Genomic DNA, 57671 nt, shown 5'->3' with positions numbered 1-57671 from the left:
ACAATTGCAATACCCAGATACAGAGGCTTTGTAAGCAATTAGCCTTATCTTTGCCCCCCAATGGAATACAATGTTCACACTTTGCCAAACGGCATACGCTTACTGCATGTGCCCTCGGCCTCTGCCATATCTCACGCTTGCATCATCGTCAACACAGGATCGCGCGACGAGCCTGAAAATAAAGCGGGTTTAGCACACTTTATTGAGCATTTGATTTTTAAGCGTACCGAAAAACGCAGCACCAATCAGATTTTAAACCGCTTGGAGAGTGTTGGGGCAGATTTAAATGCCTATACTACAAAAGAATATACCTGCGTGCACGCTTCTTTTTTGAATCCATATTTAGATAGAACATTAGATCTTTTCAACGATATTCTGTTCCACTCCACCTTTCCTGAAGAGGAAATGGATAAAGAAAAAAGTGTAATCCTGGATGAAATCTCTTCTTATTTAGATCAACCGGAAGAGGCTATAAATGATGATTTTGAAGATATGCTTTTCGCTGGCCATGCACTGGGCAACAACATTTTGGGCACGACTGAATCCGTTCAGCATTTTACCAGGGAGGATGTAATCAATTTCAGAAAGGCCAATTACCGCACAAACGAAATTGTGGTGGCCGTTTTGGGCAATTACACTTTAAATAGCGTTGTAAATAAAGGGAGCAAACATTTTGCTGATGTTGAAGAGAATAATCCAAACAAAGAAAGGGTTAAACCAGGTATAATCGCACAAAACAATACTACTATCTATAAGCCGATTATGCAGGCACACTGTATTTTAGGCAGGCAGGCATATTCTACTCACCAATCGCAAAAGGTGCCTTTAATGCTGTTGAATAATTACTTTGGCGGTAATGGAATGAGTTCGGTATTAAATTTACAGATCAGGGAAAAATATGGGATTGCCTATACCATTGAGTCCAATTTTTCTCCATTAAGTGATACAGGTATTTTTTCCATTTATTTCGGAACAGATAAAGAAAAGCAAGCCAAAGCACTCTCTTTAATCTTTAAGGAGATCAAAAAGCTTAGAGAACATCCTTTAAATGAACTGCAGTTACAAAAAGCCAAGAACAAATTTATCGGACAGATTGCCTTAGGGGAGGAAAACAGGATCGGTTTAATCATTTCAATGGCTAAAAGCCTGATCGATCATAACAAAATCGATTCTCTGGAAACTGTTTTTGAGAAAATAAATGCCGTTACCACCAAGCAAATGGCAGATGTTGCCAACGAGATTTTAGATATTGAGCAACTGAATATCTTTACTTTCTGCCCAATAGAGGAATAATTCTTATTTTTGTACAGAACTTGCCGTCATACTGAGGCACGAAGTATCTCAAACGATGAGCAGTTCAATTAAACATAGTAGCAACTTGTTTGGACAGCAATTAAGATGTTAGAGATTCTTCATTGCATTCAGAATGACAATTTTGCGATTAACAAGCTCAGATTGAGATCTGGAAAAAAATATAATACAATGAAATTACCAATAGTAGCTTACGGTGATCCTGTTTTAAAAAAGGTAGGAACCGATATTGATAAAGATTATCCAGGATTAAAACAATTAATCAGCGACATGTTCGACACCATGTATTATGCAAATGGTGTAGGCTTAGCTGCTCCACAAATTGGTTTGCCTATCCGTTTATTTATTGTTGATACAGGTGAAGATGAAGATGGCACACCAGGCTATAAAAAGGTATTTATCAATGCCGAAATTTTGGAAGAAACGGGCGAAGCCTGGAGTTTTAACGAAGGCTGCTTAAGTATTCCTGATATCCGCGAAAACATTATGCGCAAGCCGAATATCAAAATCACCTATTTTGATGAAAACTGGGTAGAACATACTGAGGATGTAGACGGAATGCCTGCACGCGTAATCCAACATGAATACGATCATATTGAAGGAAAATTATTTACCGATAAAGTAAGTGTTCTTCGCAAGACCATGCTTAAAAGCAAACTGGATGCGATTTCGAAAGGAAATATCAAAACAGATTACAAAATGAAGTTTCCGAATAAGAGTAAGAAAAGATAAGTTTTGATGTAAGATTTAAAGGGAAAGTGGAAACATTTTCCCTTTTTTGTTTTAAGGCGTATCTCCATTAATTCCTCTCGGCCGTCATCCTGAACTTGTTTCAGGATCTTAATAACGCCATAGATCCTGAAATAAATTCAGGATGACGTAACGATAAAGACTAATTCGTCCGGCTCTTATCCCCATCAAAAATCTGCTGCATCAGCTTGCCCCAGGCGAAAGGATTAAGTAGGGGATTGGTTTGCACCATGTTTTTATTGACCATCCTATCAAAATTATATCGGTAATTCTGGCTGCCTATTTCCTGTCCATCACGAGGCAATGTTTGAATTAAACCATCAATTGAGGAGCGCGAAAGGTTCTTTTTGGCTATGGCCATATCATCATCCGCCAGTTTCATCGACAAAAACTCGCGGGTAAATTCTTCTGTTGTTGCCCATGGAAAAACACGTACCGAAGGTAAATCGATCACATTGGCTTTCAGTTTAACCATAATCGTGTACTTACTGTCCGGTGTACTTTCTGGAATTACCGTAGAAAATTTTTTATAACCAATGGCCGTGAACAAGATGGTATCGCCAGGATTTACAATGAAGGTAAAATACCCTCTATAATCAGCACCAACCCTTTTACTCTTCGCAGAAAGATTGGTGATGGTAACGTAAGGAATCACGTTTGAGCTATCGATATCGGTAATAATCCCAGAAAATTGGATAAGTTTATCCTGTGCCGGCTTTTGTTGTGCAAAAGCGGTTACAGAAAAAATAAGGCAAATTAGGGCAACACAATATCTCATTAAGACAAAAGTAATTTTATTAATAAAACTTCCTTGTTAAATAGTGTTAAAGCTTATTCTTGCTCGGCCATGTTAACGGCAACTACTGAAGTGATCTGAGGAACAGCTTTCATAATTGCCTGTTCGATACCAGATTTCATAGTCATGAAACTCATCGGGCAAGAACCGCAGTTGCCTAAAAGCTTAAGCTTTACTGTTCCTTCAGATGTAATTTCTTCAACAGAAACATCACCTCCATCAGCCTTTAAATACGGCCTGATAGTTTCCAATGCCTGTTCTACTTGTTCTGTTAAATTCATTATATATATTTTAATTTATAAAAATAGTAATTTTTTAGCAATTCACCATTTGCGCATTGTTGATGGATATCTGTTGAGCAATTTTACTTGCAATATCTCCAAATATAACATCAAGCAGCGGGTTCTGGTTCAGTGCTACCGGTTTCCCTTTATCTCCAGCTTCCGAAATGCTCTGGATAATTGGAATTTCGCCTAAAAACGGCACATCAAAACGTGCTGCAAGTTCGGTACCGCCACCTTTTCCGAAGATATAATATTTATTCTCCGGCAATTCTGCTGGTGTAAAATACGACATGTTTTCTATAACACCTAAAATCGGAATATTAATTCCCGGCATCCTGAACATAGCCAGACCTTTGTGCGTATCGGCCAAAGCAACCTGTTGAGGTGTCGTAACTACCACTGCCCCCGAAATCGGGAAGCTTTGCGTAATAGTGATGTGGATATCGCCGGTTCCCGGTGGAAGATCTACGATCAAATAATCCAGTTCGCCCCAGTTGGTATCGTTAAACAATTGTTTTACTGCATTCGATGCCATTGGTCCGCGCCATGGCACTGGTTGTCCCGGATCGGCAAAAAAGCCTAAAGACAATAACTTGATCCCATATTTCTCGATCGGTAAAATTTTGGTTTTACCATCGGCTGTTTCTTCAGCGCCCGGCTTGGCATCAACCAGATCGAACATGGTGGGTACCGATGGCCCATAAATATCGGCATCGATAAGGCCAACTTTTGCACCATCTTTAGCCAATACAACTGCCAGATTACTCGCAACTGTAGATTTGCCAACGCCTCCTTTTCCAGATGAAACCAAAATGATGTTTTTGATGTTATCCAACGATGAGGAATTGCTTGGCTGGGTTACCCTCGAAGTTACATTGATCACTACTTCTGCCGTTGGCGATACAAAATGCTTGATGGCATTTGTACAGGCATTTTTGAGCATTTCCTTCATCGGACATGCCGGTGTAGTAAGCTCTAATGTAAAATTGACCTGGTTATCTGTAATCTGTAAATCTTTAATCATGTTTAAAGTAACCAGATCTTTTTTAAGATCGGGATCTTCAACATTTCTAAGCGCATCTAAAACTTGTTGCGGGCTAATCTGCATGGTATTAATTTAAATTCAAAATTAACAAAACATAGCTATAAATACTTTTATTTAGGCTTTTTAACTGTAATTTTAACACGAAATAAACATTTAATTGTTACGTTTAAGCAATTAACCATTTTAACGACTATATGCGAATACCAAAAATTAAGATCCCCAAAAAATATTTAAAAATCGGAGCCTGGGTTTTAGGTGTTTTTTTAGTTGTTTGTATTGCATTGGGTGCGGTAGCCTATAGCAAAAGGGAAGCGCTTCTTAAAAAAATGGTGGCCAAAGCAATTGCCAAGGCCGATAAGGATTATGGTTTGGAGGTAAAAATCGGGGCGGCCGGTTTTACAGGGTTGAGCACTGTAAAGATGACCAATATTTCTGTTGTTCCTAAAGATAGGGATACGCTTTCTAATATTGGCGAACTTAGTGTTGGCGTTAAACTTTTCCCGCTCATTTTTGGCAAAGTAAAACTCTCAGAAGTAAAGTTGAACGATGGTTTTGTAAGTGTTGTACTTAAAGATTCGACCACAAATATCGATTTCATCTTAAAGCGCAAGAAAAAGGACAGCACCCAAACCAATGGAAAAGCCAACTTACCAGAAATAGCCAGTAATATCTTAAATCAGGTCTTATACAAAATCCCTGACGATATGGATGTGAAAAACATGGTTTTTAAATTAAATGATCACGATACGGCCAAATTGAGTTTTGCAACCACGGCTACAATTGATGGTGGTGATTTAAAATCAACCATTGATGTAAACAATAACGAATCTACCTGGCACGTAAATGGTTATGTAAACCCAGGCAGTAAAGAACTGAGCTTTACCGCTTATGCTGATGGAAAAAAACTGGAATTACCTTACTTAAACAATAAGCTACACGCAAAAATCAGTTTTGATACCTTACAAACTGAGCTTAAAAATGCAAAATACAGCGGCGATGATTATAAAATTTCTGGCTCATGGTCGGTAAAAAACATGCTGATTAACCAGCCACGTATTGCTTCAAACGATATCATTATACAAAGTGCAAAACTGGATGCCGATATTTTAGTTGGGCCTAATTTCATTGCTTTAGACAGCACCTCAACCGCCTACCTAAAAAATGCACAGATCCACCCCTTTGTTAAATATATTTTAGGAAAGAACAAAATATATGAGTTAAAACTAAATGCCGAAGAACAGGATGCACAAGGGGTTTTAGATGCTTTTCCACAAGGCTTGTTCGAATCGCTGGAAGGATTGAAAGTACAGGGTAAGGTGAAGTATAACCTGAATTTTTATTTAGACACTAAAGTACCAGACAGCGTGCGTTTTAGCTCTACCTTAACACCGGTTGATTTCAAAATTGTACAATGGGGTAAAACCAATCTGCAAAAAATCAACAGCCCATTTGTTTATACGCCTTATGAGTATGGCAAACCGATGCGCGATATTACCATAGGCCCATCAAACCCAAATTTTACGCCTTTATCATCAATATCGAAAAACTTTATTAATGCGGTTTTAACAGCAGAAGATCCATCATTTTTTACGCACAATGGCTTTGTTGAAGAATCGATCCGTAAATCAATCGCCGTAAACTTTAAAGAAAAGAAATTTAAACGCGGTGGCAGTACCATCAGCATGCAGCTGGTTAAAAATGTTTATTTAAGCCGTCAAAAAACCTTGGCCCGTAAAGCGGAGGAGATATTAATTGTTTGGCTTATTGAGCATAACCACCTGGTAAGCAAACAACGGATGCTCGAAGTGTATTTCAACATTATGGAACTAGGCCAGAATATTTATGGAATAGGTGAGGCTTCGCGCTATTATTTTGGAAAACAACCTGCCGATTTAACCATCGGTGATGGATTATTCCTGGCGAGTATTGTTCCTAAACCAAAGGCATCAATGTATAAATTTATGGCTGATGGCAGTTTGAAACCTTACATGTTCAACTATTTTAGGTTTATGGGAAATATTATGGCAAGAAGAGGTTTAGTGGCGAGCGATACTTCTGGTTATGGTTTCTATAATGTACGTCTAAGAGAGGGCCTCCGCCAGTATTTAGCACCTGATACGGCTGTTATCGATACTACTGCATTTGATGATGATGGAGACGGCTTACCAGTTGTGATTGTACACGATAAAAATAAAAGTTTCTTCGAACGCCTTTTTGGTGGCGGATCTAAAAAAGATACCACAAGCAAACAGATAACCACGCCAGCCGATACCACTAAAACCAAAAAACAATTGAGGCAGGAGCGTAGGGAAGAACGAAGACGACAAAAGGAATTGGAAAAAACTCAATAGTAATCAGTTTGCATTTGCCAGTTGAGCCACACGATTAAACAATTAACCATGACCAAGTTTGCAATTGTAGTTTACAGTTCTTAGTTAAAACCCAACGATTACCAGATACCGATTTATACAAATTAAACAACAATAAACTTTCAACAGCAGCATGCACAAAATAAAAGTAGAGGACAAAGAATTCGAGATATTTTTAGAGAACGATACCTTAAACAAACGGATCCGTTTACTGGGTATCCAGATCAATGTTGACTACGAAGGTAAATGCCCGCTATTTATTGGTGTATTAAATGGTAGTTTTTTGTTTATGGCCGATTTAATCAAAGAAATAAACGTACCCTGCGAAGTTGCTTTTATGCGTGTGGCCTCATACGAAGGAACAGCAAGTTCGGGAAATGTAAAAGAATTAATCGGACTGCCTGATAACATCGAGGGCAGAGATATTATCATTGTGGAAGATATTGTTGATACAGGCTTAACCTTAACGCATATTTTAAAAACAATAAAAGAAAAAAACCCTGCTTCAATTAAAGTAGCTTCTCTTTTGCTTAAACCAAGTGCTTTAAAACACGAAATTGAAGAATTGGAATACGTTGGTTTTGAAATACCTAACGAATTTGTAGTGGGTTACGGATTAGATTATAATGGTCTTGGTAGAAACCTGACTGATATTTACAGAGCAACCGAGGCATAATTTTTAGATTGGATTAATTTATTTTTCGCACCTTTGCCCAATAATTTCTAAAACAATGACCATACATAAAGAAGGCTATACCACCATTGCCTTAAGCATATTGTTTATCTTCGTAATCAACGCGGTGGTTGATTATAAATATCACGACATAACCTGGTTACGCTGGTTCATTTATATCTTTTCGGCTGTATTATTTATTATTGTACTACAGTTTTTCCGTAACCCGAGCCGCAGCTTTTCTTCGGGCGAAAACCTGGTTATCTGCCCGGCAGATGGCAAAGTTGTAGTAATCGAAGAAACAGAAGAAGGGGAGTATTTTAAAGATAAACGTTTACAGGTTTCGATTTTTATGTCGCCAATAAATGTTCACATTAACCGTAATCCAATTTCTGGAGTGGTGAAGTTCTTCAAATATCACCCGGGAAAATACCTTGCTGCTTGGAATCCAAAATCATCAACAGAGAATGAACGCACTACAACTGTTGTAGAGCATAAAAATGGCACCCCTGTATTGTTCCGTCAAATTGCCGGTGCTTTAGCCCGCAGAATTGTATGGTATGTTAAAGAAGGCGATCAGGTAGTACAAGCTGAGCAATTTGGTTTCATTAAATTCGGATCTCGGGTTGATGTATTTTTGCCCGTAGGTACAAAAGTAAACGTAGAACTAAACCAGGTTGTAAAAGGCGGCATTACTACACTAGCTACTTTAAGTTAAAGTTATATATTATATAAATATAGACAAGCCGTCCCGATTTACATCGCGACGGCTTTTTATTATATCACAAATAAGAATTAACCGGATGGCCTGTGGAAACACAGACCAAGGCATTTGAAAAGATTTGAAATACGAAAATTGCCACATAAACCTGATAGTAACGAAAAGCTCGAAACGCAGTGGAGACTTGAAGTGAATAGCAGGAACAAACCTCAATAGTAGCTATGCCCTTGCTTTCCAAAAAGAAAAAGAATTACATATTTCTATTATCTGTAAGACAACAATGTTATTAAATTAACATCCACTCGTTGTCAGTCTGAGCTTGCCGAAGACCTTATGCAATAAAAGACTGTCTTCCGACAGGCTTAGGATGACATCTTTTTTGTTTTTTGAGTGAGATACAGGCTAAATAATCACGACACTTAACAGTTTTTAATCCATAACATCATTACCTACTTCTTCATTATTACCTGCCGGAGCTGGCCTATCGCTGATTAAACGCTGTGTAGGATAAGCAAAATCCGATTTATTCCGTATAACAATATCCATAATTTCGAGATTGATTTCCTGCCTGATTTTAAGGAATTCTGCATAATCTAATACGGTTACAAAATAGTTAACCTCTACATTTAAACCAGAATCGCCAAAGCTCTTAAAGGAAGCATTTCCATCATCACTGGTACCTTGATGATTATTGATGTAACTTTCTATCTCGGTAATAATTTTTCTAAGTGATTCCGAATTGGTTTCGTAAGTAAGCCCGATAATAAAAGAGACCTTGCGCGAATTCCTGAGCGAAAGATTTTCTAAAACACCATCAATCATACCTCTATTAGGTATAGTAGCCATCGTTTTTTCAGAAGTTCTGATCCTTGTGCTCCTAAAACCTACTTTTTCAACCGTTCCTTCCACACCATCAACCTTTACCAGATCGCCAACTGTAAATGGTTTATCTAAAAAAATGGTGAATGAGCCTATCAAGTTCTCTAAGCTCTCTTTAGCCGCCAAAGCAATGGCAATACCACCGATACCCAATCCGGTAATCAGCGTTAATACATTAACCTCGAAAACAAAACCCAGCAGCGTAAAAAAACCGATAAAGATTACGATCGTTTTAAACAGCTCCTTCAAGAAAGGAACCAATTGATCATCTGACTTGTTATCGGTAAGTGAGGCTTTATATAACAAAACATGGCTAATGAAGTCGATTATCCTTAAAATAATCCAAAAAATAGACAGGATGATCCCAAACAAAAATATCCGGTCAATACAATCGCCAATTGTTACAGGTATTAATTCTTTAACTTTACCTATTAATTTGCTGTAATGGAATACGGCTACCTCCAGCGGGTGTTTTAACTGGTTGATGGATAGATAAAGTGTGGTTAACAGAATAAAAACCTCAATGGGTTTTACCAATAAGGCAACAAAAGCATCGTTATGCGATTGATTTGAAAAGTTTCTGAAAAGCTTAAACAGTAGCCTGCTTAACAGCTTAGAAACAATATTCTTAAAAACTAAGCCTAAAAAAAGTATGCCTCCGAAAAGGAAATAGGCTTTTACGGTATTACCCCAAAACACTTGGTCGAAAAAAGCAGAATCTAACATTTAACAAAGGTACAAACAAAAAAACCTCCACGAAATTAATCGTGAAGGCTATATCTTATAATAAGGAGTATTATTTTCTCAAAGATTTGATACGAGCAGCTTTACCAGTTAAAGCACGTAAATAGAACAATTTCGCTCTACGAACTTTACCATAGCTATTCACTTCTACTTTCTCAATGTTTGGAGAACTAAAAGGGAAAATACGCTCAACACCAACACCATTGCTCATTTTACGAACTGTGAAAGTTTCGTTAGCACCAGCACTGTTACGTTGTATTACAACACCTTGGTAAATTTGGATACGTTCCTTATTACCTTCGCGAATTTTATAGTGTACGCTCACTGTATCGCCAGACTTGAACGCAGGAAAATCTTTTTTCGCGATGGCCTGCTCTTCAACAAATTTTACTAAATCCATGATTTTAAGCTATTAAATCGATATTTCATCCCGTGAAAATCGGATTGCAATATTAGGGATTATTTTTGAGAAAAAAAAACCTATTTTAATTTTTTCCACATTCTTTATGAATTCCACATTCGATTGTGTTAAATGCTTCTATTCCAAAAGATCAGGAGGACACTTATTCACGAATATATCTCGAAATTTGGTTCAAAATATCCTGAGGTAAAATATTTACCTATTAATGGTATCAAGTGTGAATAATGCAACTAGGCAATGTTTCTTCCGCCTTTATTATCTTTTCTAAAATAGCGTCCCGGCTTTCTTCTACCCCTTCGTCACAAGGCGATATATGCAGTTCTTTAAGGTTCTTTAAATCCTTTAAAACCCATATATCTTCTAGGCGGATTTTAGTCCTCCAGATATCGAGGTATTCCAGATCGGTCAGTTTGTTCAGATAAGGCAAACACGCTTTAGTAATATTTTCATGCTTCATCAGGGTTAAATCTTTAAGCTGCTTAACATTGCTGATCAATTTCACCCCCTCATCGGTCACCCTCGTTTCTTTCAAATAAATACTCCCCATAACCGAAACTTTTGCAAAAAGCATGGCTAAATACTCATCATCAACCAAAGAATCAATGCTGGCAAAACCAGGCAGTTCTGTAGGGATGTTTTTAGCTTCGGTAATACGTCCAAAATGCCACCAGAACTGTTTTTCTGCGCCTTTAAGTTTCATTTTATCAAAGTAAAGAAGGGCTGGGTTTTAAACCGCTAGTACACGCCATAACCTAAAACGCCTATTTTTTCTTTCTCATCAGCATAAGTAACAAAATTGTACTTCGTTCCGGATTTGCTCCAGATATTTTTATTAACCTGCTGTCCATCTATAGATTGTTTAACCATTTTAGCTGTATATCCTTTCTTCTTTAACTCCATGTCAATAAATGCCACATTAATTGCGCCTGAAAAAATGCAAACTATAGTCGAAATTTTATCATTTTTCGCGTAAGACACCTCCATCATATCGAATTTGGAGTCGAAGGCCAATATTTCTTTAACATCGCCTTCCCCTTCTTCAACATCCCCTTTTTCAAAGCCTTTATCCTTCATAAAGGAGTTAATGTTTTGCCTTGTGGTTTTATAAAAAACATCGTTAATCAAGGCTAATTTCTTGTTCTCGTAAGTCTCCTGGCCAAAGGCAAAAGATCCATAAAGCAAAAAAAGTAATACTGTTAATTTTTTCATGTCATGTTTGTTTATCGTGTAATTTCTTTACCTGTTTTATCCATCGCTCCCCATCTGCCGTTTAATCTAAACCTGGCCACTCCATTTTCAAAGCTGCCAACCGCATCGTATTTAATCGGGATCACTTCTTCGCCTGTTGTGTTTATAAAACCCTCTCTGCCATTAAGCCCAACTTTAGCCAAACCTTCCTCAAAATCAGCAATGAACCTATACTTGAAAGGGATGATTTCGTTTCCGTTTTTATCAATGGCGCCATAGAGTTTATTCTTTTCAACAGGAGCAACCCCATCATTAAAATCTTTTGCATAGTCGTATTTAAACTTTGTAAATTCTTTGCCCGTTTTATCGATAAAACCCCATTTGTTTTTTAGTTTCACACTTGCATAACCGTTTTTAAAGTTATTCCCATCTTCGTACTTTAAAGGCGTAATTTCTCTACCTGTAGCGTCAATAAAACCATACTGCTCATTTAGCCTCACCTTGGCGATACCTTCATAAAAATCAAAGGCAACATCGTATTTTAGGGCAGTGATTTCCTTACCTTTTTTATCGATATAACCCGATTTCCCATTTAACTCAACCTGCGCAAAACCATCTTTAAAGTAAATGGCATCATCATATTTGAATGGGATAACCACCTTTCCTGTTTCATCTATAAAGCCATATTTCCCATCTAGTTTAACCGCAATTAATCCTTCGTGGAAGCTGTATCCGGCCTTTTCATATTTAAAAGGGATTACTTCTTTTCCCGCCTTGTCTACAAATCCGTATTTTCCACTTTCGTTCTTTTTTGGACTTAAATCTTGCGCATAACCCGCAATTGCCAGCACACTTAGTACTGCTGTAAGTAGTTGTTTCATTTTGCATTAATTTAAAGGGTGTTTTGCATTTATTAAGCTAAATTATGATAAAGATACCCAGGCAGAAATACCCAATAAAGGGTATATTTACATATACAGAATCCATAAAAAAAGTTCTAGACTAACGATTGGATGGGATATTGATCTGAATAATAGTGCCCTCGTTTTTAACGCTACTGATTTCGAAATTACCTTTGTAATAATTTACTCTCTTTTCGATATTTTCGAGCCCAAAGCCCTTGCTTGTTTTCTGCAGATCGAAGCCGAGCCCGTCATCTGTAAATTGAAAATGGTAATTTTTGGGATATTTATAAAGTTCGATGGTGATTAACTCAGCGTTACCGTGCTTAATGGCATTGTTTATAACCTCAAGTGCTATAAGATATAAATCGTAAATCCATTTTTCATCAATTTTATCAGGAAAATCATAACAGAAAAGCTCAATTTTTGCATCTGTTAAACCCGCGTTTAAACTTGAAATCTGACTTTGTAAACTAGATATCAACGCGCCTTCATCAAGTGCTTTCGGCAGTATTTTATGAGATATTTCTCTGATATCTTCGGCCAGTTCATTTATTGTTCGTTTAGCAAGTTCGGCATTCTTCATGTCGAAAAGATGAATAATATGGGCAATCTTGCTCCCTACATTGTCGTGAATAATGTTAGCAATGTTTCTCCGCTCACGCAGCTGAACTTCACTAATGGCCCTCAACGAACTTTCTTTTTCAAAAATAACCTGCTGCATCAGCTCGTTGTTCTTCAAAAAAATATCGATGTAGTTTCTTGATAAAACGTATCCGAACAAAAACACTTCATAAAGACTGATAAACAACATCCAATTATCGCCCAGCGATTTTGGAATAATTTCAAATGTCTTCAAAATTAAGCAAGCGCCCCATACAAACTGCGGAGCAAAGGCAAGAAGCGCATAAATAGCCTGGGTTTTTTCAATTTTTAGATGCGTTAATGCCGCCAAGAAAAGTACGACGATAGAAGCCAGGAACACAACGTAGCCCAACACAAAAAAGTAACGAAATTCAAAACCCTTATAAAAAACCAATAAGGAAATAGAGGTTAAAATCAACAAAAAGTTTATGCCACCAAGCACTATGATTAACTTATGCTTAACGGGCTGGTTTTCTTTTAACTTTAAAAAATATCCAAGAAAAATACTCAGGGCGATATACCAAAGTGCTCCAGTGTAAACCCGGCCCTCGCTAAAAAACCTAAACTCGGGAAATAAAACGTGCTTGGCGAAATTGGTTGTAATTGCTGTGTAAAACACCGTTAATACAGAATAGCCGATGTAATATCCGTATAACTTGTTTTTAGTCATGAAAAACAATATCCCATTGATCATGAGCAGCAAAAACACCATACCAATAAAAAAAGATGTCAGTGCTGTTTTTTGAGATGATTTGCTTTCTAAATAAGCTTGATCTTCCAAACTATAAGAAAAATCTAAAAAGGAAGTCTCTTTTTTAACCCGTACCCAAAGTAATTTTTCTTCACCTGGCTGCAGATTAAGCTCAAATGCCAAGGTTTCGATAAACGGACTCTGGCCAACCGTTCTATCGCCAATGGTTTTAATTAATCTACCATCATAAAGGCTCAGGCTATCGATATGGTTGTTGTTAAAACACAACCATGTTTTAGTACTTTGCGAAGTGTTTATATTTTTTACAATAAATCTGCACCATACCGCCGCATCTTTGTTGTAGCCGATATTAACCTTGCTATTCTGCTTAAACGGCTGAAATTTTTGTTTTTGGAGCATCCCGCTCGTCCACGATGAATTTTGGTCTACAGCGTAACTGGATACTACCGATATTGATTTGTTTGCGATTTGTGCACAAGAGAGTAGCGGGAATAGCAGAAAGCTAATCAAGTAGATTATTCTCATGGGCAAATTTAATGAGCGAACTGCTGTTATTGATTTCCAACTTCCGGTGGATGTTCTTCCGATGGGTAGTTACGGTTGTTATGCTGATAAATAATACTTCAGCAATTTCTTTACTGGTTAATCCTTTGATGATTAATTTAATAATTTCTTTTTCCTGTCTGGATATACGGAATTTATTGACAATTGAATCGTCAATGGCACTATACACACTCTCGCCCTTTTTATAACTTTTATTGGTATAAAACGCTGTGTCTTTATTTGATTCGATAATACTGATGAGCTCTTCGGCCGGTGTTTCTTTTTTGAGGAAAGCATTCACGCCCAGTTTCTTTGCCTTTTGAATCAGAAAATCTTCGTAATAAGCAGTGAGAACAATTATTTTGGTGCTTTTTAGTTGGGATCTGAGTTCTTCAATCAATACAAATCCATCAAAGTGGTTAATATTTAAATCACAGATAAAAACATCTGCAATGTTGTGCATTAAATGGTTTCTGCAGGAATGTACATCGCTGAATTTAAAAATGCCATAGTTGTTTCCGGTATTTTTAAGCAATTCGGAAATACCATTTAAAAAAAGTAAATGATCATCACAAATAACAATCTGTTTGGGCATATTATCGGGAACTAGAAGCGTTTCTCCTAAAATAGAATTTACCTTTATAATTTACAAGGAAATTTTACTCTAAAAGGTCGGGGCGGCGTGTTTTAGTTCGCTCCAGTGCCTGTTCATGCCTCCATTCGTTCACCTTGGCTTCATGACCGCTTAATAAAACATCGGGTACTTTATGTCCGCGCCAATCTGCAGGGCGAGTATAAACCGGTGCATCAAGCAGTTCTCCCTGAAAACTATCAGACAAGGCAGAAGTCTCATCATTTAAAACACCCGGGATTAAACGCACAACAGCATCAACCACAATGGCTGCAGGAAGCTCACCACCGCTTAAAACATAATCACCAACCGATATCTCCCTGGTAACAAAGATATCGCGTATCCGCTGATCTATGCCCTTGTAATGGCCACACAAAATAATGATGTTCTTTTTAATAGAGAGTTCATTGGCTGTACTCTGGTTTAAAGTAACACCATCGGGGCTCATGAAAATAACTTCATCGTATTCTCTTTCTGCCTGAAGCTTTTCGATACAGGCTGCAAAAGGCTCAATGCTCATTACCATACCGCTACCTCCGCCATATTGGTAATCGTCTACACTTTTTTGTTTGTTGGTAGCATAATCCCTCAGGTTATGGACAACAATTTCGGCTATGCCTTTTTTTTGTGCACGTTGCAAAATAGAATGAGCAAACGGACTTTCTAATAAAGCGGGCAAAACTGTTATAATATCAAAACGCATAACGCAAAGGTAAGTCTTTAGTCTGAAGTCTTTACTTCGAAGGAGAATTTTGCTATACTCAGTATTAATTTTGGCTCTTATAGAAACTCATTGTGGTAAATATTAATCCAGCGTAATAACCTTTACCAGATCGCTTGCCCATTGCAACGGCTTTCTACCGTTCCGTCCGTCAACAACACCACTTACTTTCATTGTTTTTTTGTCATTACTTAGGGTGTAATAGTTTGCATATTGTCTACCTTTAAGATCGTAAGTAGCATCGGCCCTTGCATCCGAAATATTTAGCACATACATGTTATTTGATAAAATTTTAAATGTGCCACTATGCGTGATGATCTGTACGCCGCCTTCCTTGGTGATATTGTAAAAGCTTCCATCCGCTTTAAAAACAATTTTACTCCCAGGATTAGTAGTGTCGTTCCAGATACCAACAAATGGTTTGATTTCTTTTAAACTAGCCTGTTGTACGGTTTTACAAGAAAAGATGGTTAACACTGTAAGAGAAATTACGGCAATTTTTGATATTCTTTTGAGCATGTTAATTTTGGTTAGTACAAGATCTAAATTAACAATTTTTCCTTAAAAAATATTATCTGTTAATCGCCATCCTCCAGCTCAAATATTTCTCCAACAGGTTTATCAAAAACCCGGGCCATTTTTAGCGCCAATACGGTTGATGGAACGTATTTACCTGATTCTATAGTATTTATCGTTTGTCTCGAAACCTGGATCAGATCTGCCAATTCGGCCTGTGTTATGTTTTTAATGGCGCGTTGTACACGGATGTTATTTTTCATCAGAAATCCCTTCTTTCTTTAAACGATACAAACTAAAGTTAAACTTTATAACAAAAACCAACAATACAGTTAACATATTGTAACTCATAAAAGCTAAAAACAGCCCGCCATAAATCGTCCAAGTTGCAATAAACAATACGCCATAAGAAATTAAAACAGACCATTGCCAACTTTTTAACCGTAACAGCGAAATATATTCGTCTTCGTTCTTTTCTTTTGAAAACGAAACTAATAAAAGACCAGTTATGACCAAAGTCAAAATAATTTCATCCCACAAATTTCCGTCCGACCAACTAAATATCCTTGGTATTATCGCTAATGTAACGGCAGGGACGGGCAAATCGAAATAGCTAATTACCGAGTAGGTACCTGCAGATAAAATAAAAACGATCCAACCAATTACCTTGTACTTGTTCGGAATTAAAAGCGAATTTTTCATATATCAAATATTTTTTACTAAATGTAAAGTATTTTTGATACATATGTCAAATATTTTTTACTAAAAGATTATTTTGTTTTACAAAACTGGCTTAATACCAGCAAAACACAAGAAAATGTTTTTGATTATTTTAACCTTTCAGGTAAACATCCAGTAAACCTTCTGGCAAATCGAGGGCTAATGTTTTTTCATCCTCATCGTATTCTACAATAAAATCTTCATTTAGCGGGAAAAGGATTTCGGTTTCTTTATACATCACTGTAGCCACAAATTGTTGTGGGTATTCGTTTACTTCCAAAATTTCGCCCAATTCGCCCAAAGTTTCATCTATTGCCAAATAGCCTTTAAAATCCGTATAGAAAAATTCTCCTTCTTCGCGTTCCGGCATTTGCGATAGGGGCAGGTATAATTTCTTTTTTAATAGTGGCTGTACTTTATCGATATGATCAGCATCATCAAAATTAAAGTAGCCTGTTTTATTGGCCTGCAGTTTTGCCGAAGCCACAAAATAAGGAACAAGCTTACCATTCATATCGGCAAATACCACATCAAATTCGAGCTGTTCGTATTCATCAAATTCGAAAAATACCTGAACTTCTCCCTTTAAACCCCTCGTTTTGGTAACGTAACCAATATAAAATGCTTCTTCGTGTTTCATAATCACCCCTAGAGGTATCTTTAATAGTAACGTCATCCTGAATTTAGTTCAGGATCTTATAGTAAGAAGGATGCTGAAACAAGTTCAGCATGACGCACCGTAAATAATAATATCTTTTAAATAAAAATAGCGTTCCGAAATTCGGAACGCTATTTTATGAGACAGAATAATTAAATTATTCCGCTCCTTCTTCTTTAGTAGCTTCTGCTGCGGGAGCCTCTTCAGTTGCTTCAGCTTCAACAGCTGGTGCTTCTTCAGTAACCTCTTCTTCAAAAACTTCTTCTGCAACTGGTGCATTTTTAGCTGCGATAGCTGCTGCTTTATCTTCTTTCTTCTTAGCTTCTGCTGCCAATGCCGCTTTACGCGCATCTGCTTTAGAAGTAGCTAAACCTTCTGATTTACCAGAAATTTTACCTGCTTTAGCATCTAACCAAGCTGCAAATTTTTCATCTGCCTGTTCTTGAGTTAAAGCTCCTTTTTTAACACCACCTTCTAAGTGTTTTTTGTACAAAACACCTTTGTAAGAAAGGATAGCACGAGCAGTATCAGTTGGTTGTGCACCACTGTTGATCCAAGCTAAAGTTTTTTCGAAGTTAATTTCGATGGTTGCTGGATTGGTGTTTGGGTTGTAAGAACCTAAACGCTCAATAAATTTACCATCACGTGGAGAGCGAGAATCTGCTACCACAACGTGGAAAAAAGGTTTTCCTTTTTTACCGAATCTTTGCAATCTGATTTTAGTTGCCATTTCTTTTTGTATTTATGTATTCAACATAGTTCCCGGAGCTTCATACTGCGGGGCTGCAAAGATAACTAAAATACTGTAAATTAAAAACATAGTTTAATTTCTTTGTTTTCAGGATATTTGCGCCGAAATATTTGCAGATACAAATGGAAAGAATTGCGATTGATATGGACGAGGTAATTGCCGATGCCCTTGGAAAATTTATCAAACTGTATAACCGGGATTTTAACGTTCCTTTAGATTTAAAAATTGATGCCGGAAACGAAATCTATCACCATGTTCCGCAAGATGTTAACCAGAAATGGTTCGAATATATAAATGAACCCGGTTTTTTCCGTGATCTTGAGGTTATTGCAGATAGCCAACGGGTAATTAAGGCTTTACAGGAGAAATATGATGTTTATATTGTTTCGGCGGCAATGGAGTTCCGAAATTCATTGGTTGATAAGTACGACTGGATGGCCGAACATTTTCCGTTCGTCGATTGGCAGCACATAATGTTCTGCGGAAATAAAATTGTGAATGTTGATATTATAATCGACGACCGTATTAAAAACTTTGTAAATTTTGCCGGCCGTCCATTATTATTTTCTTCGCCCCACAATTTGCTTGTAACAGAATATGAACGCGTAAATACCTGGGAAGAGGTAGCGTGTTTGTTGCTATAGGCCCTAGCAAAGTCCGTCATTTCGACCGCAGTGGAGAAATCTAATGGCTAATTATTTAAACATAAATTATAGATTTCTCCATTCCGCTGTGCTCCAGTCGAAATGACGATCTTAACTCGTAAGGCCCCTCAATCTATGTAATCCCTCAATCTGTGTAATCATCTTCTCCTAAAAATTAAATTCACCTACCAGGTTGCCGCCGCTACTTCCAGCAGCCATAGGCAATACAATTACTTTTCTCTGTTGTTTGCCTGTGGCGTATCGGGTATAAATCTCAGCCGTCACTGTTGTTGGCCCACTAATGTTAATTTGCCTATCGCCGTAATAGTTAACTTCGATTTTATATTTTCCCTTTATTGCTTTTTTGATCATAAATTGCTCAGGGCCATAACCTGATGTAAAATCGTTGCTGATCCTACCGCCTATTTTTGTTCTCGAATTTCCATAAAACCCTTTTTCACCAGTTGGATCGGTTAGCCACAGATCGATATCAGTATCATTTTTATTCCAGTTGAGTACTACGCGCACATCTACTGGCAAAGGCTGGATCAACCTTTTATCAATCCCTTTGGTACTTAAGTTATTGCCATGTTTTGCAATCAGGTTATTGATTTCCGATATTACAATTTCCTCAATTCCTTGATCTCGATCAGCAATCTGACTATTATAACTTTGAGTAAGTACTTTATATAAATGATCAAGTGCAGCCTGGTATTGACCGTTATCTGCCAAAGCTAAAGCGTAATCGCGGTAACTCTGCGCATCCATAGGCCTCCATTGCAAAATTTTCTGCGTAATAAAAAGTTCATCTTTATAATTTCCGGTCTGCTTTAATTTATAAGCTAAAGTTTTATATAAATCGGCATTCTCCAAATCCAGATCGGCAATATTACTTAAAATGGTCAGTGCCCTAACACTATCTTTCTGCTGATAAAACCAATTGGCCACATCAAAATAAAACATTGGCGTACTGATGTAACCTGAACGCATTTTTAAATAAGCCTGATAAGCACTATCTGGTTCTCCAACCAGGTTTTTCATATAATCCTTATCACTTTTAAATTCGGGGATAATGATGGTGGATTGCTGTTGTGGTGCAGCCGGCGGCATTTTCATGGCATCTACTTTAGCTACCTGAACACCCGGAACCCTACCCGCAAGAGCGCTTGAAGCATTGGCTCTAATGGTCGTGACCGATCCCGTTACAGCAGTTTTTCGCTGTGCGGCATAACCCACAACTACCACTTCATTGAGGGCTTTATCTTCATTATTGGTTAATGCTTGTTTTGCAACAGGCGCGGGCATTCTTACCTGACTTGCCGATTCAGCTCTTCTTCTCTCACGTACCTGATCAGCAACAAGAGCACTTCTACTCCCTTCGCCAACCAGAGCAGAAATTGCAATATTAGCTGTCGGATCTCCAATTGCATCTCTTTGGCCTGGATCAGGGTATCTTTCTTTCTTTTTGACTGGTTCTTTATAGTAGAAATCGGTATTCCACCAGGTTTTCAGTTCTTTGGTCATGGCTACCGCAGCATTGATCAGATCTTGCTTACGTTCCAAAATAGCTGTTCTGCGTTGCTTCAAAACCGCATTATAGGCCTGTTGCAATTCAACAGGGGGCACAATATCATAACGTAAATAATCATCTAAGTTTTCTAAAACAATAAGGCTGGTATTACGGGTAACAATACCAAACTGTTTACTCAAAACACTAATATCATCCTTATTATCTTCATATTGAATGTCCATTTCAGCAATTTTCTTCTGTGCCCAAACACGGCTAACATCAATGCTGCTTAAAGTATGCTCCGTTGCATTTAACCGAACAATCTGTTCTGAAACAACAGTATTTCCAAAACCAAACTGCAGTGTAAATTCCGTATTAAACGCATTCATGATACCGGCTAAAGAGAAATGTCCGTTTACATTTACCTTCATTGAAGGATAAGTCTGCCTAACATCTGCTCCATTTTTAATCCCTAAAAACTGAAGATTTTGCTGGTTCAATTGTTTAAAAGCGTCGCCTACCGAAATGGAGTTCAGGTTAACAAATTGTCCCCCCGTTTTCATACAGATAAATTTCAAGGTGCTATAATCAGCTTTAAGTGCTGTATTGATACAATGAACAGGTTTATTTAAGCTGACCGTATTTTTTCCGAATGTTGATAGTCCATCAGTAAATAAAATATATTCGTCGGCCTGCAGGCTTTTAGTATTTATGGCGCTAAAATTTGTTCCTCCATCATACACCAGATTCTTCAGCTTATCCTTTAACCGTGTCCAGTTACCGTTCGCAATTACAAAAGTGCCTGCGTTCTTAAATCCATTGTTAACCAAGCCTAAGTGTATGGTTAAATTTTGTTTTTGTTTGATAATCAAATCCAACAATTCTATCTCCCGCTCTGTATTACGCTGAAGACCGCTTAAAGATGTATCCCAGATTAAACCAATTTGGTTAGCCCACTGCTTTTGATGGCTTTCGGTTTTAGGAAAAATATTAACCAGAAAATAATAACCTGTTGATGCTTTTTGCATTTGCACTTCAGTCAGATCGTTTCTTTTTGGAAGATTGATAGTCAGACCATTTTTAGGCTGATAATTGGTTTTATTAATTTCGCCAACATAAGTATTTCCGTTGGCTTTTAAATCAAAACTGCCGTCTGGCTGTTCACCCAGTTCTGGTTTTATGATACTTTCGAAAACGGTAGTTTTTAACGAAAATTTTTCAATGGCCTGGTTATAATCTAATGGCAAATGATACCTTAAAACATTCTTATTATTAAAACTTAATTCTTCTTCATAACCAACAATTATGGTTCTGCTGCCATTTGCAGGTAGGGGATAAATCCGGGTACGGAAATTATTTCCTTCCACTTTTTCCAACAAGCCCGGATCTATCCTACGGCGCTCAATACTTTCGAAAACCTCTGTTGCTTTCGCTTTTTCTACCGGAACAGCCTCACGCATCTTTCCGTTTATATCTAAAGCGTAACGGCTAATGCTAACCCCTTCAGGCATAGGGAAAGTTAATTCACCCTCTAAAATGCGGTTACTGTTATTGTGGAAGGTCATGGTCATCACTGTTGTAGCAATATTTCCGGTAATCTGCACATTGATATTTAACTTTTTAAGTTTAACTGCATCTTTTTGCTCGCTGGTTTCGGCCTGTTGTACCTTTAAAACAGGCATTTGTGCCTGAACAAAAAATATGGCCAATAATAGGGGAAGGATGAGTAAGGTTTTAGATGGTCTCATAACGGTAATTTTAAATAGTGATGCAAAAGCTTTGGCGATTACATAAATTTATTTTCGGAGCCTCATCTTTTTTTGGTTTTGGAAGTAAAAAACCTTTTAGAAAATCTAAAATGGGCTTTTCTAAAAAAATGTAACATTTCTAAAAAAATTTGTTCTAATAATTAAAACTGAAACTATGTTAGTAACCACAACGCCTTCAGTTGAGGGTAGAAAAATTGTAAAATATATAGGTCTTGTTACCGGAGAAACCATTATTGGCGCAAATATTTTTAAAGATTTATTTGCTGGCATAACAGATATAGTAGGAGGCAGATCGAGTTCTTACGAACGCGTTTTAAGAGAGGGAAAAGATACAGCAGTTAACGAAATGCAACAGTACGCAGCCGCATTGGGTGCAAACGCTATTGTTGGTGTAGATTTAGATTATGAAACTGTAGGCAGCGGCGGAAGCATGTTAATGGTCAGTGCCAATGGTACTGCTGTAATTTTAGAAGATTAAGAAATTGCTTATTGCGAAAACTAAGCAAAAACAAGAAAGTCTTTCCGGTGCGGGAAAGACTTTTCTTATTATATCCTGTTTTCGATTAAAACGAAAGTATATCTATTAGTTTAAGCCATTTAGAGCTCACTTTTTCTGCATTAATGTGTTTAATGGCATGATCAAAGGGCGTAAAAACAATTTCACGGTTAATCTGGCCAGCCATAACACCGCTTTCGCCATTAATTAAACCCTCTACAGCAGCAACACCTAATCTACTAGCCAATACACGATCCATACAGGTCGGTTTTCCACCACGTTGAATATGGCCTAATACTGAAACCTTAGTATCGTAATGCGGGTATTTTTCCTGCAGAATTTCACCAACCTTAAATGCGCCACCAGTATCATCACCTTCAGCAACGATAATAATTTTCGAGGCTTTATCTTTACGGCTGTGTTCCAGCTTGTGCAAAATATCATTTGCATTCATGTTTGCTTCAGGGATCATAATGGCCTCGGCGCCCACACCGATTCCACTTCTTAAAGCAATTAGCCCGGAGTCGCGGCCCATAACCTCCACTATAAAAAGCCTGTCGTGCGATTCGGCTGTATCTCTGATCCTATCCACCGCGTCGATAACGGTATTAATGGCAGAGTCGTAACCAATGGTAAAATCTGTTCCTGCCAGATCGTTATCAATAGTGCCAGGCAAGCCAACAATTGGAAAATCGAACTCTTTTGAAAAAATATTTGCGCCTGTAAATGTTCCATCACCACCAATTACAACCAAGGCGTCAATTCCATTGGCTTTTAGGCTTTCGTAAGCTGTTTTTCTGCCCTCAACGGTTTTAAAAGCTTCGCTGCGTGCAGTTTTTAAAATGGTTCCCCCGCGCTGGATAATATTTGCTACAGATTTGCGGTCCATTGGGATAAAATCATTGTTGATCAACCCTTCGTACCCACGGATAAACCCGGTTACTTCAATATCATAATAAATTGAGGCCCTTACTACGGCCCTTATTGCGGCATTCATGCCTGGCGAATCTCCACCAGAGGTTAAAACACCAATATTCTTAATCTTATTCATTTGTTTGTTTCTTAGCAAATTCTGATAATCCATTGTCCAGATATTGCAAATATTTATCTATATTAAATTCTACTCCGATAGGAGGCGAAACTAATTCTTTTTCATCAGTACCCAAAAGTACATAATATGGTTGCGAAATGGTATTAAATCTTTCGGCCTGTAAATGTTTAAATTTTTTACCTACGGTATTCACTTTTGTGCCTAAAATTTTAGAATCAAATTGTTCAGCAGCTGGCAGGTCAGTTTTATCATCTGTGTAAAGTGACACAACGATATAGTCTTCTTTCAATTTTTTAAGCACTCTCGGGTCAGACCAAACTCTTGCTTCCATTTCGCGGCAATTTACACAGCCATGGCCTGTAAAATCAAGGAATAACGGTTTTTTTACCTGCTTTGCATAAGCCAATGCTTCCTGGTAATCAAAAAATCCATCAATATTATGCGGAATGTGCAGGAATTCAGCATATTTACGTTTAGCGTGGCCGGTTGTTGTTGTTTGGTTCGATCCTCCACTATCTTGTCCGATCACAAAATCCTGGGTAGAAAGCGGAGGTACCAATGCACTTACGGCTTTTAAAGGAGCTCCCCATAAGCCCGGAATTAAATATATCGCAAACACGAAAGTGGCAGTTGCAATAAATAACCTTGGCACTGAAACATAAGGAAGATCACTATCATGAGAAAACTTAATTTTTCCCAATAAATAAACGCCTAAAATCAACGCGAGTACAATCCAAATGGCCAGGAAAATCTCTCTATCCAATATGCCCCAGTGATAAGCCAAATCGGCTGTTGAAAGGAATTTTAAAGATAAGCCCAGCTCTAAAAAGCCGAGAAAAACTTTAATAGAGTTTAACCACCCACCAGATTTTGGCAATCCTGTCATTAAACTCGGAAAAATGGCAAACATGGTAAAAATTACCGCTAGCGATAGTGAGAAACCAAACATGACCACAACAGGCGTTAGCAAGTCGGTATTAATGGCAACTAACGAGGTTCCGATCAGTGGGCCGGTACAAGAGAAGGAAACAACCGCTAAGGTTGCTGCCATAAAAAAGATCCCGCTTAAACCCTTAGCGTCCGATTTTGCATCGAGTTTATTTACAAAAGAACTTGGCAGGGTAATTTCGAAAGCACCTAAAAACGATACGCCAAAAACAATCAGTATAAGAAAGATGAAAATGTTAAAAAAACCATCGGTAGATATTTCATTTAATGCACTGGCGCCCCAGATCAAAGTAATAATTACGCCTAAACCAACATAAATTACAATGATCGATAAGCCGTAAATAATGGCACTTCTGATTCCTTTTGCTCTGCTTTCGGCTCTTTTGGTAAAAAAACCAACAGTAAGCGGAACCATGGGAAAAATACATGGAAGAAAAAAAGCGGCAATACCGGCCAAAAGGCCTAAACCAAAAGTTACCCAAAGCGATTGTTTCGGGACATCCTTACCAGCTACCGCAGCTTTTTCTACTTTGGCTGTATCCTTTTTTAGGGTATCTTTTTCCGTTTTTACCTGGCTATTGGCTGCACTATCCTGTGCCGAACCAACTTCGGTAAAAACAATATCATCGGGAGGAGCAGTTGCTGTGGTATCCTGTGTTACCAGGGCATAACTCTTAACGGCAGGCAATGCAATAAACATTGAAGCCATTAACAACAATAATAAAACCTTTTTCATTTGTGTGTTTTGTGTGTGTATTTTTTGAAACCGTGAAATTAAGAATAATTTTAGAAACGATTTTTTTTAAACCACTACTCCACGTAGATTTTACTTTAAAAAGAAACAGTCCCGAAAATTCGGGACTGTTTGTAAATATTTTGATGTCAACTATTTAACAGGAACGCTAAACTCAACTTCTTCTGGCGGAAGACATTGTTTATCGTTACAAACCATAAACTCAACTTTTCCTTTAACAGCAGTTGTACCCTTATTTAATTTCACCTTTTGCTGGAAAATTACCGCTTTTTCGAAATAACTTACATTCATTTTAAATGTACTTTCGTATTTAACAATTGCTTTAGGCTCGATTGTTTTACCAACCAGGCTAAAATCTTTTGAAGGCGCAAAAGTAAATGTAGTTTTTACCGGACCACCGTCTTTCACATTTTGCGAATAGATATGCCATCTGTCTTCGATTGTAGCCTTTAAATATATAACGGCTTCATCTTTACTTATTTTCTTTGCAGAATAAGCCCAGGTAACCGGCTTTTCGATTTGGGCAAATGCACCTGCGATGGTAAAAAGTACCATCGAAAGCACTAGGGTGATTTTTTTCATTGTGTGTTTATTTTGTGTGTGTAAATTCTATTTCTTTAAAATTAAAGACTTCCAAGCCATTCCTTGTATCAACCGTTAGCCTACCATCATCTTCAACTCCTGTTATAGTACCTTCAAAAAACGCTCCATTTTGCATATACAACGCTGGAATGTTAAAATTATAAAGCCTTGAAAGGTAATCATTTTGTAAAATACTATATTTCCCGGCCCTCAAAATTAAGTAGTATTTTTCCATAAATATGAATAATTTATCCATAATATCCATTAAAGGCACATCTCTTTGTAAAATTTGAATGACGGAAGTGGCACGTTGGCTAATACTATCCGAAAATTCGGATTGATTAATATTTAAACCAATGCCAATTACTGATGATTTAATAGAATTGCCTGTCAGTGCATTTTCGATTAATATTCCCCCTAATTTCTTATTTTTGTAATACATATCATTAGGCCATTTTACTTTTATTCCTTCGGGAACAAAACAAGATAAAGCATCACTAACGGCTAAACTAACGGCTATATTTAAATAAAACTGCTTATTAAGGGGTAAAAAAGAAGGTTTTAAATAAATGCTTGTACTTATATTTTTTCCTGCCTGTGTTTGCCAAACGCTTTCCTGCTGTCCTCTTCCGGCAAACTGATTATCTGCCATAATTACAGTCCCTTCGGCTAATGGCTCGGATTTTGACACCAAATCTTTCAAAAAGTTATTAGTAGAATCAACTTCTTTTAATTTGATTAAATTTTGACCAACAAATAGTGTCGAAAAAGTGTTATTTTGCAAGTGTTGAATTTATAATATTGTAATTCCAAAATTAAAGCATTTTAATGGTAAAAAAGAAAATAGTAGCCCTTTCTACATACCTTTCTGAGTTAGCTGTTCACGGCATCCAGGAGAAAAAAGGAGAAGATATAGTGCGGTTAGATCTTAGAAATATTCATACTTCAGTGGCTGATTACTTTATTATTGCGAGCGCCAACTCTGGCACTCAGGTAAAAGCTATTGCTGATAGTGTAGAAAAAGAAATATATAAAGCCACTCAGGCCGATCCAAGACATAAAGAAGGTTTCGAATCAGCAGATTGGATTATTCTTGATTATTTCGATGTGGTTGTGCACATTTTTAAAACCGAAAAGCGCCACTTTTATGGCATAGAAGAACTTTGGGGGGATGCAGAAAGCACAAATTATCAAAGCGCATAACCTATAGAACCATTTTGACAAAGACAAATGAACGACAATCAAAATACCAACGAAAAACAAGGAAAAAGAATTCCAAATATTCCCAAAAAACCACAGAAAGGATCAAAATTTAATATTTTCTGGGTTTATGCAGCGATTATCATTGCGATTATAGCAGCACAGTTTTTATTTACTACCGATGGCGGTAAAGAGGTTACCTACCAAAAGTTTGAACAACAGATGTTACTTAAAGGTGATGTTCAGAAAGTTGTTGCTTATAAATCAGATGATTTAGTCCGGGTAGAGGTTTACATCAAAAAAGATAGCCTAAAAAAACCATTATACGATGCATATAAAAGTAGTAGCACTTTTAGTGTAAATAACACAGCTAGCCCTGTAGTATATTTCAATGCCGGTACAATGGATGGCCTTGATAAACAACTTGCCGATTCGCAAAAAGACCTTCCTGCTAACCAACCAAGGATATTGGCAGAAAAAACCAGTCGCAGCAATCCTTTAGCAAGCTGGTTCTTAAGTATCATTTTACCTGTATTGCTTTTAATCGGTTTCTGGATCTTTATGATGCGCAGAATGGGCGGTGGTGCCGGCGGCGGCGGTCAGATTTTCAGTATCGGAAAATCAAAAGCAACTTTATTTGATAAAGAAAGCCAGGTAAACATTACGTTCAACGACGTTGCAGGTTTAGAAGAAGCAAAAACAGAGGTAATGGAAATTGTAGATTTCCTTAAAAACCCTAAAAAATATACCGATTTAGGTGGAAAAATCCCTAAAGGTGCTTTACTTGTAGGTTCGCCGGGTACCGGTAAAACATTGTTGGCTAAAGCTGTTGCAGGCGAGGCTCAGGTTCCTTTCTTCTCTCTGTCAGGATCTGATTTTGTAGAGATGTTTGTAGGGGTAGGTGCATCTCGTGTCCGCGACTTATTTAAACAAGCAAAAGATAAATCGCCATGTATCATCTTTATTGATGAGATTGATGCTATTGGCCGAGCGCGTGGTAAAAACGGTGTAATGGGTGGAAATGATGAACGCGAAAACACCTTAAATCAACTTCTAGTTGAAATGGATGGTTTTGGCACAAATACACATGTTATTATTTTAGCTGCCACTAACCGTGCTGATGTTTTAGATAAGGCCTTATTAAGGGCGGGTAGGTTTGACAGACAGATTTATGTTGATTTACCGGATGTTATCGAGCGTAAACAAATTTTCGAAGTTCACATCACTCCGCTTAAAAAATCAGAAGAGCTTGATACCGAATTTTTAGCAAAACAAACGCCAGGATTCTCAGGAGCAGACATTGCAAATGTTTGTAACGAAGCGGCATTAATTGCAGCGCGTAAAAATAAATCGGCAGTTGATAAGCAAGATTTCTTAGATGCTGTTGATAGAATTGTAGGTGGTTTAGAAAAGAAAAACAAAATCATCACACCTGCCGAAAAACGCGCTATTGCGATTCACGAGGCCGGTCATGCTACAGTAAGCTGGTTGTTAGAACATGCGGCACCTTTAGTTAAGGTTACGATTGTACCACGCGGACAGAGCTTAGGTGCAGCCTGGTATTTGCCTGAAGAACGCTTAATTGTTCGCCCTCACCAAATGCTTGATGAAATGTGTGCAACTATGGGGGGTAGGGCAGCTGAAAAAGTGATGTTCGATACCATTTCTACCGGCGCTCTTAGCGATTTAGAGAAAGTGAACAAACAAGCCAGAGCAATGGTTACCATTTATGGTTTGAACGATAAATTAGGAAATATTACTTATTACGATTCATCTGGTCAGAACGAGTATAATTTCTCTAAACCATATTCAGAGGATACCGCTTTAACTATCGACAAAGAAATTTCGGCATTAATTGAAGGCCAATACCAAAGAGCAATTAGTTTATTAGAAGAAAATAAAGATAAATTGATCCAATTGGCCGATATCCTGATCGAAAAAGAAGTTTTATTTAAAGACGATTTAGAAGTGATTTTTGGTAAACGGTTATTCGAAAGCCAAGGAGAAAGCGGAACTCCCGGACATATTACTCCGGTAGAAGCATAAATAAATAATTTCTATTATTACATTTGCTACCCTAGTTTAATTATTAGGGTAGCTTTTTTTTATAATGAAGGATAATACGACAGCGAAAGAACAAATACTAAAAAAGATAAGGAAAGCACTATTGGAGAAGCGCGAAAACCCTTATCCTAATTTAGAAGAGAGTCAATTGTATAAAAAAAATACAGATGAGCTAGAGGTATTATTTGCCGAACAGCTCACCGCTATATCTGGTAACTTTATCTTCTGCGAAGACGGGATTGATTTTTTTGAAAACATGCTGCAGTTGGCCGACAAGTATAAATGGCGGAAAATATACTGCTGGGAACCCGAACTTCAACTGTTTTTAAGCAAATACGAATTTCCTTTTTACCAAACCGATAAAGATTTCGAACAGGCCGAGGTAGGCATTACCCTTTGCGAAGCCTTAATTGCCCGTAATGGAAGTGTAATGGTAACCAACCAGGGTGCTGCAGGAAGAAGGCTTAGTATCTTTCCACATCATCACATTGTAATCGCTAAAACCAGTCAATTGGTTTTAGATCTTAAAGATGCTTTTTTGTTATTGAAGAACAAGTATGGCAATCAAATCCCATCAATGATCAGCAATATTACAGGCCCAAGCAGAACTGCCGATATCGAAAAAACATTGGTTTTGGGAGCTCATGGTCCTAAAGAGCTTTTTGTTTTTTTGATTGATGATTTTAGTTAAGACTGTATTAATTTTGATAAATACCGCTCAGAACTAAAAATGGCAGCAACTACTTTGCTACTGCCATAACCATCGTTTCTATATTGCACACTCAAATTGCCCAATTAATTTTGACCATTGGACGTTGTTATCTATTTGCTTTTAGTACTTTTCTAACAACCATATTTCTACTGGCGTCAAGGCAATACACATCTTCATCATAATTGGTATATACACGTGAGAGAAAAGGGGTAAGATCAGGTTCGCCTGGCATTTTTCTGCCACCAACATAGATGGATATACTTACAAAGCGGCCAGCATCTTTATCCAGTTTTATACTTTTCTTGGTTTTGAGATTGTAAATTTCAACATTTTCGTAACCGGTATAATTATTTCCATAAGAGCGCCATTCTGGAAGGGTTGGGCTTTTGCATACCACAAAATAATCATCAGCCAGATGAAAAATGGTACTAATGGTGTTATCGTTGAAATATCTTTTTCCTTTAATGTCTACTATATCGGCAACATTTAGTTCTCTTCCGTTTGATATTTTATTGGTTTCCTTTAAAAGTACGATGCCAATGTTCTTTGGAAAATTATTTTTGTTTTCGCCCATTACAGCATAAGCCTCCAAATAATCGTTACTCTTTAGCACCGTATCTTTATTCTCGTTTAAAAAACAATTAGCCCGGCCATTGTGGGTAAACATGCCCATCCCCCAACCGGCATAAAGCTGTATATCTTTACCTAGTTTAACCGGTCCTTTTTTTACAGGAGGTTCTGGTTTTTTACTGTCGGTTACAGGTGTTTTGCCCATGGTAACATGCACTTCAGTTACCTTATTCTTAGCTGCGTATTCTGCCTGTTTCTTTTTAAAGGCAATTGCATTTTCTGCTTTAAGCCTTTCATTTTTTAAATTATGTGCAGCGGAAGCAGCTTTATCGTCAGCTATTTTCTTTTTGCGGGCATCCTCATTTTCTTTATCGCATGCAGGGCACATCAGTTTTCCCTCCGCATTATTCCAGCCTTTAGGTGCAAATCTGCAGTTATAACGGGCATATTCGCTCTTCGAAACATGCGATTGCGCATTTGCCACCTGTACCATAAACAGGAGCAAAACAATGGTCAAGAAACTTTTCATTTTATTTCGTTTAATTTGTTGTAAAAATACCCGATCAACTAAACGATTTATATACCCTTTACTGGGTATATTTAGTACCTGGGTTTATATACTATATTTATGAAATATTACGTAAAAATATGGCGCAGAAGCTCAACGTAACTGGAAAAGCAGGATTATTAAAATCCTCACTTGAAAATAAGCACCGTTAAAATTTAATTTATTTTCGTTTATCGAATATAATTGATATTTTTATACTACATACCGTTTTAGTATGCGGTATTATAATTATGAGCAAAGCAATAAATACGGTAATAACCGGTACTGGAAGTTATATTCCACAGAATATTATTTCCGGTAGTGAATTCCTAAATTCTACGTTTTTTGAGAATGGGAGTCTATTGGAGAAAGAGAATTCGGAGATCATTGATAAATTCTCTGAGATTACGGAAATTGTAGAAAGGCGCTACGCCTGCCCCGAGCAGTTAAGCAATCATATTGGCGCTAAGGCCGCAGAAAAAGCCATTGAAAATGCAGGAATCGATAAAGAAACCTTAGACTATATTATATTCTGTCATAATTTTGGCGATATCCCTTTAGGCAGCAACCGCATAGATATTTTGCCTTCTTTAGCTTCAAAGGTAAAACAACAATTAGGTATTCAAAATCCAGACTGTGTTGCCTACGACATCATTTTTGGTTGTCCGGGATGGGTTCAAGGTGCGATACAGGCAGATTACTATATTAAAAGCGGAGATGCGAAACGTGTTATGGTTATTGGTGCGGAAACCCTGAGCCGCATTATCGATCCGCATGACCGTGATAGCATGATCTTTTCAGATGGTGCAGGCGCTGTAATTTTCGAGGCAGAAGAATCAGAAGAAAAAAGAGGAATACTTGCACATAAAACAGAAACGCATGCCGTAAACCATGGCAATTTATTAACCATGGGCAAGAGTTCTCATCCGGATGAAACCAATGGAAATCTTTATTTAAAAATGAATGGGCGTAAGCTGTACGAGTTTGCGGTAGTTCAGGTGCCTCAAGTGATTAAAAAGGCCATTGATAAAGCAGGATTAAGCGTTGAAGATGTAAATATCGTATTTGTTCACCAGGCCAACGGGAAAATGGATACAGCTATCATGAAACGTTTGTTCAAGCTATATGGTAAAGATACCGTGCCAGAAAACCTGGTTCCAATGACGATTTCATGGTTAGGAAACAGTTCAGTTGCCACCGTACCAACCTTATTAGACTTAGTACTAAAAGGTGAAGTTAAAGGTTATAAAGTTAAACCTGGCGATGTAGCTGTTTTTGCTTCAGTAGGAGCAGGGATGCACATTAATGCCTTTATACACCGCTTCTAATTCGCTAACCGTTTTAATCCGGCCCTGGCCTGGCTTTCAATACTGCTTTCAAATTCATGATTTTTCATGGCAATGGCTGTATTGAAAGCCTCTTTCGCTTTTGCGTTATTTTTTCTTCTTTCGTAAACTTTACCCATCTGCACTGCAGCGTTGGCAGCAAAATAATATTTTAGATTTTTGCCTTCATTTATGGTCTCCTGATAAGCTGTTAACGCTTGATCGTCTTTCCCTAAATCATCATAAATTCTACCTAAACGGTAATTCAGTTCTGTTTTATCTTTATCGCTGGTGTAATCCGTTACTTTCTTATCATCAAGAACCTGGAGGGCCCTGTTCAAATACCCACCATCAAACAGTAGCCGGGCTTTTAATAGATCAATTGTTGGCGTTCCTGAAGCAGCTTCGGTTTTCGCCTGTTTATCTTTTTCCATGTAGGTGTATCCGTTTTTAACGGCTTTGGCTGCAAATGCTGCGTAAGCCGCTTTATCTCCCTTCAGAAGAGAGATCCAGCCCATATGAAGGTAAGCGTCCTTCACAAAATTTACGCCCTTGGTCGCCCTCAAAAAGCGGTTAAAATAGATTCCCGAATTAAGGTCTAGTTTATTTAGGTGCGCAATGCCTTCCAGGTAATCTAAATAAGGAAAAGGCTGATACACGCCTCCTTCAGGCCGCTTCGCCAAAATAGCGATGGCTTCTTCGCTATGCCCATTTTTAATACATACATAACTCTGCAAATAGCTTTTTAATAAACTGGTATCGGCTATCCGTTCGGTATATTTGATGGTTTTTGCATAGGCCTGTGGGCTATGCGCCACGTCGGTTAACACATAGGCATAATAAAACACCACTTCTTCGTAAAAAGGCTCGTATGATGATTTTGGCAGATTATCGGCCAGTTTTTCGAACATATTTAATCCGTTCTGAAGGTTGCCTTTGATTCCAAAAGTTGATAATGCCGTTTTTAAAGCTCCATCCGGAAGATTGCCCAAAACTGCATTAATCAGTCCCAATCCTTTTAAGTTAAGGTGAAAATTAGGAAACTTCTTATTGTTCTCCTGCAAAAGGCTGTTGGCCTTTTTAACCTCCATTGCAGCATTAAAATATTCACCAAAACGCCCACGGATTAGCGCCCATTGCAAATTAATCTCGGCCTGTGCGTACAGATAATAGGGAGAATTTTTATCATCATCACTTATTTGATCTAATCTTGTAGATTTATTGCCTTTTAAGCGATCAAAATCAGCCTTGCTCTCGGAGGTTAAAACCGTAAAATAATCTACATAGTTTTCTAAAAGCGGGATAATGGAATTATTGGGGTGCTGCTTTTTTTCGGTAGAGATATAAGCCCGCGCATTGCCCAATTTAAGTTCGAATATGCTTTTATAAGCATTTAAGCAATTGTTGTTAAAGTCGAAATTTGCAAATAAGGATGCCGGAAATAAGAGAAGAGCAGAAAACGCAAAAACGGGGAAGATTTTAGTCATTCGGGAATATATTTCAGTTTGATCCTGCGCTATAGCAACAGTAGTTCACATTTAAACAAATATCTACATTAAACGCTAAAATCATATTCTTGTTTTGTGTAAACGCCAGAAAATAGGTCTAAACAAAAAACGTCCCGATTAAATCGGGACGTTCTAATAATTTTACGATGCGGATTAAGCTTCTGCTACTTCGTGCGTTAAAGCTTCATCAACCAAAATACGACCGCAGTGTTCGCAAACGATAATTTTTTTACGTTGACGGATATCTAACTGACGTTGAGGTGGAATCTGGTTAAAACAACCTGAGCAAGAATCGCGGTCGATTGTTACCACAGCTAAACCATTTACAGCATTTTTGCGTAAACGTTTGTAGGCAACCAATAAACGCTCTTCGATTTGAGGCTCGGCTTTATCAGCTTTCTTTTGTAAATCTTGCTCCTCTTTTTCAGTTTCAGCAGTAATTACATCAAGTTCGCCTTTTTTAACATCTAAATCTTTCTTTCTGCCATCTAACTCAGCTTTAGCAGCTTCGTAGATTTCAGTTTTAGAGGTGATTTCGAAACCGTGTTCTTTAATTTTCTTTTCAGAAACCTGAATATCTAAACCTTGAATCTCAATTTCTTTCGTTAAAGCATCGTATTCACGGTTGTTTTTAACTTCTTTTAATTGAGTATCGTATCTTTTGATGGCAGCTTGCGCATCTTTAATTGTATTTTTACGGGTTACGATTGAATCCTCAAGATCATCAAGTTCGCCTTTGATTTTTGCTATTCTAGTTTCTAATCCTAAAACGTCATCCTCAAGATCGGCAACTTCCATTGGTAATTCACCACGTACCTGGCGGATCTTATCAATTTTTGTGTGGATATTTTGTAATTCGTATAAAGCCTTTAGCTTTTGTTCTACGGTTTGTTCCATTAAAACAAGTAATTTATGGGGTTTGTATTTTGCTCCGTTAAACGGATTGCAAAGTTAGTAAATTTTTTCTGAATAATTTCAAGCAATAAATTTGAGGTAAATTGTTCAGTTTCAAAGTGTCCGATGTCGGCAATGATCAATTTTTCCTCTGCATCAAAAAACTCGTGATATTTAAAATCCGCGGTAATAAAAGCATCTGCTCCGGCAGCGATCGCCTCTTTTAACAGGAAGCTTCCCGAGCCGCCACAAACGGCTACTTTTTTGATCCTTTTGCCAATTACCTCGGTGTGCCTAACCACTTTGGCCTGCATTCTATCTTTTACCAAATGTAAAAAATCGTAGGCATCCATATCGTATTCCAGCCAGCCTACCATACCCGAGCCCACCAATTGGTGTTTGTTTTCGAGTTTGTAAATATCATAGGCTACTTCTTCATAAGGATGGTTCTCAAACAAAGCAACCAGGATTTTGCGTTCGGCCTGTGTAGGGTAAACCATTTCGATACGCACTTCGGCTTCACGGTGGCGAACGCCTCTTTCACCTACAAAAGGATCAGCATCTTCGTTACCTTTAAATGTGCCAAAACCATCGGCATTGAAACTGCACTCACTATAATTGCCAATATTGCCTGCTCCCGCATAAAACAATGCCGACCGCAATTGCTCTGCCTGGGCCTGCGGGCAATAGGTAACCAGTTTTTTCAAAAGGCCAGTTTTCGGCGAAAGCACTTTGGTTCCTGTTAAACCCAAACGCTCACAAATCCTCGCATTTACACCGGTATGAATACTATCAAGATTCGTATGAATAGCATAAAGTGCAATATTATTCTTAATTGCCTTAAGCACTACGCGCTCCACATAATTTTTACCGTTTAATTTTTTTAACCCTTTAAAAACAATGGGGTGGTGGGTAATAATCAGATTGCAGCCTGTTGAAATTGCTTCATCCACAATTTTTTCTACACAATCTAAAGCCACCAAAGCCCCATGGATTTCCATATTCGGATCGCCCACAATCAAACCAGCGTTATCATAATCCTCCTGATAATTAAGTGGTGCTATGCTTTCTAAATAGTTCGTTATTTCGGCTAATTTCATTTGATAAATATAGAAAATTTGGGGTTTTGTTGGTAAGAGAAATGATTAATGTTTTGAAAACGTACAGTTGCTGCAAATGGCTAGGGCAGCCCCGCCATTTGCTTATCCGATGAAGAATCGGAATCGCGGCTGTCGGGTTTAGTAACGTAAACCTGTAGTTCTTTTGATCCTTCAGTCCCCTCAAAGCGCAACAAAACCAATGTTTATAAACCCGACAGAAACAAAAAGCCCGCAAACCCAATTTTTCATTGGGTGCGGACTTGTCGTGTATGGCGGGACGAACATTAATAATTGCGCTGTCTTTGCTTTTCAAAAAATTATTAAGGATCCTAAAAGTGAAAGTTTACTGAAAACCGCCCATTCTTACCATCTGCAAGCTTTCGAAAACCATTTTCTGGTTATGTTCAAAAGCAAGGGTTTTGTGGTTTATGATGTCGATAATCGATCCGATAAAACACAGGCCCCAGGTTAACAGGTATAAGATACCCATCCCGATCTGACCGATGATAAATCTCTGTAAGCCCGGAACAACGAATAAGCCGATTAAACAGAAAATGAGCATATCGGATGGGTTTTTTCTTTTGCTGCTGTAAACCATTAAGAAATTACGCATCTGTTGTTCGGTTAATCCAGTGGTAGCCTGTTGCAAATATGAGTATTCCTCTGGTGTTATACCTGGTAACGACATTAGAGGTGATTGAAATATATCCATGGTTTCTATGTATTTGTAGTTGAAATTTTAAACGTTTTTTTATTTTTTATCAATGTGTAAATTCTATAAATTATAATCAAAAGTGCCGGAAACCCAAACCAATGTTCGGCAAAGCTTTCGGTAAACTCACCATGTAAAATATGACTGATTGACCTGCCTATACCACATCCCGGACACCAGTCTTCAAAGCCCAAATTGGCTAGCGGACAAAGTGTGAAGTGATGCTCGTGGCTATTCGCTGTTGCCAGTAATACTAAAGCCGCTACCCAGAAAAAAAGTTCTAGTGGAAAGCTTTTAACGTATTTCATTGTTTTTCACTTTTTATATAATTTAGAGGTTATAACACCACCTTTGTTACATCAATTTGCCTCTAATCGACGAATAGGGGATATATTTCGACAAAACGAGTAATGGAATCTAACAAAAGATCTTATTTATTTTGTTTTTGTTTTTCAATACCGTAACCCAGCCAAAAATAGTTAAAAAAACCTTTACACAAATTGCAGGTTAATATTAAAAGATAAGCTTATTTTTGTGCCTTGAACATTCGCGATTTAATAAACAGATACAAAACCGACGATAGGGTAACCCAATTTACCAAAGCGTTGAACAGCAGCAAAAACCCAAAGATACAATTAAAGGGATTGGTGGGTTCGGCTGATGCTATTGTTGCCCTATCTTCTTACTTTACATTACATAAACCTCTACTATTCGTTCTACCGGATAGAGAAGAAGCGGCTTATTTTCAGTCTGACCTGGAAAGCGTTTTGGATAAACAGGTTTTATTGTTTCCTTCTTCTTACCGTAAATCATTTGATTTTACGCAGGTAGATACGGCCAACGTTTTGGCCCGTGCGGAGGTGTTGAACGAACTGAACCACGACTCGGAATACGGAAAAATTGTAGTTTCTTATCCGGAAGCCATCGCCGAAAAGGTTATTGATCGCTCTGCTTTAGAAAAAAACACTTTAGAAATTAGTTTAGGCGCCAAATTGGGCATCGATTTTATCAACGAATTTTTAATTGATTATGATTTCGACAGAAGAGATTTTGTTTATGAACCAGGCCAATTTTCTATCCGTGGCGGTATTGTAGATATATTTTCTTTCTCGTCCGATCTTCCTTACCGCATTGAGTTTTTTGGCGATGAGGTAGAAAGCATCAGGAGTTTTGAAATTGAAAGTCAGCTTTCGGTTGCCGATGTTAAGTCGCTTACCATTGTGCCAAACGTTCAGGCGAAATTTTTAACCGAAAGTAATATCAGTATCCTTGATTATATTGATCAGGATACACAACTTTGGTTTAAAGATGTTGAGTTTACCCTTGATATCATTAAAGCAGGCTTTAAAAAAGCCGTTGAACTTTGGAAAGCTTTATCTATAGCAGATAAAACCCAAAATCCAGAATGGATTGACCCAAAGTTTGCTTTTACAGACGAAAAATTGTTGGGCGATCATCTTCAGGATTTTCCTTTAATAGAATTCGGCAAACAATTTTTTTATAAAACGGATAACCGTTTTGAGTTTGAAACCAAGCCACAACCTTCATTCAATAAAGATTTCAACCTACTCATTCACAACCTTAAGGAAAATGAAAAGGCTGGCATTGTTAATTTTATTTTTACCGATTCGCCAAAACAGATCGAGCGTTTATATGCCATTTTAGAGGATATTGACAAAACAGCCAAGTTTACGCCAATTAATAGCATGCTTCGCGAAGGTTTTATAGATCCGCAGATCCAGACGGCATTTTATACCGATCACCAGATTTTCGACCGATACTATAAATACAAGCTTAAAAAAGGTTATCAGAAAAGCCAGGCCATTACCTTAAAAGATCTTCGGGAACTAAAATCCGGCGATTATGTTACCCACATCGATCATGGCATCGGCAAATACGCCGGGCTTGAAAAGGTTGAGGTAAATGGCAAAACCCAGGAGATGATCCGTTTAATTTATGCAGATAACGACCTGCTTTATGTAAACATCAACTCGTTAAACCGCATTGCCAAATACAGCGGTAAGGAGAGCGGGGTACCCAAGATGAACAAGCTGGGTACGGATGCCTGGGATAAGCTAAAAAAAACTACTAAAAAAAAAGTTAAAGATATCGCCCGGGACTTGATCAAGCTTTATGCTTTGCGCAAAACCCAGGCTGGAACGGCATTTTCGCCAGATAGCTATCTACAAACCGAACTGGAGGCTTCTTTTATTTATGAGGACACGCCCGATCAGTTAAAGGCTACTCAAGATGTGAAAAAGGATATGGAATCGCCACATCCAATGGACCGTTTAGTGTGTGGTGATGTTGGCTTCGGAAAAACAGAGATTGCCGTGCGTGCTGCTTTTAAAGCGGTAGCAGAAGGTAAACAGGCGGCGATTTTGGTGCCTACAACTATTTTGGCCTTACAGCATTTCAAAACTTTTTCGTCGCGTTTAAAAGATTTCCCGGTTACGGTTGATTATATCAACCGTTTTAAAACCAGTAAACAAATTAAAGATACCCTTGCCGAGGCCGCAGCTGGTAAGGTTGATATATTAATCGGCACACACCGTTTGCTAAGCAAGGATGTAAAGTTTAAGGATCTCGGCATCATGATTATTGATGAAGAGCAGAAGTTTGGCGTTACCGCAAAAGAAAGGCTAAAAGCTGTAAGGGTAAACGTTGATACTTTAACCCTTACGGCGACTCCAATTCCAAGAACACTGCATTTTTCTTTAATGGGGGCAAGGGATTTATCCATCATTAGTACACCTCCACCAAACCGGCAACCGGTTAGTACCGAATTACATGTTTTTAACGATAAACTGATTCAAGAAGCTGTTCAGTTCGAATTAGATCGTGGCGGACAGGTTTTCTTTATCCATAACCGCGTAAACGACCTGATGCAGCTGGGCGGATTGATCCAGAAACTTGTTCCAAAAGCAAGGATCGGCATTGCGCATGGCCAGCTAGATGGCGACGCACTGGAAGATGTAATGCTCGATTTCATTAATGGAGAAAAAGATGTTCTGGTAGCCACAACAATTATCGAAGCCGGTTTAGATATTCCTAACGCCAATACCATCATTATTAACCACGCACACATGTTTGGTTTGAGCGATCTGCACCAGATGCGTGGCCGGGTAGGTAGAAGCAACAAAAAAGCTTTCTGTTATTTACTTTCTCCACCCTTATCTACTTTAACTTCTGAAGCCCGGAAGCGTTTAAGTGCCATTGAAGAATTTTCAGACCTGGGAAGTGGCTTTAACGTAGCCATGCGGGATTTGGACATTCGTGGAAGTGGAAATTTACTAGGCGCCGAACAGAGTGGTTTCATTGCCGAAATCGGTTTTGAGATGTACCACAAGATCTTGGATGAAGCTATCCAGGAATTAAAAGAAGCTGAGTTTAAAGGGCTGTTCGAAAATGAACCTCCCCGTCCGTTTGTAGGCTTTACACAGGTTGACACCGATCTGGAATTGTACATTCCGGATGCTTATATCACCAATATTACTGAGCGTTATAATCTATACACAGAACTTTCCAAACTCAATAACGAAGCAGAATTAGCTATTTTTGAAAAACATTTGGCCGACCGTTTTGGTCCGGTTCCACCACAGGTAAAAACCATGCTGAGTGTGGTGCGTTTGCAATGGCTGGGGAAAAAATTGGGCTTCGAGAAAATTAGTTTCAAGAAAAATAGTTTGCGCGGGTATTTCTTGAGCGATAAACAATCGGCTTATTTCGATTCGAATACCTTTACCAAGATTTTAACTTTTGCACAGAACCATCCACGTATGTGTAATTTAAAAGAGGTAAAAAATACTTTAAGAATTGCTTTCGATAACGTAAGTACTGTTGAAGAGGCAATTGAAACTTTAGAACTTATCGACTAAAACGTTAATTGAGTCAGTCCATTGACTGAATTAACGTTAATTGAGTCAGTCCATTGACTGAATTACGTTTTTTACTATATTTGGCTAAATGGAAAGTCAAATTATTAGATCTTTACAGCCAATTATCCTCGACAAAATTGGGAAGAATAAAGTAATCCTGATTTTTGGTACCAGGAGGGTTGGGAAAACCTGGCTGGTAGAAAACATCATCAAAGACGCCAATATCGATTATCTCTCTTTAAATGGAGAAGATCAGGATGTACAAATACTATTATCTACACGAACTGCGGCCAATTATAAAAGAGTATTGGGAAATGCTAAATTACTCATCATTGATGAGGCCCAAGTTATACCTGAAATTGGAAAAATACTGAAGTTACTGATCGATACTTTTAAAGACCTGACGATAATAGCAAGTGGATCGTCTACTTTTGATCTTTCAAACCAAACAGGGGAACCATTAACGGGAAGAAGTTTAACCTATTATCTTTATCCTATAGCACAGGTTGAATTGGATAAGCAGGAAAATGCTTTACAAACCGCTCAGAACCTAGAAGAACGGCTAATTTTTGGTTCATACCCAGAGTTATTCCATTTAAGTTCTTTGGCTGAAAAGGCACAATATTTAACAGAACTGGTAAAATCATACCTGTTAAAAGACATTCTGATGTATGAAAACATCCAGAACAGTGCAAAATTACTAGAATTATTAAAACTTATTGCCTACCAAGTAGGTTCAGAAGTTTCTATAGATGAGATTTCGCGTACTTTGGGTATTAGCAAAAATACTGTAGATCGTTATCTCGATTTACTTTCAAAGGTGTTTATTATTTATAAAGTTGGTGGATACAGTAATAACTTACGTAAAGAAATTACAAAATCTTCAAAATGGTATTTTTACGATAATGGGATCCGGAATGCGATCGTTAATGATTTTAGACTTTTAGCCTTGCGGAATGATCAGGGTCTTTTATGGGAAAATTACTGTTTCAGTGAGCGCATCAAAAAAATGGAATACGAACAGCAAAATGCCACCTACTACTTTTGGAGAACGTACGATCAACAGGAAATTGACCTAATAGAAGTAAAAAACGGAGAGATTTTAGCTGCTGATTTTAAGTGGGGAAATCAAAAGAAAAAAATACCGGGCTTTTTTGCCAAAAATTATCCAGAAGCAACATTTTCTGTAATTAACAAAGAGAATTATTTAGACTTTATATTATAAATGTTAGACCCTACCTTATTGCTCGATTTAGTGAAAATGCAAATGCCTTACGGAAAATACAAAGGTTACCTGATCTGTAATATCCCCGAAAGTTATTTGCTTTGGTATAAGGATAAAGGTTTCCCGAAAGGCAAACTGGGCGATTTAATGGCTACGATGTTCGAGATCCGGGTAAATGGTTTAGAGTATCTGTTAACGCCGTTGAAAAATGGACAACGATAATTAAGCTCGAGAAGTAAATCAATCATCTAATAACTGTGATTGTCATCCTGAGCGGAGTCGAAGGACCTAAAACGATCTTCCTCCTGAACTTGTTTCAGGATCTACTTCACAAAACTCACTTAATAGATGCTGCAATAAATCCGATAGCCATCGGATCAGCTCGACGAATCGGGTAAATTCCCGCGGATCAAAAGATTTTCGCAGAAAAATCTGCGGGAAACAAATCTATATCTCACAGCCATTTTCACCACAAACCGCATCATCATTTTTATTTAATGAAGTTAGCGTGGTTTTGGGTTGAGTTTCTTTCCACTCCGTAAAACTTTGGGTAAGCGCATCGGTAAAAGCCTGCACGGGTTGAGCACCCGAAACGCCGTACTTGCGGTCCATCACAAAATAAGGAACTCCTCTGATGCCTAAATTCTGACTTTCATAAATATCGTAACGAACAGCCTCAGCAAACTCATTTCCATTCAGAACTGATTCTGCCTCATCTTTATCCAAACCAATTTCTACAGCAAGATCAATCAAAACACTCGTTTCACCGATATTTTTGCTGTTTACAAAATGTGCTTCAAACAGTTTTTCTTCGGCTAAATCCTGAAGATTATGTTTTGCCGCCAAATGGATCAAACGATGTGCATTGAAGGTATTGGCAGGGATATTTGTATCAAAATCTATCTTCAAACCAGCATTTGCAGCCATATCCACAACCTGTTTAGTCATTTGCTTAGCTTGCTCGATTGGCATTCCCTTACTCCGCGAAAGGTAATCGTACACCGATTCGTTATTGGTATTGTGATACGCTGGATTGAGCTGATAGCTCTTCCAATCCACCTCAATTTCATTTTTGAAAGGTAATTTTTCTATCGCCTGTTCAAAATGTCTTTTCCCTATATAGCAAAACGGACACATTACGTCCGACCAGATTTCTACTTTCATAGCACAAAATTAAGGTGATTATACTTGCCTATAGTAAGGCCAAAGTAAAAAGCCACTATCGTTTAGGATAGCGGCTCATATCTCAATAAAGTTTATATCTAGATATCGTCATTTCAACCGCAGTGTTCCAAAGGAACTCCTTTGGAGGAGAAATCTTTGGACTATGTTAAAGATTTCTCTCCCGAAGCTTCGGGACTACGCTTCAGTCGAAATGACAACCCTTATATTAGATTTAACAATCAATTATAACTACTTGTACAACTGGTTAAATATCAGTTTAAAAGTACCGTGCGTTTGCGCTCGAAAAGCAATTTCTGGCCCAAAGGCAAGCAATTTACCCTTGCCAACCTTTGCTTCAAAAGCAGTTACCCCATCTTGCAGGTAAGCCTGCCCCCAGGCCCAGCCGCTGCGCAGCGGGGTGGCATTTTCGAACCACATTAAAGGTTTAATCTTTCCAGCCACAATGGCATCGCCTGTGAGCTTAAAAACGGGGCTATTGTCAAAATATACGTCAGCTTCCTTTTCCATGCCCCAGGTTGTTGGTAAAGTTGTATCTACACCAACATTTAAAACACTTCCCGGAACATAATATTTTTCAGCAGGCAATCTCTTTTCCTCTCCGTTTACAATTTCAACCATTGCATTCCGAACCGGAAGATTTAAGTGATAAGCTAAATTGGTGCTGCTGCCAATGGTTACAATATTCCCTCCCGCTTCCAAAAATTTCTTTAATTCTGGGATCGATTTGTCTGCAGTAATCCTTCCCAAACGGTTTCTAAACTCTTGAGGAACTTCTTCTGCCTTTGGTGCAAAAGACCTGTTTCCAAACCCTCCTCCTTGTACCGATGGTATTGCGCCACCCACAAAAACAATTACATCGTATTTAGATTTTAAGTTCCCGGCATCTATATCCTGTGGATAAATTACTGTTGCATTATAATGGTATTGCTCCATTAAAAATCGCACCCACCCTGAGGCCATAGAACCTCCATAGGTATCCCAAAGGGCAATTCTTCCGGCAGAGATTTTAATTTTATCTTTTGGTGCAGCAGCACTTTTTAGTTTGATGTTTGCTTTTTCCAATATTGATTTCCCCGCTGACGAAACATAAAAATCGCCATTATCAGCCGAACGGTAAACTTCAATTTTATTTTTCAAAAGGTCGTTCACCGCAGTATAAGAATCATTTTGTGCTGCGCTTAACATATAGCTAGATCCGTTAGGTAATTTATTATCTGACTTTAATAAAGCACCGTAAGGATTTTTCTCAAACGGCCCTGAAAAATCATCGAGAATCCGATCAAATTTCACATCCATTAAATAAGCCAAGGTCCATCCTGCAGCATCATATGGCGGAATTGGCGCACCCCCATCGTATTTAAAATCGTTTGGGTGATCTTGCGGCTCGAACATATCCAAAACGTGCGGACGAAAAGCCTGATCGGTTTTTACGACATAACTTCCGGCAGGATAATTTTTTCCTGCAACGGCAAATGAAGCGGTTGCTTTTTGAACCACGATACCTGTTCTGATCAAAGCATTTAAAAATTTAACGGCAGAATTAAAATCCGGCTGATCGGCACTTAAAATATATCCACGCGGATCTCTGTTTGCGGGAGCCTTCATCACCGTATCAAAAGCTTTCATGCTGATTTGGCGTCTTGGTCCAAAATCGGTATCTCCGCTTGCTGCGGCCGTACTTTTTTCACCTTTTGCCGCGTTATTAATGGCTTCTATTTTTTTAGGAGAAAAAGACCAGGTATCTTTTTTACCACGTTCTATCGAATTTCTGCCCATCTGGTAAATATTGTACAATAATTCGTCGCGATAACGTTGTGCGTAATTTAAAACGGCATAGTTTAACGATACTGAATAGTCAATCGAGTTTTTAAAGTACCATTTCCTCGGGGTAATCGGGTTTGGTGAATCGCCGTTCGGTAATAATCTCGAAGGAACTAAGGGAATTTCAGAAGGTGTAGGGTTCCCAATAATTTCAGTCAAGAGCCCAATCATGTTATGAAAATAAGTGGTGGTTCTTAAACCGCCATTGTACCAGGTCGAGTAAACCGATCCTCCACGTTGGGTATAACCAGGTTTGTTTTCTACATTCATACGGTTGTGCATGGCCGCACCAACGGCATCTAAACTGGTTAACAGCGTTGGGTCGAAAACATAATTGAAGGGATCGCGGTAGGGAGGACCTGCTACAACCGTTCCTGCCGGACCAGCCTGGTGGTGGTTATACATAATCTGCGGAATCCATTCCACAAAAAGCTGGCGGCCAATATTCTGCGTTTCTTTAAGGTTCAACATAAAGAAATCGCGGTTGTTATCATGACCTGCATATTTTTCATACAAAACAGGCAAACCTGAGGTTGTTCTTTTCTTGAGATCCTTCTCTCTCATGTACCAATTGCTCACCAGTTCTTGCCCGTCAGGATTAGCATGGGTAAACAAAATGATTACATTATCCAAAATACGCAGGGTCTCGGGGTCTTTTCTGGAGGCAAACTCATAGGCGGTTTCAATCAGCTGATGTGCACCCACCACCTCGTTGGCGTGCAAGCCACCGTCTATCCAAACTACTGCTTTACCTTCCTGGGCCAATGCTTTTGCCTGCTCAGGTGTAATTTCTGCATGCGCCAGCTGTTGCGAAATTTGCTTGTAACGGTCTAATTTCTTCAGGTTTTCTGGTGAAGAAACAATCAACATGTATTGACTTCTTCCTTCTTCGGTTTTGCCAATATCAACCAGTTTAATGCGGTCAGAACTTGCCGCAAGTTTCTTAAAATAAGCTTCTGTTTGGGTATAATTGGCCAATTGATAATCGTCGCCGATATCAAAACCAAAATGTGCTTTTGGCGTTGGCACTTCCTGCGCCAGCACCGCACAGCTATTTACCATTAAAAAAGCAATACAAAGCTTTTTAAAGTAGATTTTTATCATAATAAAGTTTAGTTAGGTAATCAAATATAATAGAGAATAAACGCTAAAAACAGCTTGCTGTAAATTTGTTACAAGTTTTAAATCCTAATCCATACATTTGTCCTGATGTAAGTTCTTAACTTTATTTTTCATCAACCGATACAGGTTCCCGGAATTACACCCGGGATTAATAGGGAATCGTGTGCAAATCACGAGCTGTCGCGCAACTGTAAATTCTGTCTTTTTGTTAAAAGACAACGGTCTTATCATTCATGCCACTGTGCCGTTTACCGGGATGGGAAGGCGATAAGATCGGGAATAAGTCAGGAGACCTGCCTATATTGAATTGACGGTGCTTTCGCGTTATAAAGTAATTGGTCAGGTCTGATTGTACACCATAAAATTAACCATTTTATATGCTTGCTTTAAGCTTTTTGCTGATGAGTAGGCTGTTTGTGCGCTAACCTTTCCTTTTTTATTTTTAACAAAAAACATTATAAAATATTGCTTTAAGGGCTTTTAAACGATTTATTTACTTAATCTTTAAAAGAGATGCTAACGCAAAATCTGGGCTATCCGCGAATAGGTAGCCAAAGGGAATTAAAGAAAATCTGCGAAAATTACTGGGCAGATAAAACTGGGTACAAAAATGTACTTCAGGTGGGAAAAAACATTCGCCACGAAAACTGGAACCTTCAAAAAGAAGCCGGAATTGATATCATTCCTTCGAACGACTTTTCTTTTTATGATCATGTGCTCGATCATTCTTTAACTTTTGGAGCCATCCCGAAAAGGTACAACGAAGTGATATTGAAAAAAGGAAATTCCGAGCTTGATCTCTATTTTGCAATGGCAAGAGGTTATCAGAAAGAGGGATTAGATGTGGTAGCGATGGAAATGACCAAATGGTTTGATACCAATTACCATTACATCGTTCCTGAGTTTTACAAAGACCAGCCTTTTAAACTTTTCTCTACCAAAATTATCGATGAGTTTTACGAGGCAAAACAATTGGGTATTACCACCAAGCCTGTTTTAATCGGTCCTGTTTCTTATCTATTATTGGGAAAAGAAAAGGAAACTGGCTTTGAAAAGATCGATCTGATCAAAAATCTCCTTCCTGTTTATATCGAAATATTATCCCGCTTGCATGCTTTGGATGTAGAATATATTCAGTTTGATGAACCTTTTTTGACTTTAGACCTTACCGAAAAAGACAAAAAAGCTTACGAATATGCCTATAAAGAGATCAGGAAAGCTTTTCCTGGATTAAAAATTGTTTTGGCTACGTATTTCGAAGGCCTGGGCAATAATTTAGATTTAACTACTTCATTGCCGATAAATGTTTTACATATCGATTTGGTGCGTGCAGAAGATCAGTTAAATGATGTTTTAGCTTCGTTAAAAGAAGATACCATCCTTTCGTTAGGTTTGGTAGACGGAAGAAACATCTGGAAAAATGATTTCGAGAAATCCGTTTCAATCATTAATCAAGCTGTTGAGAAAAGAGGCCTGGATAAAGTATGGATCGCCCCATCTTGTTCCCTAATCCACTCACCGGTTGATTTAGACAATGAAACCAATGAACAAAACCTATCGGCAGAAATTAAACAGTGGTTGGCTTATGCGAAACAAAAAATTACGGAGGTAGCTACCTTAAAAAAACTGATCACCAACGAAAGCCCTGCATCTACCCTGCAAAAACTTGAGGAAAATAAGATCGCGATTGCCAACCGTAAAGTTTCTAAAATCATCCACAATCCCGAAGTTAAACAACGCGTTTTAGGATTAAAAGAGCAGGATGCCGAACGTTTAAGTCCATTTTCGAGCAGAAAAATCAAACAACAGGAACTCAATCTGCCAAGATACGCCACTACAACCATCGGATCGTTTCCGCAAACGGCTGAGGTAAGAAGCTGGAGGGCAAAGCTTAAAAACGGAACTTTTACAGTTGAAGAATATGATGATCTCATTGCGAAAGAAACCGCAAAAGCTGTAAACTGGCAGGAAGAAATCGATCTGGATGTTTTGGTTCATGGCGAATTTGAACGCAACGATATGGTTGAATACTTCGGCGAGCAACTTGATGGTTTTGCCTTTTCCAAAAATGGCTGGGTACAAAGTTATGGCTCGCGCTGCGTAAAACCACCCATTATTTTTGGCGATGTTTCTCGTCCGAAACCCATGACGGTAAAATGGACCGCCTATGCACAGTCGCTTACCTCAAAATACATGAAAGGTATGCTCACAGGTCCTGTAACCATCCTACAATGGTCGTTTGTGCGCAATGATCAACCACGATCAGAAACCTGCACTCAAATTGCCCTGGCCATCCGTGATGAAGTTTGCGACCTGGAAAATGCAGGGATAAAAATCATTCAGATTGATGAGCCAGCCATTAGAGAAGGTTTACCATTGCGCAAAGCTGATTGGCAAAACTATTTAAACTGGGCGGTTAAAGCCTTTAAAATTTCAGCGAGCGGCGTGAAAGATGATACACAGATCCACACGCACATGTGTTACTCGGAATTTAACGATATCATCCAAAACATTGCCGATATGGATGCCGACGTAATCACCATCGAAACCTCACGTTCACAAATGGAATTATTAGACGCATTTGCCGATTTTAAATATCCAAACGAAATTGGCCCAGGTGTATACGATATTCACTCTCCAAGGGTTCCGAAGAGGGAAGAAATGGTTCAATTGCTCAAAAAAGCAAAGGCTGTTATTCCCTCCGGGCAACTCTGGGTAAACCCTGATTGTGGTTTAAAAACCCGTGGATGGGACGAAACCAAAAAGGCCTTAATAGAAATGGTCGAAGCTGCCAAAGAAATGCGTAAAACTGAAGCGGTAGTTGCTGCAGATCTTCAGGTGAATTAATTCTTATTTTTGCCATGGAAGTAGAGGGAACACAGATTCTCGCTAATCCATATCATCATGGCCAACCTTTACTTTGGCAATTTTCTGGTAAAAATAACTAGAAACTTGCCAAAGCTTTTTACAGCACCTATATTTAACCCATGACCCTAGAAGAAAGAATAGAAAATTCTAAAACCAGCATTTTCAAAGCCGTTTTCCCAAATACAACAAACCACTACGATACCCTTTTCGGCGGAACAGCCATGCATTTAATGGACGAAGTTGCTTTTATTACTGCAACCCGTTTTAGCCGTCAGATTATGGTTACCGTAAGCAGCGACAGGATAGATTTTAAAAAACCGATCCCAGCAGGTACAATCGTAGAGCTTATCGGCAAGGTAAATCATGTGGGCAATACCAGTTTAAAGGTTAATGTAGAAATTTATATCGAACAGATGTATGCCGAAGGAAGAGAATTGGCCGTTCATGGCGATTTTACTTTTGTGGCCATTGATGAAAATAAAAAGCCAGTTCAAGTGATTAAATAATCTTATAAGCTATGGCCAAAAAGATGTAAAAATCATAATGCCTAAATTTTTAAATTTGATTATGGAACAGCGACTTTCTGAAGAAGACTTAAAAAATATTGCCAAGCAACTGGGTTGTCCTGAAGGCGAACACGGTATTAAAACAGGTGAAATGATGCATGCCAATAATATCGGCATGACTACTTCCGCTATCGAGGCATTAGATCTTCAAAGCAATGAAACTGTTTTAGAAATTGGTCATGGTAACGGGGGGCATATTGCTCAACTCTTATCAAAAGCCGAAAACCTTCATTATTTCGGTGCCGATATTTCTGCAACCATTATTGCCGAGGCCGAGAAGATCAATCAGGATTTCGTAACAAAAGGAAAGGTTCACTTTCAGCTAACAGATGGCATTACATTACCACTTGAGGATGATCGGTTTGATAAAATTTTTACGGTTAATACAATCTATTTTTGGACAAATCCAAGTGAATACCTCAACGAAATTAAGCGAACACTAAAACCTGACGGCACTTTGGCTATATGTTTTGCTGATAAAAATTTTATGAAAAACCTCCCTTTTACGCCTTATGGTTTTACACTTTACAATGTAGAAACCGTAAAAGAACTATTAGAAAAAGCGGGGTTTACCATTAAAAATACGCTCAAAAAATTAGAGCAGGTACAAAGTAAAACCGGTGAAAAGATAGAAAGAGCATATTACGTTATAACAGCTACTGCATAATCATAGTCCTCGTTTGTAACGAGGATTAGCGAGAATAGCGATTGTATCGCTAATAGCATAACCACATTACAAATGTGGATCTCATTCATCCTCGTTACAAACGAGGACGATAGATAAGTCAATTTTAATACAAAATCAGATACAGATAGGCATAAACCACTGGGGCAGACAGCAACAAGCCATCAAAACGATCTAACAAACCACCATGCCCTGGTAATAAACCACCACTATCTTTCGTATCCAAACTGCGTTTAAGCATCGATTCTACTAAATCGCCCAATGTACCAAAACTGGCAATCAATACAGCCATACCGATCCAAACCCAAGCGGCACTTTCGGTAAACAGAAATGATAAGCCAAAAGCGACCAAAACGCTGGTGAACATCCCTCCGAAAAAACCTTCCCAGCTTTTCTTTGGCGAGTGGCGCTCGAACAATTTACGTTTACCGTATTTTACACCAAAAAGGTAAGCACCAGTATCGTTTGCCCAAAGCATCAGTAAAAATGCCAGCGGAAGATGAAAGTTATATTCATTCCAGTTTTTTAAAAAGCCCAGGGCATGAAAAAAGCAGAAAGGAATGGTTACATAAACAAAGCCAACAAAAGTGTACGAGATATTGGCGAATGGAATTTTGTTCTTTTTATACAACTCCGTTATAAAAACCGAGAAAATCAGCGGGATACAAAGCAGCAAATATTTCACATCATATTCCAGGTAATGTAAACCTGCTGCCATTAAAAAGATCAAAGATCCTGCTGCTAAACCAATATTTCGGTGTGGCCTGATTCCGGAGTTTTTAATCAGCTTGTAAAACTCAAATAAAGCCAAAACACTTAAAACAAGATAAAATATAGTAAAAGTATAGCTGCCCAGTAGGATAGAGCCAAGCATTACAATGGTAAAAAAGAAAGCGGTTATTGCCCTGGTTTTCATTTAAGGTAAGAGGTAAAGGGTGTAAGGTTTAAGGTCATTATCACTATTCAATTTCGTTTTCTACAATGTATTCTATGGCTTTATCGAAATCTACCTTATTCACCAAAACATTTATTTCGCCAATATTATATGCCGAGAGCTGTTTATTTATCGTTACTGCCGGGATTCCGGCTTCTGTTAATCCCTGTTTTAATACCTCGGCAGCAAAGGCATCGCTGGTGGTATATACTTTAACCCAATTTTCGCTCACGTGTTGCGTTATCTTTAAAAATTTTGAACAAAGCTATGGTAATTATTGCACTAATTAAATAGCCATACCATGGAAAACCGATCGGTTCATCAGCTTTATCAAGTGGCATATGGTGTTTTTGCATATAAAAAGCCGCACAAACCGCATAGGCGTTGTTTATAAAGTGTGCCAGCATGGCATACCAGATGCTTTTGCTATAATAATACAGGTAGCCAAAACCTGCACCCAATAACATACGGGGTACAAAACCATAAAACTGCATATGGATGGCACTGAAAATTATGGCCGATAACCAAATAGCTAGATGTGGATTCTCAAAAGCCCTGTTTAACGATCGCTGCACACCACCACGAAACATTAATTCTTCGCCAACTGCAGGTATAACAGCAATCATAACGAGGTTTACAATAAAATCGAAATTACTGCGCACAGTGATCAATTGAATGGTCATTTTCATCGCAATAGCTTCCTTCTCCTTCATCCACTGTTCTATCTTATGCAAAAAATCAGGCAAAACCATTTTTTGGTTCCAAATCACTGTCCATTCCATAAATGGCATACTCAGTATCATAATTGCCAGAACAAGCACAACCAGCAAGAATTTGGGTTGCTTGAAAAGATAAAATTCTGTTACTTTTTTTCTTTCTGTTAAGGCCAGGGCAATTGGAGGTAAAATAAATGTTCCGATCGAACTTAATATTTGTATCACTTTAAAACCAGCAATATATTTAGTATCACCAGCTAAAAGCATGTCCAAATTACTTACTATTCCTAAGCCATACATCAGTAAAACGATGACAACAGCCAGAATCCCAAACACGAGTCCACCTGTAACTGCGTAAAATAAAAGTAAAAGTAATTGTAAGAAAGGATTGATTTCCTCCTTGTTAGGTGTTACAAAATTCATTATTTGTACCTTTGTATGTTTTATTAATCGTTGAAGATAGAAAATGTCTGTTAAGATAGGAAATATAGATTTAGGTGAGTTCCCGTTATTACTGGCTCCAATGGAGGATGTGAGCGATCCGCCGTTCCGTTATGTGTGCAAAAAAAACGGGGCCGATATGATGTACACCGAATTTATTTCTTCGGAAGGTTTGATCCGTGATGCTGCAAAAAGCTTACAAAAGCTTGATATTTTTGAATACGAAAGACCAATTGGTATCCAGATTTTTGGTGGTGATATTGAGCACATGCGTGAAGCCTCAGAAATTGCTTCTGCAGCAGGACCTGACCTGGTTGACATCAATTATGGCTGTCCGGTTAAAAACGTGGTGTGTAAAGGCGCAGGCTCCAGCCTGTTACAGGATATTGATAAGATGGTAAAAATGACAGAAGCCGTAGTTAAAGCTTCACATTTGCCCGTTACCGTTAAAACCCGTCTTGGTTGGGATGATAACACCAAAAATGTTTACGAAGTGGCCGAGCGGCTTCAGGATGTAGGCATTCAGGCACTTACCATTCATGGCAGAACAAGAGCACAATTATATAAAGGGGAGGCTGATTGGTCGCTTATCCGGGAGATTAAACGCAATCCAACCATCAAAATACCGATTTTTGGCAATGGCGATGTAGATAGTCCTGAAAAGGCTGCTAACTGGCGTATGGAATATGAGATAGATGGCATTATGATCGGCCGTGCAGCAATCGGTTATCCATGGATTTTTCGCGAGGTAAAACATTTTTTTAAAACGGGTGAACACCTTGCCGGACCAACTATTGAAGAACGTATTGAAGTTTGCCGTACGCATTTAGATAAATCGTTAGAATGGAAGGGCCCTAAAACCGGAATTTTCGAAATGCGCCGCCATTATGCAAACTATTTTAAAGGTCTGCCAGATTTTAAACCTTACCGTATGCGTTTGGTGGCCGAGCCAGATATCAACAACATTTACAGCATTTTAGAAGAAGTGGCAGAAAAATTTGCCGACTACGATGCCACTAAAGTACTGGCTTGATTTTTGAAAGGTTTTTTTATACATTCGTAAATCATCATGGTTACAGCTATTACAGACGGTGTTAAGGTTTCGGTAGAAACAGTGTACCAGCCAGAATATTCAAATCCGGCCAACGAGCATTATATGTTCGCTTATCGCGTAGAAATTTCTAATCTTTCTGATTATGCTGTTCAATTAATGCGCCGCCAGTGGTTTATTTTCGATTCGAACAGTAGCCGCAGAGAAGTAGAAGGTGAGGGCGTTGTTGGTTTACAGCCCATTATTCAACCTGGCGAAACACATGTATATGTTTCAGGCTGTAATTTAAAAACCGACATGGGCAGCATGAAGGGTGCGTACTTAATGAAACGTGATATAGATGGATCTGAATTCGAGGTTGATATTCCAGAATTTCAGTTAATCGCTCCTTATAAATTAAATTAATCCTTAATTCCATCCTGCCACAAATCGTCATTTCGACCGTAGTGTTCCAAAGGAACTCCTTTGGAGGAGAAATCTATAAAGTTTAATTTGATCCAGAGATCTCTCCATTTCGTTTCACTCCAGTCGAGATGACGAGACCTTTTAGTATAAGTGAGGGGTAGAAAAGCAATGTCAGCATTTCATTTTAATGTTAGTCCTGCTTTTGTTTCAAGTCCTCGCTGCGCTGTGGGCTTTTCACGCCAATCAGGTTTAAACCGCAGTTTTGCTGCAACTATTAAAGGTTTAACAGCATGATGCCAACAATTTTGTGCACCCTGCAACCCCAAATAGTACAACCACCCCCCGCCATCTAAACCCGATCAAAGCGGGATGCCGATTTTTTCTATCAGCAGAAGCGGGAGCGGGACCGGAGCTTACCTAAGCACCTCAAAACCTGCTTTCCAAATAGACATTTCCAATATAGCCGTCACCATGAATTTACTTCAGGGTCTATCTGACTGAAAAAGATACTGATCCCGAACATTCGGAACAGCATGACGATCGCGTTGAAAAACACCCTGTATGGAAACAAATTAGTAGAACTTAGTTAAACCAAAAACGGCCAGGATTAACCCGGCCGTTCTGTGCTTTTCATAATTAGATATCTCTTTAATCTCTGCTTCTTCCAAAAAGCATCGATGCGTAATACAATAAATTGGCCAATGCACCAACAGCTGCTACCACATAAGTCATGGCTGCCCACCAAAGCGCATCTTTAGCCTGCGCATTTTCCTCTTGTGTTTGCATTACACCGTTATTATTTTTTAGCCAGGCCAATGCGCGGTTACTGGCATCAAATTCGACTGGTAGGGTAATGATACTAAATATGGTTACCAGTGCTAAACCTACTACACCAATTGCCAAAACAATTGGATTTCCGGTAAAGCCTATTAACAATACACCAATTAATAATACCCACTGTAAAAGATTAGATGAAATACTTACCACCGGAACCATACTGCTTCTTAAATTAAGCCAGTTATATGATTTCGCCTGTTGCACCGCATGACCACATTCGTGGGCCGCTACAGCTGCGGCAGCTACGCTTCGGCTATAATATACATCTGTACTTAAATTAACGGTTTTATCTGATGGATTGTAATGATCTGTTAGTTGTCCTTCGGTACTCATCACCTTCACGTCGTATATCCCATTATCATGTAGCATTCTTTCTGCCACCTCTTTGCCCGATAAACCTGAGCTAAGTTGCATTTCGGCATACTTAGAAAACTTATTTCTAAACCGCCATTGTACAAACATGCTCAGCAATAATACCGGGATGATTAATATTAAATAAACTCCCATTTTCTTCTGTATGTTTTTCGTTTAACATATATCAAAAAGCGTTCCCATATTATTTAAGCGTTAAAAAATGGTACATTTATACTATGCCAACAGCGTTTTCATATTGGGAGAAGGAGTCGTTTTTTACTTACGATATCATTATTATCGGTAGTGGAATTGTGGGTTTAAATGCTGCTATCCAACTTAAAAAAACTGCTCCGGCTTTAAAAATTGCCATACTTGAAAAGGGCTTTTTACCAACAGGCGCCAGCACCAAAAATGCGGGTTTTGCATGCTTTGGTAGCATTTCTGAACTCATTGAGCAAGAAGAATGTGCTGGCTTAAATGGCCTGGCACTCCTTATAGAAAAACGCTGGAAGGGCCTGCTTAAACTGCGCAATTTATTAAGCGATAAAACCATTGATTACCAATGTTTAGGAGGATACGAATTATTTAAAAATGATGACATTTTTTTGGCCGACACATGTGTATCCAAAATTGAACATTATAACCGTATCATTAACGATATTGTTGGTGCCAATGCTTTTGCAATTGCCGATAAGAAGATTAGCACATTTGGCTTTGAAGGAGTCAGCACTTTAATCGAAAACCGCTACGAAGCGCAGATTGATAGTGGTAAAATGATGTTTGCTTTAATTCAATATGCGCAAAAACTAGGTATTAGCCTATTTAATAATTGTGCGGTAGACCAGATCAAGGAAGAAAACAAGGCTATTCAATTGGTGAGCAAAAATGGAAGCTTTTTCTGTAAACGGTTAATTGTAACCACCAATGCTTTTGTAAAAGACCTATTGCCCGATATTGATATTAGTCCCGGCCGTGGACAGGTTTTAATTACCAAACCCATTAAAGAACTAAAAATAGCAGGTACCTTCCACTACGATAAAGGTTATTATTATTTCAGAAATATAAACAATAGAGTTTTATTGGGCGGTGGCAGAAATATCGATTTTAAAGCCGAAGAAACCACCGAATTTGGCCAAACTGAGGCAGTTCAGCTAGCGTTGGAAGATTTATTAAAAAATGTAATTCTCCCTAAAGTTAATTATGAAATCGATTATCGGTGGAGCGGAATTATGGCTTTCGGAAAAATTCCTGAACCACTTATAGAAGAGGTTAAGCCAAATATCTTTTGCGCCACCAGGTGTAACGGCATGGGCATAGCAATTGGTGCGCAAACAGGAGAAGATGTGGCGAATCTGCTGATGAAAAGCTTATAGCTTTTTTTTACCACAAAGAACACCTGGAAAAAAACACAGCGCACGCTGAGTTGGTTTTAATTTACCGTTACATTTCTGTTTTTAAAGATCCTTTATTACATTCAGGATGACAGCCATATCAATCAATCGCCAAACGCTAACCGCTTATCTACTTAAACACAATCGTCTTATTTCCACTTACAAAAACCCGATCTTCAAAAATAAGTTCTAAAGCTTCTAACAACACCTTTTTTTCTATTTCTTTTCCTGCCCGAACCATTTCTTTTACACCGAAATTATGATCTACGTGGTTAGTATGTTGCGTAATAATCGGGCCTTCATCCAGGTTATCGGTAACAAAATGGGCGGTAGCACCAATAATTTTTACACCGCGTTCAAAAGCCTGGCGATAAGGGTTGGCACCTATAAAAGCTGGTAAAAAGGAATGATGGATATTAATGATTTTACCTGCATAATCTTTAACAAAATCAGCTGAAAGGATTCGCATAAATTTAGCCAGCACCAAATAATCTACCTCAAACCGGTTGATAATAGCTTTAACTTCAGCCTCAAATTCACTTTTATCTTTATTGGAATGATCGACATAAAAATAAGGAATGCCCAATTTTTCGGTAAAATCTCTCAGGCTTTCATAATTGCCAATCACACATTGTACATTGGCCCCTAAAGTTTTGAATTGGTTTTTAATCAGTATTTCTGCCAGGCAATGATACTCCTTGGTTACCAAAACTGCAATCTGTTTTTCCTGTTGGGTAACTAAATTTACCTCAGCTGCATTTGGTAGGTTTTCTAAAAGTTTTTCCTTTAATTTTTCTGCATCCTCCAGGTTTCCGGTACAGGCAATACGGGTAAAAAATGATTTATTGGCTTCGTCTACAAACTCCCGCATGGCGATAATATTCAAGTGGTGTGCAGCCAGCACGCGGGTAATATTTGTAACTAAACCAACTTGATCGGGGCAGGATATGAGGACTGTTAATGCGTTCATTTATAAAATACTAATATCCAATTATAGAAATTTTTTTCCATTATTTTCCGTTCACAATAACTAAAATTTTTTGGTATATCTATTTTAAATCTTCATTTTTGCTAAAATTTTTATCATTATGGAGATTGCGGGTATTGCTTTACTAATCGTTATTTTAATAGTCCTGGTTATTTTATTATTGAAGAAACCACAGGCAGCTCTTTCTATTATTTCGGTGGAAGACTTCGAAAGAACAAAAAGTGAAAATGAATTATTAAAAATAAGTCTGGCCAAAGCTGACGAACGTGTTTCTAATTTATCTACCGAAAAAGAGCACATTACTGCATTACTTAAACAAGAACAGCAACGCCTAATTGATGAATTGCAGGCGGAGCGCGACCGGCTTGCCGATGCCAACCGTGAACTGGAAGGTACCAGGTCTTTTTACTTAGCCGAAAAAGAAAAACTTGCCGAACAGAAGCTAAGTTTTGAGCAGTCGCAAGAAAAATTAAACAAAGATTTTGAACTAATTGCCAATAAAATACTGGAGGAAAAATCGAGCAAATTTATTGAGCAGAACCGAACTAATTTGGATATCATCTTAAATCCTTTAAAAGAAAATATTAAAGCTTTTGAAGATAAAGTAGAAAAGGTTTACAAAGCCGAATCGGATGAAAGAAATACACTGAAAGGTGTAATTTCACTGTTAATGGATCAAAGTAAACAGATTCAGGAAGATGCCAATAATTTAACTAAAGCTTTAAAAGGCGATAGTAAAAAGCAAGGAAATTGGGGGGAAGTGATTTTGGAAAAGGTTTTGGAACGCTCGGGTTTAGTACGCGATCAGGAATACCGTATTCAAGCGTCACATATATCC

56 protein-coding genes and 1 riboswitch (2 of these 57 running past the window's edge) are annotated in these 57671 nt (G+C 38.2%); of the genes, 22 read left to right on the top strand and 34 right to left on the bottom strand.

Translation table 11 applies throughout. The features are described 5' to 3' along the window. From ACTJKN_RS22120 to def, 3 genes are all read left to right on the top strand, one after another. Window positions 1–34 carry the 3' portion of a hypothetical protein gene (locus ACTJKN_RS22120; RefSeq protein WP_440827874.1) on the top strand. The gene continues 419 nt to the left of window position 1, outside the view, so only the last 34 of its 453 coding nucleotides appear in the window; the start codon falls outside the window, past its left edge; the stop codon is at window positions 32–34. A 26-nt stretch (window positions 35–60) separates the two neighbouring features. Further along, window positions 61–1293 carry a M16 family metallopeptidase gene (locus ACTJKN_RS22115; RefSeq protein ID WP_440827873.1) on the top strand — a complete coding sequence of 411 codons (1233 nt, stop codon included), beginning with the start codon at window positions 61–63 and terminating at the stop codon, window positions 1291–1293. A 189-nt stretch (window positions 1294–1482) separates the two neighbouring features. After that, the gene (def, locus tag ACTJKN_RS22110; protein ID WP_440827872.1) at window positions 1483–2043 is read left to right on the top strand and encodes a peptide deformylase; all 561 of its coding nucleotides are present in this window, start codon (window positions 1483–1485) and stop codon (window positions 2041–2043) included. Between the two features lie 160 nt (window positions 2044–2203). On the opposite strand, the gene ACTJKN_RS22105 is transcribed toward def, so the two are convergent. The 3 genes from ACTJKN_RS22105 to ACTJKN_RS22095 are packed head-to-tail and all read right to left on the bottom strand — an operon-like array spanning window position 2204 to window position 4249. After that, a complete protein-coding gene (locus tag ACTJKN_RS22105) occupies window positions 2204–2839 on the bottom strand; it encodes a hypothetical protein (protein ID WP_057930958.1) in 636 nt (211 codons plus the stop codon). A gap of 53 nt (window positions 2840–2892) precedes the next feature. Beyond that, complete coding sequence (locus tag ACTJKN_RS22100) at window positions 2893–3138, bottom strand: NifU family protein (protein WP_025141622.1); 246 nt, start codon at window positions 3136–3138, stop codon at window positions 2893–2895. Window positions 3139–3172: 34 nt separating this feature from the next. After that, complete coding sequence (locus tag ACTJKN_RS22095) at window positions 3173–4249, bottom strand: Mrp/NBP35 family ATP-binding protein (protein WP_440827871.1); 1077 nt, start codon at window positions 4247–4249, stop codon at window positions 3173–3175. 131 nt (window positions 4250–4380) lie between these two features. Between ACTJKN_RS22095 and ACTJKN_RS22090 the strand changes: the two genes are divergently transcribed. The 3 genes from ACTJKN_RS22090 (at window position 4381) to ACTJKN_RS22080 (ending at window position 7946) form a co-directional block, all read left to right on the top strand. Further along, the gene (locus tag ACTJKN_RS22090) at window positions 4381–6537 is read left to right on the top strand and encodes a transglycosylase domain-containing protein (protein WP_440827870.1); all 2157 of its coding nucleotides are present in this window, start codon (window positions 4381–4383) and stop codon (window positions 6535–6537) included. A 151-nt stretch (window positions 6538–6688) separates the two neighbouring features. Then, complete coding sequence (gene hpt, locus ACTJKN_RS22085) at window positions 6689–7231, top strand: hypoxanthine phosphoribosyltransferase (RefSeq protein ID WP_440827869.1); 543 nt, start codon at window positions 6689–6691, stop codon at window positions 7229–7231. Window positions 7232–7286: 55 nt separating this feature from the next. Beyond that, window positions 7287–7946, top strand: coding sequence for a phosphatidylserine decarboxylase family protein (locus ACTJKN_RS22080; RefSeq protein ID WP_440827868.1), 660 nt, complete (start codon window positions 7287–7289; stop codon window positions 7944–7946). 432 nt (window positions 7947–8378) lie between these two features. Here ACTJKN_RS22080 and ACTJKN_RS22075 read toward each other — a convergent pair whose 3' ends face one another. The 13 genes from ACTJKN_RS22075 to ACTJKN_RS22015 all read right to left on the bottom strand — a co-directional run bounded on the left by ACTJKN_RS22075 (window position 8379) and on the right by ACTJKN_RS22015 (window position 17959). After that, window positions 8379–9554 carry a mechanosensitive ion channel family protein gene (locus ACTJKN_RS22075; protein WP_440827867.1) on the bottom strand — a complete coding sequence of 392 codons (1176 nt, stop codon included), beginning with the start codon at window positions 9552–9554 and terminating at the stop codon, window positions 8379–8381. Between the two features lie 70 nt (window positions 9555–9624). Next, window positions 9625–9972: a 50S ribosomal protein L19 gene (gene rplS / locus ACTJKN_RS22070; RefSeq protein ID WP_029274890.1), complete on the bottom strand. Its 348-nt coding sequence runs from the start codon at window positions 9970–9972 to the stop codon at window positions 9625–9627. 232 nt (window positions 9973–10204) lie between these two features. Next, window positions 10205–10693 (bottom strand): hypothetical protein, encoded by a 489-nt coding sequence (locus ACTJKN_RS22065; RefSeq protein WP_440827866.1) that lies wholly within the window; start codon window positions 10691–10693, stop codon window positions 10205–10207. Between the two features lie 35 nt (window positions 10694–10728). Then, window positions 10729–11202, bottom strand: a complete 474-nt coding sequence (locus ACTJKN_RS22060; RefSeq protein WP_440827865.1) for a hypothetical protein — start codon at window positions 11200–11202, stop codon at window positions 10729–10731. A gap of 11 nt (window positions 11203–11213) precedes the next feature. Continuing rightward, window positions 11214–12062 carry a WG repeat-containing protein gene (locus tag ACTJKN_RS22055; RefSeq protein WP_440827864.1) on the bottom strand — a complete coding sequence of 283 codons (849 nt, stop codon included), beginning with the start codon at window positions 12060–12062 and terminating at the stop codon, window positions 11214–11216. Window positions 12063–12183: 121 nt separating this feature from the next. After that, window positions 12184–13965 (bottom strand): sensor histidine kinase, encoded by a 1782-nt coding sequence (locus ACTJKN_RS22050; protein WP_440827863.1) that lies wholly within the window; start codon window positions 13963–13965, stop codon window positions 12184–12186. Continuing rightward, window positions 13943–14578: a response regulator gene (locus ACTJKN_RS22045; protein ID WP_440827862.1), complete on the bottom strand. Its 636-nt coding sequence runs from the start codon at window positions 14576–14578 to the stop codon at window positions 13943–13945. The genes ACTJKN_RS22050 and ACTJKN_RS22045 overlap by 23 nt, the downstream gene beginning before the upstream one ends. Before the next feature lie 64 nt (window positions 14579–14642). Beyond that, window positions 14643–15317 carry a tRNA (guanosine(37)-N1)-methyltransferase TrmD gene (trmD, locus tag ACTJKN_RS22040; RefSeq protein ID WP_440827861.1) on the bottom strand — a complete coding sequence of 225 codons (675 nt, stop codon included), beginning with the start codon at window positions 15315–15317 and terminating at the stop codon, window positions 14643–14645. A 102-nt stretch (window positions 15318–15419) separates the two neighbouring features. Next, window positions 15420–15854: a hypothetical protein gene (locus tag ACTJKN_RS22035; protein WP_440827860.1), complete on the bottom strand. Its 435-nt coding sequence runs from the start codon at window positions 15852–15854 to the stop codon at window positions 15420–15422. 59 nt (window positions 15855–15913) lie between these two features. Beyond that, window positions 15914–16114, bottom strand: coding sequence for a helix-turn-helix transcriptional regulator (locus ACTJKN_RS22030; protein ID WP_440827859.1), 201 nt, complete (start codon window positions 16112–16114; stop codon window positions 15914–15916). Next, window positions 16104–16553 (bottom strand): hypothetical protein, encoded by a 450-nt coding sequence (locus tag ACTJKN_RS22025; protein WP_440827858.1) that lies wholly within the window; start codon window positions 16551–16553, stop codon window positions 16104–16106. The genes ACTJKN_RS22030 and ACTJKN_RS22025 overlap by 11 nt, the downstream gene beginning before the upstream one ends. A 130-nt stretch (window positions 16554–16683) precedes the next feature. Continuing rightward, window positions 16684–17211, bottom strand: a complete 528-nt coding sequence (gene rimM, locus ACTJKN_RS22020; protein ID WP_440827915.1) for a ribosome maturation factor RimM — start codon at window positions 17209–17211, stop codon at window positions 16684–16686. Between the two features lie 175 nt (window positions 17212–17386). Beyond that, a complete protein-coding gene (locus ACTJKN_RS22015) occupies window positions 17387–17959 on the bottom strand; it encodes a 30S ribosomal protein S16 (RefSeq protein WP_440827857.1) in 573 nt (190 codons plus the stop codon). A 143-nt stretch (window positions 17960–18102) separates the two neighbouring features. Here ACTJKN_RS22015 and ACTJKN_RS22010 point away from each other — a divergent pair, with 143 nt between their 5' ends. Then, the gene (locus ACTJKN_RS22010; protein WP_440827856.1) at window positions 18103–18624 is read left to right on the top strand and encodes a 5' nucleotidase, NT5C type; all 522 of its coding nucleotides are present in this window, start codon (window positions 18103–18105) and stop codon (window positions 18622–18624) included. A gap of 168 nt (window positions 18625–18792) precedes the next feature. Here ACTJKN_RS22010 and ACTJKN_RS22005 read toward each other — a convergent pair whose 3' ends face one another. Then, window positions 18793–21882: a VIT domain-containing protein gene (locus tag ACTJKN_RS22005; protein ID WP_440827855.1), complete on the bottom strand. Its 3090-nt coding sequence runs from the start codon at window positions 21880–21882 to the stop codon at window positions 18793–18795. Window positions 21883–22057: 175 nt separating this feature from the next. On the opposite strand from ACTJKN_RS22005, the gene ACTJKN_RS22000 reads away from it, so the two are divergent. Then, window positions 22058–22381 (top strand): heavy metal-binding domain-containing protein, encoded by a 324-nt coding sequence (locus tag ACTJKN_RS22000; protein ID WP_029274899.1) that lies wholly within the window; start codon window positions 22058–22060, stop codon window positions 22379–22381. 85 nt (window positions 22382–22466) lie between these two features. Here the strand turns inward: ACTJKN_RS22000 and pfkA are convergent, their stop codons facing one another. From pfkA to ACTJKN_RS21980, 4 genes are all read right to left on the bottom strand, one after another. Then, the gene (pfkA, locus tag ACTJKN_RS21995; protein ID WP_116250375.1) at window positions 22467–23450 is read right to left on the bottom strand and encodes a 6-phosphofructokinase; all 984 of its coding nucleotides are present in this window, start codon (window positions 23448–23450) and stop codon (window positions 22467–22469) included. After that, entirely contained in the window at window positions 23443–25134 is a 1692-nt protein-coding gene (locus ACTJKN_RS21990) for a protein-disulfide reductase DsbD family protein (RefSeq protein WP_440827854.1), read from the bottom strand. Before ACTJKN_RS21990 ends, pfkA begins: the two co-directional genes overlap by 8 nt. A 150-nt stretch (window positions 25135–25284) precedes the next feature. Further along, window positions 25285–25734, bottom strand: coding sequence for a protein-disulfide reductase DsbD domain-containing protein (locus ACTJKN_RS21985; RefSeq protein ID WP_116250377.1), 450 nt, complete (start codon window positions 25732–25734; stop codon window positions 25285–25287). Window positions 25735–25741: 7 nt separating this feature from the next. Then, window positions 25742–26518 (bottom strand): biotin--[acetyl-CoA-carboxylase] ligase, encoded by a 777-nt coding sequence (locus tag ACTJKN_RS21980; RefSeq protein WP_440827853.1) that lies wholly within the window; start codon window positions 26516–26518, stop codon window positions 25742–25744. Window positions 26519–26562: 44 nt separating this feature from the next. Here ACTJKN_RS21980 and rsfS point away from each other — a divergent pair, with 44 nt between their 5' ends. The 3 genes from rsfS (at window position 26563) to ACTJKN_RS21965 (ending at window position 29689) form a co-directional block, all read left to right on the top strand. After that, window positions 26563–26937: a ribosome silencing factor gene (rsfS, locus tag ACTJKN_RS21975; RefSeq protein WP_057930976.1), complete on the top strand. Its 375-nt coding sequence runs from the start codon at window positions 26563–26565 to the stop codon at window positions 26935–26937. A gap of 27 nt (window positions 26938–26964) precedes the next feature. Then, window positions 26965–28980: an ATP-dependent zinc metalloprotease FtsH gene (gene ftsH, locus ACTJKN_RS21970; RefSeq protein ID WP_440827852.1), complete on the top strand. Its 2016-nt coding sequence runs from the start codon at window positions 26965–26967 to the stop codon at window positions 28978–28980. Between the two features lie 64 nt (window positions 28981–29044). Continuing rightward, on the top strand, window positions 29045–29689 hold the full coding sequence (locus ACTJKN_RS21965) for a LutC/YkgG family protein (RefSeq protein WP_440827851.1): 645 nt from the start codon (window positions 29045–29047) through the stop codon (window positions 29687–29689). 127 nt (window positions 29690–29816) lie between these two features. Here the strand turns inward: ACTJKN_RS21965 and ACTJKN_RS21960 are convergent, their stop codons facing one another. Next, window positions 29817–30809: a hypothetical protein gene (locus ACTJKN_RS21960; RefSeq protein WP_440827850.1), complete on the bottom strand. Its 993-nt coding sequence runs from the start codon at window positions 30807–30809 to the stop codon at window positions 29817–29819. Between the two features lie 269 nt (window positions 30810–31078). Here ACTJKN_RS21960 and ACTJKN_RS21955 point away from each other — a divergent pair, with 269 nt between their 5' ends. Continuing rightward, window positions 31079–32155, top strand: a complete 1077-nt coding sequence (locus ACTJKN_RS21955) for a 3-oxoacyl-ACP synthase III family protein (RefSeq protein WP_440827849.1) — start codon at window positions 31079–31081, stop codon at window positions 32153–32155. Here the strand turns inward: ACTJKN_RS21955 and ACTJKN_RS21950 are convergent. The 5 genes from ACTJKN_RS21950 to ACTJKN_RS21930 form a co-directional block, all read right to left on the bottom strand. Next, window positions 32152–33639, bottom strand: a complete 1488-nt coding sequence (locus ACTJKN_RS21950; protein ID WP_440827848.1) for a tetratricopeptide repeat protein — start codon at window positions 33637–33639, stop codon at window positions 32152–32154. The two genes, ACTJKN_RS21955 and ACTJKN_RS21950, sit on opposite strands and share 4 nt — an antisense overlap. Window positions 33640–33813: 174 nt before the next feature. After that, window positions 33814–34557 (bottom strand): zinc ribbon domain-containing protein, encoded by a 744-nt coding sequence (locus ACTJKN_RS21945; protein ID WP_108197030.1) that lies wholly within the window; start codon window positions 34555–34557, stop codon window positions 33814–33816. Continuing rightward, window positions 34557–35654 (bottom strand): Nif3-like dinuclear metal center hexameric protein, encoded by a 1098-nt coding sequence (locus tag ACTJKN_RS21940; protein ID WP_230142990.1) that lies wholly within the window; start codon window positions 35652–35654, stop codon window positions 34557–34559. Before ACTJKN_RS21940 ends, ACTJKN_RS21945 begins: the two co-directional genes overlap by 1 nt. Before the next feature lie 343 nt (window positions 35655–35997). Then, window positions 35998–36366 carry a TM2 domain-containing protein gene (locus ACTJKN_RS21935; RefSeq protein ID WP_440827847.1) on the bottom strand — a complete coding sequence of 123 codons (369 nt, stop codon included), beginning with the start codon at window positions 36364–36366 and terminating at the stop codon, window positions 35998–36000. 5 nt (window positions 36367–36371) lie between these two features. Next, the gene (locus tag ACTJKN_RS21930) at window positions 36372–36674 is read right to left on the bottom strand and encodes a DUF2752 domain-containing protein (protein WP_440827846.1); all 303 of its coding nucleotides are present in this window, start codon (window positions 36672–36674) and stop codon (window positions 36372–36374) included. Window positions 36675–36905: 231 nt separating this feature from the next. Here ACTJKN_RS21930 and mfd point away from each other — a divergent pair, with 231 nt between their 5' ends. The 3 genes from mfd to ACTJKN_RS21915 all read left to right on the top strand — a co-directional run bounded on the left by mfd (window position 36906) and on the right by ACTJKN_RS21915 (window position 41691). Further along, window positions 36906–40244 carry a transcription-repair coupling factor gene (gene mfd / locus ACTJKN_RS21925; RefSeq protein WP_440827845.1) on the top strand — a complete coding sequence of 1113 codons (3339 nt, stop codon included), beginning with the start codon at window positions 36906–36908 and terminating at the stop codon, window positions 40242–40244. An 88-nt stretch (window positions 40245–40332) separates the two neighbouring features. Beyond that, window positions 40333–41469, top strand: coding sequence for an ATP-binding protein (locus ACTJKN_RS21920; protein ID WP_440827844.1), 1137 nt, complete (start codon window positions 40333–40335; stop codon window positions 41467–41469). Further along, window positions 41470–41691, top strand: coding sequence for a DUF3820 family protein (locus ACTJKN_RS21915; RefSeq protein ID WP_215165154.1), 222 nt, complete (start codon window positions 41470–41472; stop codon window positions 41689–41691). 225 nt (window positions 41692–41916) lie between these two features. Here the strand turns inward: ACTJKN_RS21915 and ACTJKN_RS21910 are convergent, their stop codons facing one another. Both ACTJKN_RS21910 and ACTJKN_RS21905 read right to left on the bottom strand, forming a co-directional pair. Next, window positions 41917–42633, bottom strand: coding sequence for a DsbA family oxidoreductase (locus ACTJKN_RS21910; RefSeq protein WP_440827843.1), 717 nt, complete (start codon window positions 42631–42633; stop codon window positions 41917–41919). A 249-nt stretch (window positions 42634–42882) separates the two neighbouring features. Then, entirely contained in the window at window positions 42883–45579 is a 2697-nt protein-coding gene (locus tag ACTJKN_RS21905; RefSeq protein ID WP_440827842.1) for a M14 family metallopeptidase, read from the bottom strand. A 125-nt stretch (window positions 45580–45704) separates the two neighbouring features. Continuing rightward, window positions 45705–45912: riboswitch (cobalamin riboswitch) on the top strand. 198 nt (window positions 45913–46110) lie between these two features. Here ACTJKN_RS21905 and metE point away from each other — a divergent pair. The 3 genes from metE (at window position 46111) to ACTJKN_RS21890 (ending at window position 49698) form a co-directional block, all read left to right on the top strand. Further along, complete coding sequence (gene metE / locus ACTJKN_RS21900; RefSeq protein ID WP_440827841.1) at window positions 46111–48444, top strand: 5-methyltetrahydropteroyltriglutamate--homocysteine S-methyltransferase; 2334 nt, start codon at window positions 46111–46113, stop codon at window positions 48442–48444. A gap of 140 nt (window positions 48445–48584) precedes the next feature. Beyond that, entirely contained in the window at window positions 48585–48971 is a 387-nt protein-coding gene (locus ACTJKN_RS21895; RefSeq protein WP_025141655.1) for an acyl-CoA thioesterase, read from the top strand. Between the two features lie 61 nt (window positions 48972–49032). Then, entirely contained in the window at window positions 49033–49698 is a 666-nt protein-coding gene (locus tag ACTJKN_RS21890; RefSeq protein WP_440827840.1) for a class I SAM-dependent methyltransferase, read from the top strand. Between the two features lie 124 nt (window positions 49699–49822). Here the strand turns inward: ACTJKN_RS21890 and ACTJKN_RS21885 are convergent, their stop codons facing one another. The 3 genes from ACTJKN_RS21885 to ACTJKN_RS21875 are packed head-to-tail and all read right to left on the bottom strand — an operon-like array spanning window position 49823 to window position 51789. After that, window positions 49823–50632: a phosphatidate cytidylyltransferase gene (locus ACTJKN_RS21885; RefSeq protein ID WP_440827839.1), complete on the bottom strand. Its 810-nt coding sequence runs from the start codon at window positions 50630–50632 to the stop codon at window positions 49823–49825. Between the two features lie 43 nt (window positions 50633–50675). Then, window positions 50676–50882 carry a putative signal transducing protein gene (locus tag ACTJKN_RS21880; protein ID WP_029274925.1) on the bottom strand — a complete coding sequence of 69 codons (207 nt, stop codon included), beginning with the start codon at window positions 50880–50882 and terminating at the stop codon, window positions 50676–50678. After that, window positions 50863–51789: a lysostaphin resistance A-like protein gene (locus ACTJKN_RS21875; RefSeq protein ID WP_440827838.1), complete on the bottom strand. Its 927-nt coding sequence runs from the start codon at window positions 51787–51789 to the stop codon at window positions 50863–50865. Before ACTJKN_RS21875 ends, ACTJKN_RS21880 begins: the two co-directional genes overlap by 20 nt. A 43-nt stretch (window positions 51790–51832) precedes the next feature. Here ACTJKN_RS21875 and dusB point away from each other — a divergent pair, with 43 nt between their 5' ends. After that, window positions 51833–52840, top strand: coding sequence for a tRNA dihydrouridine synthase DusB (dusB, locus tag ACTJKN_RS21870; protein ID WP_440827837.1), 1008 nt, complete (start codon window positions 51833–51835; stop codon window positions 52838–52840). A 36-nt stretch (window positions 52841–52876) separates the two neighbouring features. After that, window positions 52877–53263: a Co2+/Mg2+ efflux protein ApaG gene (apaG, locus tag ACTJKN_RS21865; protein WP_029274928.1), complete on the top strand. Its 387-nt coding sequence runs from the start codon at window positions 52877–52879 to the stop codon at window positions 53261–53263. Window positions 53264–53911: 648 nt separating this feature from the next. Here the strand turns inward: apaG and ACTJKN_RS21860 are convergent. Further along, entirely contained in the window at window positions 53912–54607 is a 696-nt protein-coding gene (locus ACTJKN_RS21860; RefSeq protein WP_029274930.1) for a zinc metallopeptidase, read from the bottom strand. A gap of 83 nt (window positions 54608–54690) precedes the next feature. Here ACTJKN_RS21860 and ACTJKN_RS21855 point away from each other — a divergent pair, with 83 nt between their 5' ends. Further along, complete coding sequence (locus ACTJKN_RS21855) at window positions 54691–55827, top strand: NAD(P)/FAD-dependent oxidoreductase (RefSeq protein WP_440827836.1); 1137 nt, start codon at window positions 54691–54693, stop codon at window positions 55825–55827. A 148-nt stretch (window positions 55828–55975) separates the two neighbouring features. Here ACTJKN_RS21855 and purU read toward each other — a convergent pair whose 3' ends face one another. Then, window positions 55976–56815 carry a formyltetrahydrofolate deformylase gene (gene purU, locus ACTJKN_RS21850; protein ID WP_440827835.1) on the bottom strand — a complete coding sequence of 280 codons (840 nt, stop codon included), beginning with the start codon at window positions 56813–56815 and terminating at the stop codon, window positions 55976–55978. A gap of 118 nt (window positions 56816–56933) precedes the next feature. Here purU and ACTJKN_RS21845 point away from each other — a divergent pair, with 118 nt between their 5' ends. Continuing rightward, on the top strand, window positions 56934–57671 hold the 5' portion of the coding sequence (locus tag ACTJKN_RS21845) for a DNA recombination protein RmuC (protein ID WP_440827834.1). Its footprint extends 639 nt past the window's final position; the window shows 738 of its 1377 coding nt (coding positions 1–738); it begins with the start codon at window positions 56934–56936; its stop codon lies beyond the right edge, outside the window.

Origin of the sequence: Pedobacter sp. 22163 (assembly GCF_052045595.1) — a bacterium.
Lineage (GTDB): Bacteria > Bacteroidota > Bacteroidia > Sphingobacteriales > Sphingobacteriaceae > Pedobacter.
Note: the sequence above shows the minus strand (reverse complement) of the source record. Positions and strands in the feature narration are given on the sequence as shown.

What these genes read in the sequence shown, in the direction of transcription:
- ACTJKN_RS21930 (WP_440827846.1), bottom strand. Translation starts at nt 36,674, where the DNA reads ATGAAATACGTTAAAAGCTTTCCACTAGAACTTTTTTTCTGGGTAGCG.
- ACTJKN_RS22090 (WP_440827870.1), top strand. Translation starts at nt 4,381, where the DNA reads ATGCGAATACCAAAAATTAAGATCCCCAAAAAATATTTAAAAATCGGA.
- ACTJKN_RS21890 (WP_440827840.1), top strand. Translation starts at nt 49,033, where the DNA reads ATGGAACAGCGACTTTCTGAAGAAGACTTAAAAAATATTGCCAAGCAA.
- rimM (WP_440827915.1), bottom strand. Translation starts at nt 17,211, where the DNA reads ATGAAACACGAAGAAGCATTTTATATTGGTTACGTTACCAAAACGAGG.
- ACTJKN_RS22095 (WP_440827871.1), bottom strand. Translation starts at nt 4,249, where the DNA reads ATGCAGATTAGCCCGCAACAAGTTTTAGATGCGCTTAGAAATGTTGAA.
- ACTJKN_RS22015 (WP_440827857.1), bottom strand. Translation starts at nt 17,959, where the DNA reads ATGGCAACTAAAATCAGATTGCAAAGATTCGGTAAAAAAGGAAAACCT.
- ACTJKN_RS21965 (WP_440827851.1), top strand. Translation starts at nt 29,045, where the DNA reads ATGAAGGATAATACGACAGCGAAAGAACAAATACTAAAAAAGATAAGG.
- ACTJKN_RS21860 (WP_029274930.1), bottom strand. Translation starts at nt 54,607, where the DNA reads ATGGGAGTTTATTTAATATTAATCATCCCGGTATTATTGCTGAGCATG.
- ACTJKN_RS21955 (WP_440827849.1), top strand. Translation starts at nt 31,079, where the DNA reads ATGAGCAAAGCAATAAATACGGTAATAACCGGTACTGGAAGTTATATT.
- ACTJKN_RS21945 (WP_108197030.1), bottom strand. Translation starts at nt 34,557, where the DNA reads ATGGAACAAACCGTAGAACAAAAGCTAAAGGCTTTATACGAATTACAA.
- apaG (WP_029274928.1), top strand. Translation starts at nt 52,877, where the DNA reads ATGGTTACAGCTATTACAGACGGTGTTAAGGTTTCGGTAGAAACAGTG.
- ACTJKN_RS21935 (WP_440827847.1), bottom strand. Translation starts at nt 36,366, where the DNA reads ATGGATATATTTCAATCACCTCTAATGTCGTTACCAGGTATAACACCA.
- rsfS (WP_057930976.1), top strand. Translation starts at nt 26,563, where the DNA reads ATGGTAAAAAAGAAAATAGTAGCCCTTTCTACATACCTTTCTGAGTTA.
- ACTJKN_RS22045 (WP_440827862.1), bottom strand. Translation starts at nt 14,578, where the DNA reads ATGCCCAAACAGATTGTTATTTGTGATGATCATTTACTTTTTTTAAAT.
- ACTJKN_RS21990 (WP_440827854.1), bottom strand. Translation starts at nt 25,134, where the DNA reads ATGAAAAAGGTTTTATTATTGTTGTTAATGGCTTCAATGTTTATTGCA.
- ACTJKN_RS22100 (WP_025141622.1), bottom strand. Translation starts at nt 3,138, where the DNA reads ATGAATTTAACAGAACAAGTAGAACAGGCATTGGAAACTATCAGGCCG.
- ACTJKN_RS22060 (WP_440827865.1), bottom strand. Translation starts at nt 11,202, where the DNA reads ATGAAAAAATTAACAGTATTACTTTTTTTGCTTTATGGATCTTTTGCC.
- ACTJKN_RS21950 (WP_440827848.1), bottom strand. Translation starts at nt 33,639, where the DNA reads ATGACTAAAATCTTCCCCGTTTTTGCGTTTTCTGCTCTTCTCTTATTT.
- ACTJKN_RS22005 (WP_440827855.1), bottom strand. Translation starts at nt 21,882, where the DNA reads ATGAGACCATCTAAAACCTTACTCATCCTTCCCCTATTATTGGCCATA.
- ACTJKN_RS21885 (WP_440827839.1), bottom strand. Translation starts at nt 50,632, where the DNA reads ATGAAAACCAGGGCAATAACCGCTTTCTTTTTTACCATTGTAATGCTT.
- ACTJKN_RS21940 (WP_230142990.1), bottom strand. Translation starts at nt 35,654, where the DNA reads ATGAAATTAGCCGAAATAACGAACTATTTAGAAAGCATAGCACCACTT.
- ftsH (WP_440827852.1), top strand. Translation starts at nt 26,965, where the DNA reads ATGAACGACAATCAAAATACCAACGAAAAACAAGGAAAAAGAATTCCA.
- ACTJKN_RS22000 (WP_029274899.1), top strand. Translation starts at nt 22,058, where the DNA reads ATGTTAGTAACCACAACGCCTTCAGTTGAGGGTAGAAAAATTGTAAAA.
- ACTJKN_RS22115 (WP_440827873.1), top strand. Translation starts at nt 61, where the DNA reads ATGGAATACAATGTTCACACTTTGCCAAACGGCATACGCTTACTGCAT.
- ACTJKN_RS22055 (WP_440827864.1), bottom strand. Translation starts at nt 12,062, where the DNA reads ATGAAACAACTACTTACAGCAGTACTAAGTGTGCTGGCAATTGCGGGT.
- ACTJKN_RS22025 (WP_440827858.1), bottom strand. Translation starts at nt 16,553, where the DNA reads ATGAAAAATTCGCTTTTAATTCCGAACAAGTACAAGGTAATTGGTTGG.
- ACTJKN_RS21855 (WP_440827836.1), top strand. Translation starts at nt 54,691, where the DNA reads ATGCCAACAGCGTTTTCATATTGGGAGAAGGAGTCGTTTTTTACTTAC.
- dusB (WP_440827837.1), top strand. Translation starts at nt 51,833, where the DNA reads ATGTCTGTTAAGATAGGAAATATAGATTTAGGTGAGTTCCCGTTATTA.
- ACTJKN_RS21920 (WP_440827844.1), top strand. Translation starts at nt 40,333, where the DNA reads ATGGAAAGTCAAATTATTAGATCTTTACAGCCAATTATCCTCGACAAA.
- ACTJKN_RS22075 (WP_440827867.1), bottom strand. Translation starts at nt 9,554, where the DNA reads ATGTTAGATTCTGCTTTTTTCGACCAAGTGTTTTGGGGTAATACCGTA.
- ACTJKN_RS22010 (WP_440827856.1), top strand. Translation starts at nt 18,103, where the DNA reads ATGGAAAGAATTGCGATTGATATGGACGAGGTAATTGCCGATGCCCTT.
- pfkA (WP_116250375.1), bottom strand. Translation starts at nt 23,450, where the DNA reads ATGAATAAGATTAAGAATATTGGTGTTTTAACCTCTGGTGGAGATTCG.
- rplS (WP_029274890.1), bottom strand. Translation starts at nt 9,972, where the DNA reads ATGGATTTAGTAAAATTTGTTGAAGAGCAGGCCATCGCGAAAAAAGAT.
- trmD (WP_440827861.1), bottom strand. Translation starts at nt 15,317, where the DNA reads ATGCGTTTTGATATTATAACAGTTTTGCCCGCTTTATTAGAAAGTCCG.
- ACTJKN_RS22105 (WP_057930958.1), bottom strand. Translation starts at nt 2,839, where the DNA reads ATGAGATATTGTGTTGCCCTAATTTGCCTTATTTTTTCTGTAACCGCT.
- ACTJKN_RS21985 (WP_116250377.1), bottom strand. Translation starts at nt 25,734, where the DNA reads ATGAAAAAAATCACCCTAGTGCTTTCGATGGTACTTTTTACCATCGCA.
- ACTJKN_RS22065 (WP_440827866.1), bottom strand. Translation starts at nt 10,693, where the DNA reads ATGAAACTTAAAGGCGCAGAAAAACAGTTCTGGTGGCATTTTGGACGT.
- ACTJKN_RS21895 (WP_025141655.1), top strand. Translation starts at nt 48,585, where the DNA reads ATGACCCTAGAAGAAAGAATAGAAAATTCTAAAACCAGCATTTTCAAA.
- ACTJKN_RS22080 (WP_440827868.1), top strand. Translation starts at nt 7,287, where the DNA reads ATGACCATACATAAAGAAGGCTATACCACCATTGCCTTAAGCATATTG.
- ACTJKN_RS21910 (WP_440827843.1), bottom strand. Translation starts at nt 42,633, where the DNA reads ATGAAAGTAGAAATCTGGTCGGACGTAATGTGTCCGTTTTGCTATATA.
- def (WP_440827872.1), top strand. Translation starts at nt 1,483, where the DNA reads ATGAAATTACCAATAGTAGCTTACGGTGATCCTGTTTTAAAAAAGGTA.
- ACTJKN_RS21875 (WP_440827838.1), bottom strand. Translation starts at nt 51,789, where the DNA reads ATGAATTTTGTAACACCTAACAAGGAGGAAATCAATCCTTTCTTACAA.
- hpt (WP_440827869.1), top strand. Translation starts at nt 6,689, where the DNA reads ATGCACAAAATAAAAGTAGAGGACAAAGAATTCGAGATATTTTTAGAG.
- ACTJKN_RS21915 (WP_215165154.1), top strand. Translation starts at nt 41,470, where the DNA reads ATGTTAGACCCTACCTTATTGCTCGATTTAGTGAAAATGCAAATGCCT.
- ACTJKN_RS21905 (WP_440827842.1), bottom strand. Translation starts at nt 45,579, where the DNA reads ATGATAAAAATCTACTTTAAAAAGCTTTGTATTGCTTTTTTAATGGTA.
- purU (WP_440827835.1), bottom strand. Translation starts at nt 56,815, where the DNA reads ATGAACGCATTAACAGTCCTCATATCCTGCCCCGATCAAGTTGGTTTA.
- ACTJKN_RS22030 (WP_440827859.1), bottom strand. Translation starts at nt 16,114, where the DNA reads ATGAAAAATAACATCCGTGTACAACGCGCCATTAAAAACATAACACAG.
- ACTJKN_RS22035 (WP_440827860.1), bottom strand. Translation starts at nt 15,854, where the DNA reads ATGCTCAAAAGAATATCAAAAATTGCCGTAATTTCTCTTACAGTGTTA.
- ACTJKN_RS21960 (WP_440827850.1), bottom strand. Translation starts at nt 30,809, where the DNA reads ATGAAAAGTTTCTTGACCATTGTTTTGCTCCTGTTTATGGTACAGGTG.
- ACTJKN_RS22050 (WP_440827863.1), bottom strand. Translation starts at nt 13,965, where the DNA reads ATGAGAATAATCTACTTGATTAGCTTTCTGCTATTCCCGCTACTCTCT.
- metE (WP_440827841.1), top strand. Translation starts at nt 46,111, where the DNA reads ATGCTAACGCAAAATCTGGGCTATCCGCGAATAGGTAGCCAAAGGGAA.